Source organism: Fervidibacillus halotolerans (assembly GCF_026547205.1).
Lineage (GTDB): Bacteria > Bacillota > Bacilli > Bacillales > Caldibacillaceae > Fervidibacillus > Fervidibacillus halotolerans.
Window position 1 is genome coordinate 173,014 of record NZ_CP106877.1, and the last position, 57,671, is coordinate 230,684.

Sequence of the window (57,671 nt, forward strand, 5' to 3'; positions counted from 1 at the left end):
ATAACCGATGAACAATCCAATCAATACACTAATAAGTGATGCGATCCATGCATCTTGTTTGGCTTCTTGTGCTAATGTTGCCGGGGTAAATAAAATGGAACTTCCTACTACATACAAAATGACAAGCATTCGTAGTTGTCTTTCGGTTAGTTTTGTATTCACCTTTACAACCCTCATTTTTCATATATTTCCTACATCTTGTAGTTTAACCAGAAAAAGGGGTTTTATTACGGTAGGCATATGTTAATCATGAATAAATCGTATGTAGTTTAAAAAAACGAATTTCCGAGTGAAAAATGTTTATGGATTAAAAATTAGGAATTGGAAAGTTTGATGAGGAAAAAATAAATAGTTGTTATGATGGAAAATGAACCGGTTCGATAAAAAGAATCAATTTCTCCTGGAAGATTTTGAGGGATAGATGCCATCTGTATATAAAAGAGTGAATCGATGATACGCGATTCCTTCCTTTTGTTTTCCGATCGCGTATCATCTTGATCCATTTCATATTTTCATACGAATCGTCATTTCACCTGTAGTGTCCTCAATCGATTGATGGCTGCGGCAAGTTCATATTTTCGAGGCAGAGCAAAATCGCCAGGATGTTGCCCTCGGTAAGGAGAAATAATATCAAGCCCTTCCCTTTCGATTCGTTCATAGAGTCGATCAATCCCATCTTTCAAACTGAAACTATTGTGAAAATAGTTGCGGAATAATTGTCGAATCATTTCTGCAATCGCCCGTGTTTGGCTCGGATCTGTCAATTGTTCCACTGCAGAAAGATCGATTTCCGAACGCCCGATTAAAATGGTTGATCGACCTTTAACAGATAATTTTTCCTTTCCTCGAATCGCTGACTCATAGCTAGTAGGGAGGGGATATCGGGTGATGGAACTGGAAAATTCCCCTTTTCCTTCCTTTTGTCTCCGATTGTTCAGTTCTTTCGCAATTTTATGTGCTTCTTCCGTTACATCCTTTGGTTGATATTCATCCATCATAATTACCCGGTCAGCTACATCAAAATAATCCCCTGAACCGCCTAATACGATGATCGAAGAAACTCCATGAATTTCATACAGATCCCGAACCCGATCGATAAAAGGAGTAATCGGTTCCTTGTCTTTATGAACTAACTGTTGCATTCGTGCATCCCGGACGAGAAAATTTGTTGCACTTGTATCTTCGTCAATTAACAAGCAGCGGGAACCGATTTCGAGGGCTTCCACAATATTTGCCGCTTCAGATGTACTTCCACTTGCTCCATCTGTTGAAAATCGGTTTGTATCCTTCCCAAATGGGAGATGGGATATAAACGGGGAAATATTGACCTTTTCTACCCTTCTTCCATCTTCAGCACGGATTTTACAGGCCGTTTCCTCTGTAATCACGTACTCCCTTCCGTCCCCTGGAAGATGATTATAAATCCCTCGTTCAATGGCTTTTAGTAACGTGCTTTTTCCATGATAACCTCCGCCGACAATTAATGTGACACCTTCTGGGATCACCATTCCAGAAATGGTCGTTCCATCCGGAAGAGAGATGGATCGTTCTAAGGAAGGAGGCGATTGAAAGGGAACGGCTTTGTTTCGATGTAGCGGACGATTGCTGACACCACTTTCCCTTGGGAGGATGGAGCCGTTTGCTACAAACGCAATACATTTTTCCCGTTTTAGATATCCCCGGATTGCCTGTTGTCGGTCGGCGGTTACGATATGTTCCTCTAGTTTTTTCCATTGGATCTGATGAATCACTTTTAAAAGAATTTCCGGAACTTCCTCACACAAGATCATTTCCGCATGTTTCCCGAGGATACGCCGACCAGCTGCAGGTAAGCCGATCGATAGTCGTACTTCCACTTCGTTCCTTTTGGCGATGACTGCTGTTCTCATCATCATCTCTTGTCCGGGTTCATCAATGGCAATTAATCCACTTTTTCCAGTACCCATTCGACCTCGCATACTCGTTTGACGATTTCGAATCGCCTCTCCTAATTTTCGGGCAAGAAAGTCTTCTAATGCGATCTTTCTCCAACGTTTGTCGAGCCATTCGTTTTTCAACGGTTTTTTTAATGGCTGGACGACGAATCGAATTCTAGAAGGAGAGGCAAACGGATCCCCTTGAACATAATCGATATGTAGACGAAATCCATTTCCTTTGTAAGTGCCTTGAATTTCTTTATATGCCTTATAACCTTTACCATCGATTGCCTTTAATTTTCGCTTCAGTCGATCCATACATCTTCATCCTTTCTCTGTTTCCCTTCGATTCAAGGATCCATTTTTATGTTTTGGTAAACTTTATGCTAACGGTCTCTGGGGAAAATTGAATTAGTACTATCCATTAGTAAAAATAATGGAATCATATGTTCATGTTAAACCATTAAGGAAAGGTATGATTTCATTCTAATACATTATTTTTCATTTGCTCATCATTAGTGTTTTTCCCGTTTCCTTTTCTTTTTCATTATACGGAGGTTTTAAATTAGATGGAAGAAATAGCGACTGTTCATCTTTTGAAAAACAGAGAAACGAACGTTTATCATTTGTGAAAGGAAGTTTTTAACGGATTTATAAGAAGAAAAAGATGTATGCATGCTCTATACAATTCCAACCGTTGATGCTATCATATTAAATGATTTAACTTGGTACTAAAAAGTTTTCTTTCTTTAAAAGTGCACATTATAAAAATGGTGGTAAATCAGTGATAAACGTAAAGCAAATGAAATTTTTCGGAAATTAATATTTTACAGAAATTTATTATTCAATAAATCGATCAACGCTGATTCGCCCATTTCTGTCCCTGTTCTGTGATTTTCTGATAGAAATAAAAATACAAATCGATAAAGGTAGTGTGAAAGATGAAGTTATTATCCGTCGTCATTCCCTGTTACAACTCCCAAGATTATATGAGAAAATGCATCGATTCCCTATTGCCTGGGGGAGAGGATGTTGAATTACTGATCGTAAACGATGGGTCCCGGGATGAAACAGCAGAAATTGCCGATGAATATGAAACACGGTATCCGACGATTGTAAAAGCAATTCATCAAGAAAATAAAGGACATGGCGGTGCTGTAAATACCGGAATTCACCATGCATCCGGTCTATATTTAAAAGTAGTCGATAGCGATGATTGGGTTGATTATGAGGCATATATGAATATCCTTCAAAAAATAAAATCAATCGTTTCTGAAAATCAAACGGTCGATCTTATATTAAGCAATTTCGTCTTTGAAAAGGAAGGAAAGAAATATAAAAAAGTTATGAAGTATGAAAATGTATTTCCCCAAGACACGATTTTTTCGTGGGATGATGTGGGCAATTTTCGAAAGGGTCAATACATTATGATGCATTCGATGATTTATCGAAGGGAATTGCTTAAAGATTGCGGATTAAAACTCCCGGAGCATACGTTTTATGTCGATAACATATTTGTCTTTCATCCTCTCAAATATGTGAAGAAGATGCTTTACTTAAACGAAAATTTTTACAGATATTTTATCGGTCGGGATGATCAATCGGTAAATGAAAAAGTGATGATTAAACGAATCGATCAGCAATTAAAAGTAAATAAGATGATGGTGGACCGATTCGATATGAACGAAATTGATCATCCGAAACTTAGGCAATATTTGACGAATCATTTGGAGATTGTAACGATAATTTCTGCAATTATGTTAATCCGTTCGGGTACAGAAGAAAATTTAAGGAAAAAAGAAGAATTATGGAAGTATATCGAAGAAAACAATCCTGAGTTTTATCAAAGCCTTAAGTACGGTACGTTAGGTAAAATGATGAATCTCCCAGGTAGGATTGGGCGTACAATCACCATCGGTATTTATAAAATTTCACAAAAAATCGTGGGATTTAATTAGATAAGATCATCAAATAACGTCTGTGGGAAGGGACTGTCCGATAATTCCCTTAGTTGATGACAAGGGAAGGTGGCGGTCACTTTAGCGGAAACAGTACGAGCCGAAGATCCCACGAACGATGCGAGTCGAAAAGGCTAGGCAGTGTGTGCGGAAAGCCGATGCTAACCAAATGAATCATGCGCATTTTATGAAAGGGGCTGTGCTTTTTAGTCGGCCCCTTAACCACGGGGAAATTATCAGTTATGGGTTCGAAAAATGCTACGCCATTAGGAAAGTGTCATTCAGGATTCCGTTACTTGGTCCATTTGTATTAAGATGTTTATATAAAGCAATTTTTTTGAAAAAACAATCAAGGTGGTTGAAAAATGAATATTGATTATTTAATTGTCGGATCGGGACTATTTGGAAGTACCTTTGCCTATGAAGCGGCGAAACGGGGAAAACGAGTGAAGGTTATTGAAAAGCGAAATCATATCGGTGGGAATGTATATACGGAAGAAATTGAAGGGATTCAAGTTCACCGATACGGAGCCCATATTTTTCATACAAACGATAAAAATATTTGGGATTATGTAAATCAATTTGTCGAATTTAACCGTTTTACAAACAGTCCCATAGCCAATTATAAAGGGGAAATTTATAATTTGCCTTTCAATATGAATACGTTTAATAAATTATGGGGAGTGGTAACACCGGAAGAAGCGAAGGCCAAAATTGAAGAACAACGGCGAAAGGCAAAGATCACTACACCAAAAAATTTGGAAGAACAAGCTATCTCCTTAGTTGGAACCGATATTTACGAAAAATTAATTAAGGGCTATACGGAAAAACAGTGGGGGAGAAAAGCAACGGAACTACCCGCCTTTATTATTAAACGGCTTCCAGTACGATTTACATATGACAATAATTATTTTAACGATCGATACCAGGGCATTCCGATTGGTGGATATACGCAAATAATTGAGAAAATGCTGTCCAGTGATTTAATTGATGTGGAGCTAAATACAGATTTTTTTGAGAACAAGGAGATGTATTTAAAAGAATATCCAAAAATCGTTTATACCGGGATGATTGATCAATTTTTTGATTATCAATACGGTGAATTGGAATATCGGAGTTTACATTTTGAAACGATGGTGTTGAATCAAGAAAATTATCAAGGGAATGCAGTCGTTAATTTCACCGATGCAGAAACGCCCTACACTCGAATCATCGAACATAAACATTTTGAATTTGGTACCCAACCGAAAACGGTCATTACGAAGGAATATCCGAAAACGTGGAAAAGGGGAGACGAGCCTTACTATCCATTGAATGATGAAGAAAATAATAGGAAGTACCGAAAATATCGGGAACTCGCCGACAAGATGCCGAATGTTCTTTTCGGAGGCCGACTCGGCATGTATAAATATTACGACATGCACCAAGTGATCGGAGCAGCATTGTCTATTGTAAAAAAAGAATTTTCCGAATGAATATTCACTACTTTGTACATAAAATTTCCGCATACTTGGTAAAGTGGACGGAGGAAATAGTTTCAGTGGAAATCAAATAAAAAATCGCTCGCTAAAATGGTGAAAAGGGCAAATCAATAAAAGTCCTTTTCCTCAAGAAGCGGGCGATTTTTTATTACCGATGAATGAAAAATTGTGGTTCTTTGTCAAATCGTGTTTGTGAATCATTTCGTGACTTTTTTCAGTAACATGTAATCGGATCAGGTTGTCCATTCACCCAAAATCGATTTGAAGTGGTTCGCTCCATTGGCGGACGCGCATCCAGTGGCACGGCTCGAGCCTCCTCGTCACAACGTTTCCGAGGGGTATCGAGGCTGGTGCTTGCCCCGCAGGAGTCGCCGCCAATGGAACTTTCATCTGCTATTTTGGACTTCGAGAAGGTTACAAACACATCTTTGTAAAAATTTTAATAAACGTCTTATAAAAGCTTAGTAATTCCGATTGTTACAATAGATAACAAAATCGATGTTATGACTAGGGTTGCTAATGGTTTTAATGCTTTTTTTCGAACTTGTTGTAGGTGAATATTCAGTCCGAGCCCGACCATTGCCATCGTTAAAAGGAAGGAAGAAATGTCGGCGATTGGATCGAGTAGACTCGCCGTTCCCATTGGATTATAGGTAGTAATATAACTTCCAATTATACTCATCACAACAAAGCCGATTAAAAACCATGGGAAGGTAATTTTCGCCTTTTCGTTGTTTTCCCCTTTTCTTTTTTCCAAATACAGTAACGTAAAGGAAAGGGGGATGAGCAAAAAGACACGACCGAGTTTGGCCAGTAAACCGATGGCAAGGGCATCTTGACCTGCTACACCCGCTGCGAGGGCGACGTGGGCGAGTTCATGTAAACTAATACCTGACCAAATGCCGTACGATTCAGCATCGATCGGTAAAAAAGGAAAAAGAAATGAATAAAGTAAAGCGAAAACCGTACCGATCAGTGCAATTAAGCCTACGGATATGGCTGTATCTTCATCCTTTGTTTTTAAAATTGGACTGACGGCCGCGATCGCAGCAGCTCCACATACACCGGTACCGATGCCAACGAGTAATGAAATGGACGGATTGGCATTCATTTTTTTAGCAATGAGTACCGTTATCCCAATGGCAAAAATAATGACGAATCCATCGATCGCAAGAAGGCCTAATCCATCTTGAATAATCAATTGAATATTTAATCGAAGTCCGTACAAAACGATTGCGAAACGTAAAATCATTTTTGCTGAAAATTGGATTCCTCTACTTATTGAAATCGGGTAATCCCAAATTTGTCGATAAATGATTGCGATAATAATTGCAAGAGCCATCGGACCAAGTTTTGCAAATCCGGGTAGTTGCGCCAATCCCCAACCGATGACTGCAATGAGAAATGTAAATCCAACACCACCGATCATCGGGAAAGATTTCATTTTTTGTTGTTCTACTGTTTCCATAGTTTTATCCCCTCTATATTTCATTCTGTCTATGCTATACAATACGATATAATTTATAATAAGAAAAATAAATAATAAAAATTGTTATAATAAGTTTTGCTTATAAAGGAGGTGTTGAATTTGGACCAATCATTACAAGTTTTTGTAAAAGTGGTGGAAAAAGGAAATTTTTCGAAAGCAGCGGAAGAATTGCATATGACCCAACCGGCCGTCAGTCAACATATTCAATCGTTGGAACGGGAAATGGGTGTGAAACTATTGGAGCGGACGAATAAATTCGTTCGGATGAATGCCTACGGTGAAATTGTGTATACGTATGCTAAAGAAATTTTAACTTTACATAGGAAGATGAAACGGCTGATCGAGGATCGGAACAATTTGCCGAGCGGAGATTTGAAAATTGGTGCAAGTTATACGATCGGTGAATATGTTTTACCAAGCATTTTATCGAAACTAAGGCAACGATATCCAGATATTCGACCGAAAATTGTGATTGGAAATTCAGAAAAAATATCCAATCAGGTTGCAAAAGGTCAAATAGATGTGGGATTAATCGAGTCAAATCATATTAGAAAGGATGTGATTGCCACGCCCTTTGCAAAAGACACATTACACATGTATATCTCGCCTACACATCCATTAGCAAAAATGAATCCAGCTCCGAAAGAGGCACTTGAAAAGGTTCCGTGGATTGTCCGGGAAAAGGGTTCAGGGACGAGGGAAGTGGCTAATCAGCTCCTCCAATTGCTTCGTTTAGAAGAAGTAGAAATAATGGAATTTGGCAGTACGCAGGTGATTAAAGAGTCAGTCGAAGCGGGACTCGGGATTACCGTTTTATCAGAATGGGCAGTTCGAAAGGAAATGGTATTGGGTTCATTGATGATTCTCCCTAATCAATATACACCGTTTTTCCGTACGTTCTCCATCATAAAACCGATCTCTTCCTTTGAAACAAAAGCGGCGTCTGTTTTTACTGAACTTGTAATAGAAGAAATGGAGGGACAATCGGATTGATTTGTTAGCGGACGAAAAAATATCGGTACCATAATGAGGGTTTCTTTCGCATTTACCAAACTGAAGGGCAATCATTCTGTATACACTGTTTCGTTTAGTTTGTTCATCAACAACTATTCCATTCTTATGTATCAAACTTCAGAGGGTTCCTTGCTAAAATGAAAGATCCTTTTCAAGGATATCGTTTGGAAGTCAGTCTGTTCATCGGTCAATCAAGTTCAAATGATTGTTCATTTTTCTATGACTTAGTTAACGGTTAACGATATGTAAAATTTCCTAAGGAAGGCTATAGGTTGCTACAATCATACAGGTGATTGTCCATTTTAAATGTTCGCCTCTCTTATGTCATTGACCCAACTAACACAACTGTAAATTGCCGTTTATTTGGAATTTTTAATTAAATAGTAGCATATTTAATAAAAAATTCAATAATTTCAATAAAGATAAGAAGGCAATGACTTTTGTTATAAGTATGAAACAGGATTTCTATGTGTAAAAAACGATTTATTTAGAATCATTTATAAAACGAAGGGTATATAAGGATGTGGAGTGTTGTTTAGGAATTCGCTTAAAGTAACCATTCAAGGAAGTAAGAAAAAGGAATGATACCGTCTAGGCTTGGAAAAGAAAAAAACCGGCTATTAAAGGCCGGTATCTTCCTTTGCTTGTTTTATTTTGGCAATGTGATATTGATTGTTAATGACTACTGCTACGGTTTGTTCCGGATCGAAATCTTTTATTCGATAAACCCAGCCAAAGTTCATGAGTGTTCTTTCTTCATCTTTTTTAGGAGTAATTTGAATTTTGCGAAGTTCTTTTTTGCTTAAGATTTCGTTCTTTTCATTAATGGTAATTGTTTCTACGACTTTTCCAATCGGTTCATCCAATTCCTTCGGATGTACGATTGTATCTTCGATTATATACGTTTTTCCACCGTATGAAATTTCTTTGAAGTTTTCTTTATTTAGCTCATATTTTGGTAATTTTAAATCCGTTTTCATATTATCGACAGCGGTGTTTTTGAACTCGCTGAACGTTGAACACCCACTTAAAAATGAAATAATCAATAAGAAGATGACTGCCTTTTTCATTTTCTTTCCCTCCTTTCTTCTTTTTTCGATCCAAATTCGTTCAGTTATGTTTTAAGTAAATCGAAAATAATTGTTCATATCGTCTTTTTCTTTTACAAAGCCCTTTTAATGACTTGTTTGTAATGGGAGACGGATAATATGCCAAAAATTGAGTAGAGGGCGGTATAAAAGATCATAACGGCAATCATCGGTGTCCACATTTCTGTACCGAACAAGAACCAACCGGATTTTACCGCAAAATAACTATGGAGTAAGCCGACAATTAATGGAATTCCAAAATTAAATAATTGTTTTATGCGTATTCCACTAAGTAAATCTTGCTTCGTAAATCCGAGTTTGCGTAAAATAGTGTAATCTTCCTTCCCGTCTTCACTTTCATCCATTTGTTTGAAATAAAGAATGCTTCCAGAAACGATTAAAAAAGTGAGTCCTAAAAATCCGACGATAAACATCATTAAACCAGACATTTGTTTTTGTTCGATTATATATTGAAGTCGGGAATGAGGTTTTTCTCCTTCAAAGTTGATGTTTTGGAAAAGATCATTTGCTTTTTTCAAATCCCGTTTATTTTTAATATTTATTCCGTAATACAAGACTGTTGTTCCATCGATTTGTTGCCACTTTCCATCGTCCACAATGGCTGTCGGATTGCCCCCAGATCGAAGATAGTATGGAAGGATGCTGTCCTCATAATTTCCGATGAGTTCATACGTACTTCCATTTATTTCAACTACACCGGACGATTTGAATGAAAAAACATTTCGAAGGATACTGCTATAGTTGGAAAAAACCATTTCATTATCGGAAACATCCAAATCACTCAAACTCTCATCGCTTATGACGACAATCGGATAATTTTCGAGATCTATGTTCAACTCTTTGAGCGTAGATTCGGAAATTTGTTCAATATTCATCTCGACTTTTTTTCCTTCAATTTTTTTTTCGTTATACGGGATTTTTTGATCATCCAACACCTTTTGAAACGTTTCAAAATCTTCACTTGTTACAAAGCCGAAATCGTCCGATAGATTTTCTTCCGCAGAGATGCCGATCGAGTAGTAGGAAATGTAACTTAATGACATTAATCCGATGGCAAGGGCAGAAACCGTTGTAATGACGGTTAAAAGAAAGGCGTTCGATTTCATCCTGAACATAATGGGTGAAATGGATAAAACTTCTTTAATGGATAAATATCCGTTTTTCTTTTTTCGAATCAGATTAAAAATAATAGTAATCGATCCTTTATAAAAGAGATATGTGCCAATGATGACGGAACCTAAGATGAATAGCATCGCCATGTACAGTTCATTAATCGTAGTAAAATCCCCATCGAATAGTTTTGATGAAACGTAATAACCGACGATAATTAAAGTTAATCCGAGAACACCGATCATCCATTGAAAGAAGGACGGCTTTTTTACCCTTTCTTCGACATTCGATTTTATTTGAAAAAGGGATAAAATCGTTTGCCGTTTGACGAATACAAAATTCATGATCATTATGAATAAATATGTGAAGAAAAATACGATTGCCGTTTGGGTGAATGCCTGCGATGAAAATTGCAATTTCGCAACTGCGTCGATTCCCATGATTTTAAATAAGATCATGGCGATGAATTTTGAAATAGAAAATCCGATGAATACACCAGCAAAAAAGGATCCAAAATAAAGAATCATATTTTCGGCAGTTAATATGCGGAAGATTTTGTTTTTTGTCAACCCGATGAGATGGAGTAATCCGATTTCATTTCCCCGTCGTTTAATAAAAATTAAATTCGCATACAATAGGAATGTTACGATAATCGCTATAAGTAACACAGAGGAAGCTTTAATGGCTGCCGAACCTTTAATCGATCCTTCCACATCATTTAATGCCGGATCATATTGTAATGTCACAAAGGAAAAATAAAGGGCGACAGACATCATTAATGCAAAAACGTATAAATAATAGTTTTTCACATTTTTAGTCACATTTTTCCAAATAAAATGTTTAATCCCCATTTTGCACACCGCCTAATACCGCTTGAGTTTTTACGATCGCTTGGTAAAATTGTTTCCGAGTTTCGTCTCCTTTGTTTAATTGGGAATAAATTTTCCCGTCTTTAATAAAAATTACCCGGCTAGAAAAACTTGCTGCGACCGCATCGTGGGTAACGAGCATAATCGTCGCATTCCGTTTTTGATTTAATTTGCTAATTTGATTTAACAGATCGGAGGCGGATTTTGAATCCAATGCCCCGGTCGGTTCGTCAGCGAAAATGATTTTCGGTTCGTGGATGAAGGCCCTCGCAGCAGCGGTTCGTTGTTTTTGACCGCCGGAAATTTCATACGGGTATTTGTCTTTAATTGAATAAATGCCAAGCTCTGTAGCTAAGATTTGAAATTTTCGTTCCGCTTCCTTTTTCGAAGTTTTATAAATCGATAAAGGAAGTAAAATATTTTCTTTCACAGTCAATGAATCGAGTAGATGATACTCTTGGAAAATAAATCCGAGATATTTTTTTCGAAAATTCGCTAACTGTTTTTCTCTCATTTTCACTAAATTTTCTCCATTAATCATGACCGAACCGCGAGTGACTTTATCAATTGACGATAAACAGTTTAATAATGTCGTCTTCCCTGAACCGGACGGTCCCATAATACTGACGAATTCCCCTTCCTCAATTTGAAGATCAATTCCTTTTAATACTTCCTGTTTGTTAAATTTATTTCCGAACTCCTTCTGTACTTTTTTCGCTTCTAAAATATACAAGTCAAATCACTCCTTTTCATTTGGAACATCTGCGGTTTGTTATTCTTTCTAAAATTAGCATAATCGGTTTTCAAGTTTTTTTCCTTTCATTGGGCGAACAAAAGGGAAGAGGCGTGTGACATTTTCGTCACACGCCCGTCATACGGATCATTTCATTTTTTTTCGGGAAAATTAATCGGACGGTTGTTCCTTTGCCAAATTCGGAACTGACGTCGATTTCAAGTTTTAACGGTTCTGCCACTTTTTTAGCCAAATATAATCCCATACCGGTGGCGGGGCTGGATGACTGATTATCGGAAGAGGTAAACCCTTTTTCAAAAATTCGGGGTAAATCCTTCTGTTTAATTCCACGGCCGTAGTCTTTTATTTGTAACACCGTTTTTCCGTTTTCTTGGAAACTTTCGATCTCAATGTCCGCATCACTCGAGTATTTAACTGCATTTGTTAAAAGTTGACGGATGATAAAGGCGAGCCATTTTCCGTCGGTGACGACTTCTTTGACTTTTAAGTCGATTGTAAATCCAATTCCTTTATGTATACACCAAGATTGTAAATCTTTAATTTCTTTGTAAATAAGTGGTTTGAATTCAATCTTTTCCATAATTAGATCATTTTCAATAAACCGGATTCGTTTGTAATGCAGTTGTTGATCTAATAAAAGATGTACCCGTAGCCATTCATAGTAGATTTGATTTTTTACTTTTTCGTCTTCGATTCGATCGATCAATAGTCGCATAGTGGATAAAGGAATTTTTACTTCATGAACCCATGCCATTAGCTCATCCTTTTCTTCTTCCAGTTCCGTCCGCATATTGGATATTTCGTCTAGTAATTGTTTCCGTAGTTCTGTCATTTGGTTTTGTACGATTTTTTCAAAGGGACTGTCCCCCTGCATGTTTTTGTAAAATTTCGTTTCTTTGTTATACCGGAAAATAAGAAATAGGCTAAAGGAAATGATGGATAGAAAGAAAATATATAGTGCGGAAGAAAAGGAAATTAGCGGATCGAGGTAAGCGATAAAGAGAAAAATCATTTCTAGAAAAAAAATAAAGAGGATCCAACTGCGCCGCTCAATGAAAAAATGTTTGATCATTTTATCTCCTCTTCCTTCGCGACATAACCTTGCCCGACTTTCGTTTCGATATATTGTCCTAATCCGAGTTCATCGAGTTTTTTTCTTAATCGATTGACGTTTACCGTTAATGTATTGTCGCTAACAAATCGTTCATCGTCCCATAAACTTTCAATGAGTTCTGTTCGAGAAACGATTTGATTTTTTTTCCGAATTAAAAGGTTAAAAATAAACATTTCATTTTTCGTCAATTCAACGGTCCCACGTTCATTGGTGACCGTGTTTTTATTCGGATCGATCTTTGCCCCACACCACGTTTTTATATGGATTTTTTCACTGCTGTTGTAATTGTACGTTCGACGAAGCAATGCTTGGATTTTAGCGATCAGTACGTCGAAGTGGAATGGCTTTTGAACGAAATCATCCGCACCGAGTTGCATGGCCATTACCATATCCATCGGATGATCCCTAGATGAAAGAAAAATAATCGGAACTTTAGAATGGGAACGGATCATTCGGCACCAATGAAAGCCATCGAATTTTGGTAGTTGTATATCGATGATAACAAGATCCGGTTGAATTATGATGAACTCGTCTAAAACTTTGTCGAAGTTTTCCACACCATACACATCATAGGACCATTGGGATAAGCGGGTTTTTATTTCGTTAAAAAGGGTAAGGTCGTCTTCAATAATCAATATTTTAAACAATGATTTTCACCACCCTTTTTCCAATTTGATTGTGAATTTCGTCCACATTTTATATGAATCAATTGATTTTACCATTTCGATAAAAAGCTGTAACGAAAACAAGCATGATGAAAGGAGAAAATCTTATCTTCTTATATTTTAAATTTTTTTGAATGGGATAGCAAAAAAATATTGAAAGGACAAAAAACGTTGGAATGAAGGATTAATTGTTAAAAAAAGCGGCTGCAAATATAACATTTGTGGGGAAGGATATTTTTCTGTAAAAAATTGTGAAACTATTATCATGGATTTCCTATATAATAGAAAGAGGGGTTCGAATCCTTTGAAGGACAAGGAGTGGAAAAATGTATAAATTGATTGCAATCGACATTGATGGAACGTTAATAAATGATGAACATGAAGTAACAGAGGAAGTATATACGGCTATTCAATTAGCTCGAGCGCAGGGTGTGAAAGTTGTTCTCTGTACGGGTCGCCCGATCGGAGGCGTTGAACCATATATTGAAAGGCTGCAATTGAATGAGAAGGATGATTTTGTCATCACTTATAATGGTGCACTCATCCAAAATACGAATACAAAGGAGGTTGTTTCCCAACAATCTTTGAATTACGATGATTTGAAACGGATCTATGAATTAAGTATCGAATTGAATTCACCGATGCATTTTTTCGATACGGAAAGGATGTATACGCCGAATAAGGATATTAGTAAATATACGATTTACGAAACGAGTATTACAAAAGTGCCCCTTCATTACCGAACGATTTCAGAGATTCCAAAGGATATTGTCATACCGAAAATCATGTTAATTGACGAGCCGGAAAAGTTGAAAAAGACCATTGCAGCCATTCCCGATTCCATTCGTGAAAACTATGCCCTCGTCCAAAGTATGCCGTTTTTTTATGAAATTCTCCATAAAAACGTCAGTAAAGGAAATGCAGTGAAGCAATTGGCAGAATTACTGAACATAAGACGGGAAGAAGTAATGGCAATAGGTGATAACGGAAACGATTTTAGCATGATTGAATATGCTGGTTGTGGTGTTGCGATGGAAAATGCAATCCCCGAATTGAAGCAGATAGCAGATTACATTACTTTATCAAATAATGAGCATGGGGTTGCAAGGGCGATTGAAAAATTCGTGCTTAAAAAGGATCATCTTTTCATTTGATGAGTATATTTGCCGATCTTTTCCATGCAAAAAACCTTCTCAATTCGATGGTTGATTATGTTGCGAACGGTTGAAAAGGGAAAGGTACCTTGGAAATTGGTGAAAAAACAATCGGACAAAAAAGGTTGGGCGAATCGATGGGCCCAACCTATTTGTAAATGCATGTTTAAAAATTCAATTGGTCAAAAACTTTGGAGAAACTTGCTTTATTTATTACAGTTTTGGATATTTAAATTACAATTCATCCGCTATTCCAAGGACTGCGATTCCAAGCATGACGATTGCAATAATGATATAGTGGGTTCTGCTTAATTTTTCTTTCAAAAAGATGCGGGAAAGAATTACGGAAAAAATACTGTATGAAGCAATTAGTGGTGCTGCGATAATCGCATTTTTCGCCATTGCAAAAACGTAGAAAAACTGTCCGGCTGTCTCAAGTATCGCTGCCGTTCCTTTATCCCGTTCTGAGAACACGTTGAATTTCACACGTTTTACTTTTAAAAAGATGAAAGAAACAACAGCACAAATTAAAAATGTGTATTCATATGCAATTAATGCCGCATCTTCACTAATTAATTGGAGTTCATCCAAATAGATCCCATCTGCGAAGGTTCCTAAACCATCGAATATTGCATAAAGAATCGGGAACGTAATGGCTAGTACGCCAATTTGATATTTTTTATCGATTTGTTGAGATTGGGACCGTAACACTTGGTTTTGGATTTTCTTTTCTAAAATGGCAAGGGTAATAACGCCAATCGTTACAATTGCCACCCCTAAAATATCAAAAATACCTAAATCTTGCGGGAAAAAAATAAAAAGCAAGACAGCTGTCATCGCACCGGAAGAGTTTTGAACGGGAGAAGCGATGGAAAGTTCTATGTAACGAAGACCTACATAACCAATGGTCATCGATAAAATATAGAGAGCTGAAACAGGTAAATATCGGACAATTTCAATTGGATCGAACTGAATGCCTTTAATGAGCATATATCCGGTGGCATGAAGACCCATGACTAAGCCGACCATAATGACGATTTTTAGATGACTATATCGATCGTCAGGATCTGAGCCCCTTTTATAAAATAAATCTGCACCTCCCCATGCTAGAGCAGTTAATAAAGAAAAAAGAAACCACATGTGCATTACTCCTTTGCTAAAAATAGAATGAATAAAAACGAAGAAATAAAAATATGAAACTCTAAAATTATATACGATTTAAAAAACAAATTCAATTTGAATTTGGATGGAGACGAGTCATTGGGAAATTTTTCAATCGTTGAGGAAATCTACGGAAAAAGAAGGAAAGACTACTACGAAATCGATGGTTTTCCTTGCGTTGATCGATTGGTCTCTTCAGATTTTTTCCTTTTGAAAAGACCTAAATATGTGAAGAATTCTGTTTTCTAGATAATGCGGGACATACGTGTTAAAATAAATTGAACACATTATTATCTTTTATACTATACAAAAGGGGTTTACGCATATGGAAAATAAGCTCCCAATTCATTCAAATACGGTCGTTAAGTCGTCAACGAATCAAAACAATGTCGGATTTGTCCGTTTTCTTTTGGATTTAAAATTGCTCGTCAAAGGGAAAGTATTAGTGGCCAATGTGATGCCTGTTTTTACCGGCTTTTGGCTTGCGTTATTTTTCACCAATCAGTCGATTAGTTCCCATTGGTCCTTATTATTCATAACCTTAGTTGGAAGTACACTCGTTATTTCTGGAGCTTTAATGCTAAACAATTGGTATGAAGTTGACTTGGATGCGAAAATGGAGCGAACGAAAAGTCGACCGACTGTAACTGGTCATTTTTCGTTAAACTCGGTTCTATGGATGGGAATCGGGGTTTCGGTTGTCGGTTTTGTCCTGATGGCGTTTACTACCTTCGAGGCATTGGTTTATTCTTTCCTTGGCTGGTTCGTCTATGTCGTCTTGTATACGTTCTGGTCGAAAAGAAAATATACGCTTAATACGGTAATCGGAAGTGTTTCAGGTGCCTTTACTCCGCTAATTGGGTGGGCTGCGATCGATTCGGCCTTCCATACCGTACCGATAATTTTCGCTTTCATTTTGTTTATATGGCAAGTTCCCCATACCCTTGCGATAACGATTAAGCGATATGAGGATTATCGGGCAGCGGGAGTTCCAATGCTTCCGGTCGTCTATGGAATTAACATGGGAAAACGGGTGAACTTTGTTTATATTTTATCACTTTTGCCCTTTCCAATCTTTTTGTTGCCTTCGATGGGTTTAATCTTTGTCATTTTCACTATTTTATTAAATCTCGTCTGGATTGTTTTAGCCCTTAAAGGATTTTCAACAGATGATGATTACAAATGGGCCCAACAAAACTTAGTTTTTTCCCTAAATTACTTGTTTCTAATGTTTCTTGCAGCAATCCTCCTAACATAAATAGCGGGTCAAGGGGACAGGAACCTTGACCCTTTTTGTGGGTCAAAGGTGGGTCAAAGGGACGCGAACTTTGGCCCTTTTTTTGATCGAGGGGACAGCAACCTAATATCTTGTTCATGATAAATATGTAGATTAAGGAAATCGAAACTTTTTTCTGCATCATTATTTTTGTGATAAAATGAACATATATATCACTTATTCAATTATGTTGGAGTGTTGAGGGGAAGACTTATGCCTAAACAAAAAAGAGTTCTTAATAACGGACCGAAAATTCAAAGGGAAAAAGAAATTGTAGAAAAAATGATTAAAATCTATTGTCATCGAAAACATCATACGGACGAGTTGTGTGGAGAATGTGAAGACTTGAAAAATTATGCCCATAAACGATTGTCCCTTTGTCCCTTCGGTGAGGAAAAAACCGCTTGTTCCAATTGTTCCGTACACTGTTATCAACCCGTTTATCGTGAAAAAATCAAAATGGTCATGCGATACGCAGGACCTCGAATATTCCTTTATCACCCCATTTATTCCATTAAACATTTACGAAACAAATAACTTTTAGAAAAAGGTAATTCCGAGATTCGACGGTGGGTCGAGGTTCCGGTTCTTTTGGCTCAGGGTGGGCCAAGGTTCCGGTTCTTTTGTTCCGCGGTTGACAAAATATTAGAATGTTCGTAAAATATCAACAAGATTAACGTCCACTATTTATTCCTGCCCATTATATTTGATTTTTGTTCATGTTTTTATCAATTTCACTTTCTATTCTTTTTCCATCCCGGTAGAAAGAAGAGTCTAGGACCGTTTTAAATTTTTAAAGGCTTATTCCTTTGATTCCACTGACATTCCCTTCAGTTCCTGCCCATCCTTTTGCTATTCCTTTCATCCCTTAAAATTATTTCCATTGAAAATAAATTTGCCATCCAAAAAGAAAGAGTGTGCTATATATGATTGGTACATTTCATCCTAATAAAATTGATGAGTTTATTGTGGAGGTGATGTGCCATTGCCTAGAAAACCTAGGGCTAAAAGTAGTACCCAAGTGTATCATATTATGACCAGAGGGATTAATCGACAGACTATTTTTGAAGAAGAAAAAGATAAGTACAAATACCTATCAATTCTAAAAAAATATAAAACGGAATTTAATTTTGAGCTATATGCCTATTGTTTGATGGACAACCATGTACACCTTTTAATAAAAGAATCAAAGGATGCGACGATTTCAGAAATAATGAAACGAATGAATGTTAGTTATGTGTTTTGGTATAACAAAAAATATGAACGAACGGGCCCCCTATTCCAAGATCGATTTAAAAGTGAAAATGTGGAATCGCTATCGTATTTTCGAACTGTTCTTCGTTATATTCACCAAAATCCGTTGAAAGCTGGTATTGAAAATTCAATTTTTCATTGTAAGTGGACCAGTATTAAAGAATATGTGTCCACCCCTTTTTTGATTGATACGGAACCGGTACTAAAGCTTTTTTCTCCAAACAAGGAAGAAGCACTGGAACAATTGATAACGTTTATGAAAGAAGAAAATGATGACGAATGTATGGATGATTTTCCGAAACTGACAGACCAAGAGGTAAAAAAACAATTATACTTCCTTGGAGTTAGAAATAAATCTGAACTTCAACGGTTGGATAAAACGAGTCGCAATGCAATTTTATTGAAGTTGAAAAACACGAAAGGAATTTCGATCAATCAACTAGCGAGATTAACTGGCATTTCCAAAAGTGTAATACAAAGAATCAAATAGAGGGTCAAGGTTCCGAGGGTCAAGGTTCCGGTTCTTTTGTCCCACTCGTGCTAAGCTAATAAAATGAATATATATACTATTCAAAAAGATATGAAGTTTATTATAATAATAATTGAATTATTTAAGGGGGTGGGAGAATGAAAAGGGAACAATTGATTGCTCCAGAATTTTATAATTTTGCAAAGGAGGTGGAAAAGTACGCCGAAGATTCAAACCGAGTCGCAATTAAATTTGTTAGCTCAGAGGATGAATATACGGAAGTTACCTATAAAGAATTACTTACATGGACGAACCGATATGCAAATGCGTTAAAAAGGGAAGGTTTGAAAAAGGGTGATCGTGTTCTTCTAATCGTTCCGAAATCCGTTGAAAGTTACTATTTGTATTTAGCTTGTATAAAATCAGGTATCGTCATCATTCCTTGTTCAGAAATGTTACGAGCGAAGGATTTAAGTTACCGTATACATCATTCGGAAGCAAAAGCGGTAATTGCATACGATCATCTAACGGAAGAAATCGATAAAATTGAAGAGGAAATGCCGAGTCTTCAGAAAAAATTGACGGTGGGAACAAAAGAAGTTCCGGGATGGGATTCATTGACAAAAATAGCGGAAATTGAAAGCGTATATTTTGAAGCGGAGAAAACGAAAAGGGATGAAATGGCTCTTTTACCTTATACTTCCGGTACAACGGGAAATCCAAAAGCAGTTGTACATAATCATGGTTGGCCCTTTAGTCATTTACAAATCGCATCACAAATGTGGCTGAATGTAAAAGAGACGGATACCGTTTGGGCAACCGCTGCTCCGGGGTGGCAAAAATGGGTATGGAGTCCGTTTGTATCAGCAATTGGTTTAGGAGCCACTGCCTTTGTTTATGGAGGAAAATTCGATCCAGAAAAATATTTGCAATTGATGGAAACATATGAAATTAATGTGCTTTGTTGTACACCGACGGAATATCGCTTTATGGCCAAATTGAATGATCTGTCCCGTTTTTCTTTAAAAAGCTTGCGAAGTGCAGTTTCTGCAGGGGAACCTTTAAATGCTCAAATCATTTCTACATTTAAAAATTATTTTAATATAGATGTGCGTGATGGATATGGTCAAACGGAAAATACATTACTCGTGGGGAATTTACCCGGTGAAAAAATTAAACCTGGTTCGATGGGGAAACCGATGCCAGGATACATTATTGAAATTATCGATGAAGAAGGAAATCCCGTGAAACCAGGGGAAGTGGGAGATATTGCAGTGCATAAAAGTTCCCCTGCACTTTTCCAAGAATACTTTAAAGATCCTGAACGGACAAATATGGCATTTCGAGGGGATTGGTATTTAACCGGTGACCAGGCGAAAAAGGATGAAGACGGTTACTTCTGGTATGAAGGTAGAAGGGATGATATTATCATCAGTTCAGGATATACGATCGGTCCCTTTGAAGTAGAAGATGCTTTAACGAAACATCCAAATGTCCGTGAATGTGCGGTCGTAGCAAGTCCTGAACCGGAAAGGGGTTCTGTCGTCAAAGCCTTTATCGTTTTACGCGATCCATCCATTCCAAAAAATGAAGAATTAGTAAAAGATATTCAGGATCACGTAAAACGGCTAACAGCACCTTATAAATACCCGCGAAAAATTGAATTTGTCGATGAATTGCCGAAAACGACATCAGGAAAAATCCGACGGGTTGAATTGAGAAAAATGGAAATGGAAAAGGTAAAGGAAATTCGACAATAGAAAAATCGGTTTTCGTCTTTTTTAAAAAAGCTCCAACTAAGGAAAACCCATGGTTGCAAATTGTAGCACCCATGGGTTTTAAATTTGCGGGTCAAGGTCCCCGATGTGGGTCGAGGTTCCGGTTCTTTTGGTCCACTTCGGTTCATAGTGGGTCAAGGTTCATAGTGGGTCAAGGTTCATAGTGGGTCAAGGTTCCGGTTCTTTTGTCCCAGTAGTGTCCTATAGTGGGTCAAGGTTCCGGTTCTTTTGTCCCAGTTTCTTTGTCCCAGTAGTGTCCTATAGTCGGAGAGATGTTTGGTCCTATCATCAAATGACATATAGAAACACAGAAAGGAAATGGAAGAAGCTTCCTAACAAAATAAAAATGTGAAAAATTTCATGGTAGCCTAAATAGTTAAAGGCTAAAATTTTCGGTTTAATCCCGTAAATGACGCCACCAATTGTATAAAAAATACCACCGAGCACTAATAAAACCAATCCACCCCGTTCCAATGAGTTTGCTAACGGTGAAATAAAGAAAATGACCATCCATCCCATGGCCAGGTAGATTGCCGTTGAAAGCCACCGGGGGCAATGGAACCATACCATTTTAAAAACGACTCCGCAAACAGCAAGGATACTGATCATCAAAAATAGAAACCATCCTTGAGGTCCTTGTAGGCTAATTAAACAAAATGGAGCATATGTGCCAGCGATTAATATAAAAATCATCGAATGGTCAAGTTTACGCAAAAAAGCAATCACTTTTTCCTTTGCAATTACCATATGATAAGTTGCTGAAGCTGAATAAAGAAGAATCATACTCATCCCAAAAACGATAACGGCAAAAATAGCAATACCTGATCCGCTTTCCGCAGTTGCTTTCATGACCATCGCCAATAATGCAATAAAAGCGAAAATAGCTCCTCCCAAATGAGTTAATCCATTTATCGGTTCTCTTATATAATCACCCATCGAAAACACCCCTTATTACAAAATGTAGTTTTTTAAACTATATATAATAATATATATATTATAAAATAAAGTCAACATTTACTTTTGTTAAAGTTATTATTACAATTAGTTATAGTGAAATAAATTTACTGTCTTGGAGGGAGAATGTTGAAAGATTGGGAACAATTGTTTCAAGAACTTGCAGTTGACCATCAAATGAATTTAGATGAAATTCCAAATATTAATTTGTACATGGACCAAGTGATTCAATTATTTGAAAGCAAATATGCTAAAACAAAGAGGAAAGAGGACGAAAAAATTTTGACGAAGACGATGATTAATAATTATGCGAAGGGACGATTATTGTTCCCGATAAAAAATAAAAAATATACGAAGGAACACTTAATTTTATTAAATTTTATTTACCAAATGAAGGGCGTCCTTTCCATAACTGATATAAAAGCGGTTTTAGAAAAAATAAATGAAAAAATCGAAGTGGATGAATTTGATCCTTCCGATATATATAACAGTTATTTACAATTAACGAATAAATATGCACACCATTTTAAGGAAAATTTGGAAACGATCTTTCAATTATCAAAAAAAGAGTTAGAAAAATTAGATGATCCGGATTCATCATATTTGGAAAAATTACTAATCATTTCTTCCCTTGCTTACTTGAGTAATTTATACAAACGTGCAGCGGAAAATCTAGTCGATGAATTATCAGCCGATTAACTGGGTCGGGGTTCCGGTTCCTTTGACCCACTTTCCAGGAAATGGTGGGTCGGGGTTCCGGTTCCCCCTGCCCTCCCGGTTCCCCCTGCCCACCTCCTACCTTACGTGCTATCGATTCGCCTTAAATCCTTTACCAGAAAAGGGTGAATTGCTAAACTTAAGATAAACAGATTAAATGGGAGTGAACATATAATGGACACCGTGCTCGTCATCGGAGGGGGAATAACCGGTCTTTCCGCACTATTCGAATTGCAAAAATGGAAAAGGAACACGGGTTATCCCGTCCGATTAATACTTACGGAAGCTTCTTCAAGTATGGGTGGGAAGATTCGAACGGTTAAAGAAAGCGGTTTTATTATGGAAACCGGTGCAGACTCGATTGTAACAAGAAAAATCATCGATCATCCGTTATTTCATGAACTCGAATTAAAACAAGAAACGGTTTTTAACCACACTGGCATTTCCTTTATTTATACGAATGGTCAGCTGGTCGAAATTCCAAAGGACTCGGTTTTCGGTATTCCAATCACGATCGAATCTTTAGCGAAGAGCCAATTGATTTCGGATCGGGGGAAGGTAGCTGCATTAAAGGACTTATATGTGGAAGATAATCCGTTTACCGAGCAGGATTCTATCGGGGATTTCCTCGAATATTATTTCGGAGAGGAATTGGTGAAAAAACAAGTTTCACCTGTACTTTCAGGGGTTTTTTCCGGTGAATTAAAAGAATTATCTATCCAGTCAACCCTTCCTTTCGTATATGAATATAAAAACAAATACGGCAGCATTATGAAAGGGTTGGAAAAAAATAAACATCGATTTATAAGAAAAGAAAAGGAAAAATTCTTATCCTTTGAACGTGGATTATCGACCATCATCGATAAATTAGTCGACCAATTGGAGGATGTGGAAATTTTCCAAAATTGGCAAGCGGTAAAAATTGAAAAACTGGATAGAAAATACAAGGTCCATTTTTCCAATGGAAAGCAGATTCTTGCCGATCGATTGATTCTCTCTATTTCGCATTTAGATGCGGAAAAATTATTCGATGACTCGGAATTACGTACATATTTCTCCAATATTAGGACTAAGTCGATCATTAGCGTGTATCTCGGATTAAATGTTACAAATGATGCTTTACCGAAAAATGGAACAGGATTTATCACTGAAAAGGGTTCTGATCTACTGTGTGGCGCTTGTACGTGGACAAGTAGGAAATGGATACATACATCAAAGAGTGGCAATTTACTCCTTCGTATGTTTTATAAAAGTTCCCATCCACGCTATGATTATATAGAAAAGCTATCGGATGAACAACTTGTCGAATTGGCACGGAATGATCTTAAAAACAGTATGGGAATTAGTGCACAACCAATTGTAAGCAATGTAAAGCGATGGGAAAATCAATTAACTGTGTATGATTTAAATCATTCCCGAACCGTTTCCCATTTGAGAGAAACATTAAAAAATCGATATCCGGGTATTTATGTATCGGGTAGTTCATATGATGGTGGAGGAATTCCCGATTGTATCAATGGTGGAATAAACAGTGCAAAGCAATTGATGTCAGAAATTGTAGGTACAACAGTTGAAAAATAAAAAATTTGTCAAACTAAAAATGAATCGGATGACGATTACATTCCAAATACGAGATGGGGGGATGGCCCATGGCCGATCTGACGCAAATTATGTCTTGGACGTTTTTAGAAGAAACCTCGGTGCCAAAGGAAGTGGAGAAAGTTCTCATCGAAGGAGAACGTGCAGAAATAGCTTATCGAACGATTCGTGATGTGGCTGTGATTACGAACAAGCGGATTATTATTGCGGACAGACAAGGATTAACAGGAAAAAAGGTAGAAATCTATACGATTCCGTTCAAATCAATCATTATGTACTCTACTGAAAATGGTGGCCGCTTGGACATGAATGCAGAGTTGGAACTGTGGACAAGGGTTGGCCGTTTGAAGTTGAATTTAAACAAAGGAGTAGATGTAAGGAAGCTGGATCGATTAATTGCCCAACATATTTTATAATGATTTCTTTTTTTGATGAACAGGATGTTATGAATAAATTACTATTCGAGTTGATAAAAATCGGACCCTAATTTCTTTCACCATCATACGTACCTTAAATAGAACTCATATTCAAAAAATAGATAAGGCCATTTACTGAATTTTTTCGCTCTTGATCCCTCCAATAAAAGAGATCAAGGGCTTTTTTTAATATCTACCCTCTTTGAAAACCGCAAAAAATCTTTTAACGCTTCCCACTCGTTTCCTTTCGATTTGATGGTTCCGTCCGTATAATACATAAAAATCAACATTCGTAACATAATTGATTTACTTATCATATGAAAAATATCATTTTTATAAAAAATACGGGATAAATTTTCCCTTTATTTTTCTATTTCTATATAAACACTTTTTAAATGGTGAACAATATCCACGCTTTTAAAATTTCCATTATGTTTTCTATTTCCCCTTGATAAATTGGAAATGACAGTTGGTATGAATCATTTCGATTGTCCTAAGAATTTTTTTAAGTATGGTTTTCCGATCCTTACTTACAGGTTCGAAAAAAAGATTACTAAAAAATCCTAGGTTGTACCTTTGTTTTATAGGGCACAACCTAGGATTGAAAGAAAGATCTATTATGAATACCAATACTTTTAGACCATTTTATCGGTCAAACTTTCGAATCAACTCTTTCTTTTTTTTTTTGGCGAATTTGCATTATTCCTTGTCCAAAAGTCTTTGTAACGACATATCCCCGTATTTAATCAAACCTTTTCGCCGCATATATTCAGAAATAATCAAAGTTAAAAAAGCTGGTCCAACAAAGTGTAGCAGGATGATTTTCATCAAAATTTCTCCACTAAACCCCATCGTTGTAATCGTCATAATTTGACCGACAAGACCGCTCGTTCCCATTCCCGCCCCAGCAGCGATGTTTTCCATTTTCCAAAGGGTCGTTCCGATTGGTGCAAGAATCGCCCCTGCGACTGTTGGAGGGATTAAAATTAGCGGGTTTCGAATGATATTTGGGACTTGTAACATCGACGTACCAAGCCCTTGTGAAAGTAACCCTCCAATTTTATTTTCACGGAAACTACTAACAGCAAATCCAATCATTTGTGCAGAACACCCGATCGTTGCGGCGCCGGCAGCGAGTCCATGTAGGTCGAGCATAAAGGCAATAGCAGCACTGGAAATGGGGGCTGTTAGCGCAAGTCCCATCAAAACTGCCACGATCACCCCCATAATAATCGGTCGTTGTTCAGTCGCCCAAATAATAATGGCACCAAAACCGGTCATAAAGGAATCGATACCAGGACCGATCCAAGATGCAACGGCGTAACCGAAAAAAATCGTAACGAAGGGTGTCACGATTATATCCACTTTCGTTTCTTTACTAACGAGTTTGCCGATTTCCGTTGATAAAAGGGCAGCTACGTAACTTCCTGCAGGTCCACCCAACGTTGCCCCTGCTGCTCCGCTTACGATTGCGGAAAAAAGAACGAGGGGCGGTGCCTTCAAACCATGGGCAATGGCAGCTCCTATGACAGGGCCCATAAGTCCCATCGCCAAATCCCCCATGTCGACGAGAAAAGGAAAGCCGAGTTGTTGACCGATTGTTTTAATGATTAATCCGATAATTAAAGAAGCAAAAAGTCCTAAAGCCATACTGCTGAGGGCATCGATAAAATAAATTTTCGGAGATAGGCTAACACCTTTTTTCTTTAAAAAGGATCTCATCTAGATCTTCCTTTCTAGTAAAGAAATTTCCTATGATTGTTCGTCATTGAAATTAGACGAATTTTTAAAATGAATATATAAAGACAAATTGACCGGTACGAATCGAAAATCGAAGTTTTTGTTAATATGTTCTTTGCAGGTATCATTTATAACTTATTTTTAAATTGGATCCGTTTATCTATGACATACATAAGTGGGGCACCGGCAGCCATAACGACAAATTCTCCAACGGCTGTGAACAACCACGATTCCCAAAACGGAAATCCTAGGGCAAGTTTTAACTCATACGCAATGATAAACATCATAAAACTGAAAATGATGGTGTTTGCTATCAATTTCATCCAAATATTTTTCATCCATTTCGTTACTAAAAGGGTAATTGCCAATGAAACAATCGAATGAAATACACCGAAAATTAAGTCGTAAGGCAACATATTAGAAAAAAATAGATTTGCGAAAAAAACGCCAATGACCACTCCGAAAAAATATTTTTTGTTAAAAATCACGAGATGGTTAAACATTTCAGGAATGCGAAATTGGATGTTCGAAAAAGCAATCGGTTGAATCACCGCTGTAACGGCAATATATAGAGCCGCTACAATTCCGTTTGTAACAATTGTTCTGATTTTCACATTTATCCTCTCCCTAGTTTTTTTACGTGGGATGGTCTCGAACCACGTCGGGTTTACCCGAAAATAGAACACTAAACAATAGTATAAAATAAAAAAGAGTTTTAAACAAAGCGAAAATATCCAAATCCCATTCTTTTGTTAAGCTATCATGAAATATTTTTTAGATGGATCATTCATAGGAAAGGCACCCCTTTAAATACCATGTAATAGGGCTGCCCCTTCCCTTATCCCTTGTGCGGATGGAATTAGTCGACAAATGAAAAGAAACTATTTTTTAACAAAATTGATGATGGTTGTACCTACCATTTGTAGGAAAAGTTTTTTCGACCCATGTTTGATAGATTCAATGAAACGATTAAAAAAGTTTGTCCAATAATTAAAGATGAAAAATGATAGGCGTCTTGCAACGAACGGTCCGGTAATATAAACTTTAAGGCGATATATATTGATTTCTGATAGAAGTGGTGAAGGTATGACAAAAAGTATGACAATGCAGGAAATTGAAATTCGAGAAGTATGCCTTCTGGCGGGGAAAATCATGTTAGAAAGTGGAGCTGAGACGTATCGGGTGGAGGATACGATGGTCAGAATTGCGACTTCCTATGGGGTAGAAAGTGCTGAAAGTTATGTAACGCCTACTGCCATTATTTTTACGATAGAAGGAGAACACCCGACAAAAACGAAAATGATTCGAATCATGAATAGAGGGACGGATTTAAATAAAATCGCAATGGTGAACAATATTTCAAGGGAGATTCATAGTGGAAAGTGGTCTGTGAGAGAAGCTTATCAATTGTTGAAGGAAATCGAGAAAAGTAACGTCAGTTATCCAATTTGGATACAAATTCTCGCTGCAACCATTGCCAGTGCTTGTTTTGTGATTATGTTCAATGGAAGATGGGATGATTTTCTTCCTGCATTTTTCGCAGGGGGGATTGGGTACTCATGGTTTTTATATATTGATCGTTTCGTCCATATCCGTTTTTTTTCCGAGTTTTCGGCCTCATTATTCATCGCACTTAGTGCAGTCGGCTTCGTATATTTCGGATTTGGTGTGGAAATCGATAAAATTGTTATCGGATCGGTTATGCCCCTTGTCCCAGGGCTTTTAATTACCAATGCGATCCGGGATTTAATGGCCGGTCATCTCGTTTCAGGGTTGACGAAAGGTGCAGAGGCTGTTTTAACGGCTTTTGCAATCGGTTCGGGTGTTGCGGTTATTCTCGTATTATTTTCATAAAAAAGGTCGACCACTAACCCTCGACCAATACATAAATTCAATTGGTGAATGTAATCAAACAAAGATGTTGTCTAAGTCTAGATTGTTGTAAGGAAGTGATAAAATGTTTTTTCAGTTACTAATGAGTTTTGCCGCCTCTTCGGGTTTTGGAATTATGTTTAATGTACCTAAAAATTCCATAATTCAGTGTGGTTTTACAGGAATGATCGGATGGTTAATCTATATCTCATTTGTTGGTCAAAAGGTGGACGCTGTTCCCGCTAGTTTTATTGCTTCTTTTTTTGTTGCCTTGATTAGCCATATTTTTGCGAAATGGTATAAAACACCCGTTATCGTTTTTATCGTTGGAGGCATTATTCCCCTTGTACCCGGAGGTTTGGCTTATGATGCCATGAGACATTTTGTTATTAATGATTACTATACTGCCATTCAATTAGCTGCAAAAGTGTTATTAGTTGCAGGTGCGATTGCCATTGGAATCGTATTTTCGGAAGTTTTTAATCAAATTTATAAAAGAATACGAATGGCAAAAATTAGACAATGAAATGATTTTCCGATTGATTGCTGGCAAATAGATCCGTTCGGTCACCTGAATATAAAGGTGGAAAAGGTTTACGATTATAAGGAAATTCGTAAGAAACGGGATGCAAGTCCTATTTTTTTTCCACAAAAATCAAGTTATAATGAATAAATAATAGTCGGATAATTCTTACATATTTAAACGATGAGGGTTTATATTAAAAGGAATAGGGTGATCGTTATGGAAGACAGTCTCATTGAAAAAACCTTTTATCAATCTATGCTGCAGTCAGGGCATAGACATCCTATGAAAGATTTAGGTGAGCTTTTTTTCACAGAGCAAACAAAAGAAATACCCGATGCATCATATATCCGTTTTTCCCAAGGGGAAGTGTATTATCATCATAAAGATTACGAGGCGGCAATTTACAAATGGGAAAATGTACATAACGAACTGGAACCTTGGGCGAAAAAAAATATAGCCGATGCATATACAAAATTGGAGTTATTTTCAACCGCTGAAGAAATATACAAATCGATTGTAACGGATTCAAAAATCTTGAAAATAGAAATATTTTTCGGTTTGTTTGATCTGTATTTGCAACAAGAACGGGTAGAAGATGCGGATCAAATGATAAAACAAATGCTATCCCTTGATCCAGATTATTCAAATGTCACCGATCTTGCTCGAAATTTTTATGAAGAACATGAAAAATGGCTGGATGCGGTGAACTTGGCGATTCAAGAGGCCATTCGAACGGAGTCGGTCAACTGGTTTGACCTGCTGGACCATTATGTCCAAAAAGGGTACACCCTCAAGATCGATCTGGATCTGAAAATGTTGACCTATGCCTTATCCCTTTTATACCGAATTGATTTTTCCAAATTCGAACAACTCCTTTCAAATCTGTGGAAAAGTTATGAGGGAACTCCTCGATTTTTACAATGGGTGCAAGAAATGACGACATTCCTTTTAACTTTTGATTGGAAGACGGATCGAAATTGGCAACATCTCCCAAATATCCTCCAAGAAACATACGAACAGTTAACTTCCGGAACGTATGCATTTTCCTCTGTATCTGATATTATGCCTAACTTTCTTCGCTTATGGATCAACATAGTCCCTATTGAAAAAGCCGTTGTACCGAGTGCTTATATCTTTGCATGGCATGAGAAAATCAGGGGAGATATTCCGAAAGAATTGCTGGAGAGGGCTGAGAAAACAATTTTTGAAATTTCTCCGAAAGTAGACATATTTGATCATGTAATCCGTTTGTTTAAAGACGTGGAAAAATGGGCTGAAAATAATCAATTGGAAATTCATCAAATGTATAAACAATTGTTAAAGGAATTGGTGGATGATCGCCAATTAATCGGAGTTATAAGTGCATCCGGTTCGGAAAAAATGCATTTTATCCATTCCTTTTTAAATGAATCGATTTTTTATGAACAGCCAAATTCGATCGTTTCCTTATTCAAATATGATGATTCTTTATCAATTGAAGAGATTTCGGAAAAAGAAGTTTGCCACATATCCGATTTTGAACAATATCAAGTCATGATTTCTAAAAAACGTCCAATAGAAAATAGTTTGGTCCGTATCTTGTTTCCAAATCGTTTGCTACAGGATTATCCACTCACTTTAATGGAATTTCCCGAATATCCCGATTTCCAACGTATATCAAAACCAATGACCGATTATTTATATGCCATTGATTCCCTCGTTTATTTTTGTAATGAAGTCCCATTAAAGGAAAGCGATTATTTCCTATTAAAGGGGATTCAACAAAAGTTTCCCGATCTACCAATTTGTTGTGTGATAAAAGAGCCGAATGGAAAAAATAACCAGAAAAATTTTTCCACAAATGAAATGAATCAATTTGCTAAACACGGAATTAGGGCATCGGTTTTTTATTACTCTGCATCGAAAAAAGGAAGAAGGGAACTCGCCCAATCGTTAACAAAGCTAGTGGATGAAAAAAAGATAAAACATATTCGACCGATAAAATTTGTATTCTTTTTACAAAAATTGATGGATCATCTGTTAACTCAACGGGAGAAAATGGAGAATAAACGATTGGAATATATTGATCAACAGGAAGACTTAGCTTCACGAATCCAAGGTGTTATTCATCAATTAAAAGATTTGGAAGAGGAAACGATTACTGTAATTCGTCATTCTTATCAAAATGTAAAAGATGATGTTAAAAAGGAAATCATGGGAAAGTTACCGAAACTTTTAAAAGAAAAAGGGGACCGGATTACGGAAAATCACAAGTTTCATCATATTGTTCAACAGATTAATGAAGAAATGAATGCCACAATTGAAACATTTATATTCGAAGAGATTCGACCACTTTTCTTTAATAAAATCCAAGATTGGTTAACTTTAGTGGAAGATGAACTAAAAAAGGGAAAAACCTTTCTCGATGAAGTTAATGATGGATTTTATTCCATGATTGGAGAAAGAAAATTCCAACTCCAATGGGATTTTCAAATAATTAATGATTGGCAAAGGGATGTTAACCGTTTGGCTGGAAGAATTCAGTTGGAAGAGGAACCGATTTTATCGCCGTATACCCCATATCAGTTGCTTCTAATTAGCACAGGGAAGATATTAGATTGGTTAAAAAAAGATAAAGCATTCATTGCCAACCGATTTAAACAATATGTGAGAAGAAGGGATTATGAACGGGTGGCTCAAACGGTTGCGGAAACATTTTTTTCATCCTTTATGATTTTAGAAAAGGGTTTTGAACAAGATATTCCCTCATTTTTTCAGCCATCCTTCGATCAACTGGAAAGGTTTGAAAGGGAGTTAAAAGAAGAGATTGCTGAAAAAAGACGGGAATTGGAAATGATAAAAAATCGTTCTACATCTTTTAGCGATCCACTCCAGTTTTTTGAGATTAGGAGAATGCAATGGGAATTTCTTCTTAGAGCCCAACAATCATATGTACCGGTTTCGGGATAGATCTATCGAGCTTTAATCGATTTGGAAATGGAGACATGCAACCGTTCTTTTTTTCCTTTGATCCCCATATATATGAAATATAAAGGATGGGGAGGTGTCCGTATACATGCAAGAACAACAAGAAATGATTACCGAAAAAATGGTAGAAACGTATTTCCAACTAAGTAAAAAGGCAAAGGAAATTGAAAGGGAATTATCCAATTTAAAAAAACGGTTCAATCAATATTTTGATTCGACAGTCGGTGAAAATCGAAAGGGTGAAATTGTATTTAATCATTATATCCTTCACCGGCAAATCCGTGTTTTAGAAAAATATCAAGAGGAAGAAGCGATAGCGAAATTAGAAGAAAAAAATTTAACCGATTTTATTAAAGTGGTAAAGCAAGTCGATACGGATAAAATAAAGGCCGCCATCGAGCTCGGGCTTGTGGATGCGGATTTTTTATCCCCTTATAAAAAGAAAAAATATTCGGCTGCCTTTCATGTAAAGGAACGATAAATCAGTTCGTATGTGTTAAATTCAGACGAAAGTATATACCCCTTGTTGTTCTTTTTTTTTGCAAAAAACAATCCAAAACAGGTGAAAGGGAACGGATTTCGACTGTTTCGCTACGGTTACGAATAGTGTATAATATGTATATAAAACTTTTTTCATAGAAGGGATGGGAAATGAAAGAGATCACCGACAGTTTAAAAGAACCATTCGATACAAAAGCGATCGATTATATTACACTACTAAATTTTGATGAAACCCTTACCCACCAATTATCTCTTCAAAAACTACCCCATGAATGGATTGATTTTTCAGATATACACCATAAAAATGGCTTTTGCGAAGAAACATCTCTAAAAAAAATTCGATCCCGACTCCAAAAAAGAAAAGTTAGTAAGCTTTCTTATATCGGAAGCGGAAACTATCATTATGTTACCTATTTATTTTTAGAAAGGATTAACCGACCCTTTTCCCTTATTTTATTTGATCATCACTCGGATCTTTTTGACCATGGGCCACTGATTTCTTGTGGGTCTTGGGTGAAATATTCCCTTTATCATTTTCATCATTTAAACAAAGTAGTAATCATCGGTGTAAACGAGGAAGATTATCATTATTTTCAAAATAATCCGATTTTTAAAGAAAAAATCATGATGATTAATGAACAAAAATTGTATCGGACGCCGTTACATATTTTAGTAAACGATATTCGGGAACATTTAAAAGATGAAAAAAGGATTTATATTAGTGTTGATAAAGATGTGTTAAACCCATCGGAAGCTGTCACCAATTGGGATCAAGGTAGCATGTCCGTCGTACAAATGTTGTATATTATCGAAAAACTATTATCCCATTATTCGTTTATAGGGATGGATGTATGTGGAGAATTTATTAAAAATATTGAAAGTGAATATAAATTTGTGGCATTGGATCGGGTGAAAATGAATGAAATTGTAAATGTTACGCTAGCCGGTTTTATAAAAGGATTATCTGAGGGAGACGATCAAGGACATTCTTCGTCTGTACATGCAACGTAGCAATCCCTTTATTTTTCTGTGACAATGAAAATGTAAATTCATTCATTTTCACCGGTTACCTCTCTTTTTTATATAGGCCACTCAAGGATTGTGAAATATTTCACATAATAGCCATAATTTTTCTGCCCAATCGTCCATTGTTCAGTTATAATAAAAGTGAGTTAAGAACTCATTTATTTTTATAGCTTTGTGGGTCAGTAAATGACCGTGATGGACAAAAAACGACCAATAAAAGGGGGAATATGAAATGTCCACGAAAGAAAAACAAGTGAAAAAAACCGTTGACTCTTATAAGGAAGTTGATGAGTTAGTAAAAAAGGGTCAGAAGGCGCTCGAACAATTTATGGACTTGGATCAAGAAAAAGTTGATTATATTGTCAAAGAAATGGCGTTGGCTGGTCTAAATGAACATATGAAATTAGCAAAAATGGCATATGATGAAACGAAACGTGGCGTGTATGAAGATAAGGTTATTAAAAATCTTTTTGCTACAGAATACATCTATCATCATATTAAATACGATAAAACAGTTGGTATTATTAAGGAAAATGATCATGAAGGAATTGTAGAAATTGCCGAACCAGTAGGTGTAATCGCTGGAGTCACTCCCGTTACGAATCCGACTTCCACGACGATGTTCAAAGCGTTAATTTCAATTAAGACGCGAAATCCAATCATTTTTGCATTCCATCCTTCTGCACAACAATGTAGTAAGGAAGCAGCAAAAACATTGTTAGAAGCAGCTGTGAAAGCAGGAGCTCCAGAAAACTGTATTCAATGGATCGAACATCCGGCTGTTGAAGCGACCCAATATTTAATGAAACATCCTGGAATTTCGTTGATTTTAGCAACGGGTGGTTCAGGAATGGTGAAATCCGCATACAGTTCTGGAAAGCCTGCCCTCGGAGTTGGCCCAGGAAACGTTCCTTGCTATATTGAAAAAACGGCCAATATTAAACGGGCGGTCAACGACTTAATTTTATCGAAAACCTTCGATAACGGAATGATTTGTGCTTCTGAACAAGCGGTTATCATCGATAAAGAAATTTATACGAAAGTGAAAAACGAATTAATTAGTAATAACTGTTATTTCTTAAGCAAAGATGAAAAGAAAAAAGTGGAAAAAGTGGTTATTAATGAGGAAACCGGATCCGTAAACCCGGTCATCGTCGGTATGCCTGCAGAGGTAATCGCAAATATGGCTGGGGTGAAAGTGCCAGAAAAAACGAAAATATTACTTGCTGAAATTGAAAAAGTAGGACCGGAAGAACCCCTTTCCAGAGAAAAATTAAGTCCGGTATTGGCATGCTTTAAAGTAAACAGTACAGAAGAAGGAATCCAACGGGCAGAACAAATGCTAGCCTTTGGAGGACTCGGTCACTCCGCTGTTATTCATTCGGAAAACGATGACGTCATTCTTGAATATGGAAGACGAATGAAAGCAGGACGGGTCATCGTCAACCAACCGTCATCCCAAGGAGCCATCGGTGATATTTATAACGCATATATTCCATCCTTGACATTAGGTTGCGGAACCTATGGAGGAAACTCGGTATCGACAAACGTCGGTGCAACACATTTAGTCAATAAAAAGACTGTAGCGAAGAGACGTGTAAATATGCAATGGTTTAAAGTTCCACCGAAAATATACTTTGAAAAAAATGCAACTCAATATTTGTCTAAAATGCCGAACATTTCACGGGCTTTTATCGTAACGGACCCAGGTATGGTAAAACTCGGATATGTGGATAAAGTATTGTATCACTTACGGAATCGTCCGGATTACGTTCATTGTGAAATTTTCTCGGAAGTGGAACCAGATCCGTCCGTTGACACGGTGATGAAAGGCGTCGAAATGATGTTCAATTTCCAACCGGATGTCATCATCGCCTTAGGTGGAGGTTCTCCGATGGATGCGGCAAAAGCGATGTGGTTATTTTACGAACATCCGGAAATCGAATTTAACGGTTTGAAACAGAAATTTTTAGATATTCGGAAACGGGTATTTAAATATCCACAATTAGGTGGAAAGGCAAAAATGGTTGCCATACCAACGACATCTGGAACCGGATCGGAAGTGACATCTTTCTCCGTTATAACTGACAAAGATCTAGACATTAAATATCCGTTAGCTGACTATGAAATGACACCAGATGTTGCCATTATCGACCCAACCTATGTGATGTCTGTACCGAAAACTGTTACAGCAGACACTGGAATGGACGTTTTGACCCATGCAATTGAAGCGTACGTATCCAATATGGCAAATGATTATACCGACGGATTGGCGATCAAAGCAATTCAATTAGTATTTGAATATTTGCCACGGGCTTATAAAAATGGAAATGATGAACTAGCTCGGGAAAAAATGCATAATGCTTCAACGATTGCGGGTATGGCATTTTCCAACGCGTTTCTCGGAATTAACCATAGTTTAGCCCATAAACTTGGCGGTGCATTTAAAATCGCCCACGGGCGTGCAAATACCGTATTGTTGCCGCACGTAATCCGATACAATGCAACCAAACCGACGAAATTTGCTGCATTTCCAAAATACGAACATTTCAAAGCTGACGTGCGATATGCAGAAATTGCGAAAATTCTCGGTCTTCCTGCAAGAACGACCGAAGAAGGCGTGGAAAGTTTGATTCAAGCTATTGTTAACTTAGCGAAGGAATTGGATATTCCAATGAGTTTAGAAGCAAATGGCATTGATCGGGAAGAATTTGAAAGTAAAGTAGCTGAACTTGCAGATCTTGCCTTTGAAGATCAATGTACGACTGCAAATCCGAAATTACCTCTTGTGAGTGAATTGGAAGAGATTTACCGAAAAGCTTATATCGGTGTAAAATAAAATAATAAAAAGGGAAAAACTGTCTCATAAGGCGAGAAATCGTTTGAGGAGACAGTTTTTCTTTTAACAAAGAAGAATCGTAAACACGATTTCCGTGATTAAAGTAAATGAAAGTTTAGGTTCTTTCAGTTTTATTGTAAAATAAATGTAATACGAATTGGAGGAGTGAATCATTGTGGCTATAGGAAGAAACGATCCTTGTCCGTGTGGCAGTGGAAAAAAATATAAACATTGTTGTGGAAAAACGAATGTCGTTTCCCTCAATTATATCATTTTAGATGAGCTGAAAAAAATACAATTTGACATACTTTCCTTTGCTGATCAATACTTGCAAAATATGGATATGAAAAACTTGCGGAAGATTGCCCCGAGGATCAAAAAACAGCATATTTCTGACGACATGCTCGATGTTCTCTTTTCATATTGGTATATTCTGAACGGAAAAACCAAGGATGGACAACCAATTTTAAAAACTTTTGTTGCAAAAGAAATTTCTTTAATTCAACGATCAAAGACTAGGTCAATTGTTGGAAATTGGCCAGGAAATCTTCATGTCGCGTTTGGTTTGGTGGAGAAAATTAATCCGCAAAAATTTGAAATTTTTGATTGGCTTAGTGAAAGAACTTATACCGTTTATACGAAGGAAGATATTGTAGATCATACGATTCATTTTACGTTACTCCTTCCCTTTGAAAATGGAAACTGGTTTCAAATCGGTCCCCCATTGAATATTTCACCCCGTTTCCTAACCCCACTGAACGATTGGATTTACGACGCGTTTGAAACTTCTGGAAAAGATGATCCAGAAAGCTTTTTACGGGAAGAGTTCATCCTTCTGTTTAATGAATTAATGGGTAAACTGAAACAATTGGATTGTGAAGAAAACGAAACAGCCTTGGAGAAACAACCGAAAGAAGAAGTTTCCATTGATATTCCAATTCAAAAAGCTATTGAAATCATCAAGTGGAAAAAACCTGTATATCGACAAGTAATTGAAGAATTGCTGGAGGATGTAGAAATGCTCGGTTCATTGGATGATGAAATTCCAGCGAAAGCACTGGCCCTTTGGTTTACTTTTTGTGAAGAAAAACAGCCTACGATTAAAAAGCCGGACATATATATAGCTGCATTAATTTATACATTTCAATCGTTAAACTTGTTACAAACCGCTTTTACATATTCTAAATTGGCGACGATGTATGGAGTTTCTTCATCAAGTATTTCAAAAGTTGCAAATGAAATGATGGATTTTTTTTATGAAAAAGCACTTGAGGCTTCGGAAGGGGTTCAATATCGGACACTCCAAGAACCAAGGGCAGTGGAAAGAACGACTTGGTTGTTAGGATTACAACTGCAAGAAGAGGAATTTGATAGGGATGATGAGACCCAATCCTTTTTCGAAAACAAACAAATCGAAGACAAGCTAAAAACATTGACATCCCCTAGACACCGTGCTCAAGCCTTGCTATACGATGCCTTTGAATCAGAGGGAGAAGAAAAATTGAATTTAGCGAAAGAGGCACTCAAAATATATTCGAATAGTCCCGACGCCTATACAATTTTAGCAGAATTTGAACGTGATGAAGAAGCCGCTTTCGATTGGTTGGAAAAAGGGGTAAAAGTCGGCTCTGAAGAATGGAAAGAAGAAATGAAAGATAGAAATTATCCCTTTTGGAGTGATGTTGAAACCCGCCCGTTTATGCGTGCAAAATATAATTACGCCTTATTAGCAAAATGGCTGGGGAAAATATCGGATGCGATTACCCAATTTGAAGAGCTCTTGAAATTAAATCCTAACGATAATCAGGGAGCTCGTTATTTATTGATTCCATATTGTATTCAGGAAGGAATGGTTCAAAAGACGAAACAGATTATTGAACAATATGGAGATGAGGATACGGTTTTTTTTCACATGTATACCTTAATGATTGAATTAGAATTAAATGGAATAACCCCCACCGCAAAATCAATTTGGAAAAAAATGTTAAAAAGAAATCGTTATATCACCGATTATTTAACGGGGAAAAAGAAATTACCTGAAGAAATTCCTTTTCATTATTCATTTGGTTCTAAGGAAGAAGCTGAAATTTTAGTAGAAGAAATTTATGATATTTTGATTGAACGTAAGAAAATTCGTGAGGGATTAACAAAACTTCTTGGAGAAAAGCTTTCATTACATTAGGAGAGAAAGGCGGTGGTTTGCGGCCACTGCCTTTTTAGAACTGTTCGATTCCTTTGAAATGCGGATCATTTATTAGATGGTTTCAAAATTTGAATACTCTACATATAATATGTGAAAAATTACACAAATAAAAAAGAGCGTTTAAATTTATACAACCGAGAAAGATTTCTTAAATGTAAAAAAATGGGAAACACTACCGATATATAAAATAAGGTAATGTTTTCTAGATGAAATCCATATATTTCAATTCGGAAAAATTGATACAACAGGTTCATAGACTTTTTTCATAAAAAAAGAGAATGAAAAGGAAGGATGGACCTTGGACAAAATGATTGAAAAAATAATTCGAGATTATACGTATACGAATGTTTTTCAACCGATTTACCGATTGGATACGATTGACATCATTGGTTATGAAAGCCTTTTTCGCAGTGAAATGGCCTCTCCTGAAACGTTATTTCGTCTTGCCCATATGACAAATGAAGTTTTTGAACTTGATTTATTATCAATGAAAAATTCGATAGAAATTTTTACCGATTATTGTCCAGCTTCACATACATTAGAGTTGAATTTATTTTTAAACGTGTTTCCATCCACGTTAACGAATAATCGATTTGTAAAATTTTTGAATCAAATGGAAGAAGCGTATCGAAATGTTCTAGGGGAGATCGTATTTGAAATCAATGAAGCAGAAAATACGGAGGACATCCATCAGTTGAAAATAATAACGAAACAGTTGAAGGACAAAGGTTATAAAATTGCATTAGATGATTTAGGTAGTGGATATTCTTCGCTGAAAATGTTATTTGAATTGGAACCGAATTTAGTGAAAATCGATAAGTATTTTGCAAGAGGGTTGCATAAAGATCAGAAAAAACAAGATTTGTTAAAACTGTTTGCTAGTTTTGCAAAGGATGATGTCGATATAGTATTGGAAGGAATAGAATATAAAGAGGACTTACAAGCAGCTCAATCTATTGGAATAGACCTCGGGCAAGGTTATTTATTAGGGAAACCGTCCCCATTAGGAAATATGTTATCAATTGTCAATCAAAAATAGGGGATAACTGCATTATCCCCAATCTGATTTCATTGATTTCGAATGTTTTTGAAGATATGTTGTAATTTGGTCGAAGGGAATTGGGCGGCTAAAATAATATCCCTGTCCTAGAACGTTTTGATATTTATTTAAGAAATTGACGTGCTCAGACAATTCTACGCCTTCTGCGATGATTTTCAATTGTAAGAAATTTGCCATAGCGATGATTGCGTTCGTTAATTTTGCGATCTCTTTATCTTTACAAAGATCAAAGACATAAGATTTATCGATTTTAATCGTATCGACGGTAATTTGTTTTAAATAGCCGATGGAGGAAAATCCTTTCCCAAAATCATCAATAGCGATACGAAACTGTTGTTCTTTTAATTTTTTAATTGTTCGAATTAAATCGGAATCTTCGAACAAGGCGACGGTCTCAGTAATCTCAAATTGGAAATGCTCAGGTTTTAATCCATATATTTCAGGTAAGGAGATAATTCGTTTAATAAAATCAGAATGTTTCAATTGCTTCAACGAGAGATTAATACTGATATAAAGATGTTGAAAACCTTTTTCATGTAATTGTTTTAAATCTTGGGCTGCTGTTTCCATTACTTGTGAACCGATGGGGATGATTAACCCGTTATTTTCGGCGACTTGAATAAATTCGGAAGGGGGGATAAAACCGGACTTTGGATGTTTCCACCTAGCTAAAGCTTCCAAACCGGAAATTTCTTTTGTACGTAAATCGACAATCGGTTGGTAATGAACGGAAATTTCTCCATTGGAAATGGCCGCATACAAATGCTGTTCAATCCACGCGTTCCGAATTCTCCGCTGTTCCAATTCATCGCTATAAAATAAATAGCGGTTTTTCCCTTTTTTCTTCGCTTCGAACAAGGCGATGTCCGATACTTGCAATAATTTCGTTCCATCGAGGCCATCATAAGGGAACATACTAATTCCAATCGATGCGGAGGTGAAAATTTCCAAACTATCAATGGAAAATGGCCGATTGATGACTTCAATAATTTTTTTTGCAACGGTTTCCACCTTTTCTTTATTTCCCTTAATGAATAGAGCAAATTCATCTCCACTATGATGGGATACAAAAAGATCGGTATGAATCGAATTGAGGCGTTTTCCAATTTCCCTCAAAAGTCGATCTCCTACGACATGACCAAATGAATCATTAATATTTTTAAAATTATCCAAATCGAGATAAAGAACGGCAAATTGTTCAGTGACATTCGCCTTGTTAACCTCTTCATCTAGTTTTTCCAAAAAATAGCGACGGTTGGGTAAACCTGTCAACATATCGTAGTATGCTTGCTGTTTGATTTTTTTAACATATTGTTTTTGCTTTTCAATATTTTGGAAGGCAACGACGGAACCAATGATTTCGTTATTTTCAATAAGCGGTGTAGCGGTATAGGATACAGGCATTTTGTAACCATCTTTTCGAATAAAAATATCATCATCGGTTCGAACGGTCGTTTTCACCTTCAGGCATCGGTGAATTGGACATTCTTCTGGGTCCATGATATGCTCATTGTTTTCCCCATGAACGTGGATCAGGTCGTGAATTTCTTTACCGATTAGTTCGTGCTTTTTGTATCCGAGCAATCGTTCCCCTTCAGGATTAATAAATACTAATTTCCGATTTTTATCCAAGACAAAAATGCCTTCACCGAGGGAATCGGTAATGGCTTGAATCTGATTTTCCCTTTTTCTTAAAGCAGATCGCGTTTCGAATAATGCGTGGAACGGTGTTTTAATATTGGCTACATAAATCCCCCGCATAAAATAGACGTATCCGATAATTTTATATAAATGACCGAGCATATTAATCGAATCATACACACTCGTGTAAGACGAAAAAATAAGTTCGCTATTTAATAAGAAAACAAGAGCTAAAATGATATCTAATGTTGAGGACGTTCGTTCCCTTTTATAATGGAAATGCAATCGGAAAATCGATAGGGCAATAATGAAGACGATTAATATTTCGAGTCCTTTTTTTAGGGTAGTCGTACCTTCTCCATCTACAACTAAAGTGGGCAAATGTTCGTGGAAAATCATAAGAATCCCACTGACAAGGGTAACGTATAAAAGGGAAAAAATAAATGGTTTTTTTCTTTGGTTGGCCGTTTCCTTATTTTGTCCTGCAACAAAAACGAGCAAGAAAATCGATTGGGTTAGGCGGGCAGTAATCCAAAACCATGTGGCTAAATTAGCGGAACTATCTACTAAAACAAGACCCGGCATTCCTTTATACGTCATCATATGGAAAAGGTCTAAAATGGCGATGGAAAAAAAGGCGATAAAAATATTAATGTCGTTTTTTAAACGGCTATATGGAAAGAAAATCCAACTTTGCATAGCGATCGTGAAAGAGATTACGATACTCGCCAACTCTAGTAGAATATGAAAAACTAAAAAATGATTTTCATCATAAACGAAAAGATGTTGTTGAAAAAAAATAAACAAAAAAGTGGTCGTTAAAAATACGAGTATCGTCATACCAGCCGTTTTTTGTTCCGATTTATTCATGTGTAAAGAAAGTCGGTTTTTCATTACTTTTTTCCTGCCCTTCAAACAAAATAGCCGAAAAAAGAAACATTTTCCTTCTCCCCTACTTTTAAGATACAATATTTTTCAAAAAATGTCGAAAAAAATTAAACCGTGTAGAGTTTTGAAAAGCCCCTACGATCTTACAAAAAGTTATTTCTTTTCCCTTATTGGTTTTTCATTTTGAACGATAGACCACTTTGTTCCGAATATTTTTTGCTTCATAGAGGGCTTCATCTACACGCTTGTACAATTTGTCAAAGGAATCGCCCATTTTCCATGATGTAACACCGATACTAATTGTAATTTTTATTTGAATTTCACCAAACTGAAATATAGATTGTTCAATTAATTGGCGCGTCCGTTCAGCTATTTTAAGGGCAGCATTCATTTCTGTGCTTGGCAAAAGAATAATGAATTCTTCTCCACCAAGTCGACCGACTACATCGGATTTTCGAACGGTCTGTTGTAATAAACTTGCGATTTCAAATAATATTTTATCGCCAAAATCATGACCAAATTGATCGTTCACACTTTTAAATCGATCCACATCGATTAAAAGGACAGAAAAGGGTATGGCATGGCAATTCGCATCTTTAATAAAGGCATGCATTAATTGTTCCATAAATCTTCTGTTATACGTGCCGGTCAGATAATCGGTTTTTGCTTCCATTTCTCGCAATCGATTCAATGACTCTAATTTCTTAACTGTTTTTTTCAATTCCTCATTTTTTTCTTCCAATTGCCTGGCAGTTTGGTCAAGTAGCCGGTTTAATTCTTTATTTTGCTTTAACATTAAAAACTGCCTAAACAAAATGAGCAAAATACCAACTAAAAACATAAAAAGTAATACATTCGTCGAAAGGATATGGGGAATGAAAAGCAAGGATAAAATAATGATACTTAATGTATGTAATATATTTTGATTCATATATTTTTTTATCCAAGAAAATGAACGATGATCATGGACCTCTTTCGAAAATAAAGCTGACAATCCGAACAATAAGAAGGTTAATGCCGAAAGCGGTTCAATGATGCTTTCGAAAGCATACGAGTCCGATGCAGTGAAAAATAAAAATATGGAATCTGTTACAACATACAACAGGGTAGCAATCGTTAAGCTGTTCAACGTCGAGGAAGATAAAGTTTTACTATCCAACAAAAAACGGGTATGAAACAAACCGAATAATACGAGTAATTCTAATAATGGATAAGAAATCGAGACAATGATTTCTAATCTAGGGGCTGGATTTTTTAAGTAAATCGGTTCGATGAAAAAATACCAGCAAATAATTGAAATAACGATGATCGTAATAAAAATATCGATAAGAACAACCATCATTCCCGGTTTATTTTCATGTCTACTAACAAAATAGATTAATCCACAAAGGAAAAGGAATGGATGTAGTAGGAAAAAAATGTCAATATAACTTGGATAGGGCGGAATCTCGAAGATGTAATAATGACCAAGCCATAAACTTTGTCCGATAAGATAAAATATAGTGCCGAAAAAGAGGAGCCCCCAAAATATCTTTTCCTTTTGATTTTCTCGACGCCATTCTTGATAGATGAGGATCGATGCAATGAGCGGGGCTAAGATCGACCCTATTCCTAATCCAATTTGTTTGAACATACCATGAGGAAACCAAAACAGAAAGGAAAAATGTATAATCGTATAAATGAATATAAAAGAAATGAAAACATGCGGATTTACATTAATTTTTTTTGCATTCATAAATCCTCGCCCCATTATTTAACTAATACGGTCGATAATTCATTAAGATGGTTAAAAAAGTTTAACGGTAAATTAATTTTCTAAAACATGTAAATTAATAGGTATAAATACATAGGACTTTATACCTATAATTGTATCAAATATGGAAAAAAAGTCTATCGGAAACAAGAATTATGCTATTTATGCTGACTGAATATTACGTTCATTTTTCCCACATAAAATAAAATGAGGAATGCGGACTTTGAAAACTATAAGGGTAATCAGTGTTACTGACCACGAGTAATTGAGAAACATACTGTTATGATTTGGAAGTTCAAACAAATGCAATTTAGGTAAGAGATGTGAAAAATTTATCGATACGTCAAATATGCTGCCCAAGTTGAAAGACAAAAGAACATTTTTCAAAATCTAGCTTGACAGAAGTGGTTCGATTCAGTAAGATTAAATAAACAATATATGAACATATATTAATATAATAATATTTATTTTTAATAAAGGGGAGTATACAATGAACGAAAAAGAGGGATTGAATACGATAGAAGATCGGGGAGAATTTTTGGATGAAGAGACGTTATTCATTGTTTCACAAACATTTAAAGCATTATCAGAACCAACACGAATCAAAATATTGTACCTTTTGTCAAAAGGAGAGTATTCGGTGAATGAAATCGCAGAAAAATTATCCCTTCAGCAAACGACCGTATCCCACCAATTACGTTTTTTGAAAAACTTGAGGTTGGTGAAATTTCGTAGGGAAAAAACGACTCTTTTTTATTCTTGTGATGATGAGCATGTGATGGATCTTTTAAAACAGACGATTGATCATGCTCGACATCATTAAATTGGAGGATTGGAAATGAAAGAATATAAAGTAAAAGGTTTATCCTGTGCAAATTGTGCCCGGGAGATGGAAGAAGCGATTCAAAAATTGGAAAAGGGAGAAAATGCAAAACTGCTTTTCAATTCCAGTAAACTATTAGTCGATCCGTCCATTAATATGGAAAAGGTAGAGAAAATATTGGCGACAGATGGTGCCTCAATCGAATATGAGAAAACGAATGGATTCAATAATCGGTTGATGCATAAAGAAAAAAAGGGGTTATCCCTATTCCTCGATGAAGGTGCTTTATTGAAGCTGTATATTGGCATTGCTACTGTCCTTTTTTTAATCGCGATCGTATTTGAGGGGAAATGGGATGACAGATGGATCGTTTCCATTTACCTTGTATCTACTGCCCTTAGCGGATATAAAACCTTTATGAAGGGTTTAAATAATTTACGATCTTTGAAATTCAATATCGATACATTAATGACGATTGCTTTAATCGGGGCCTTCGGAATCGGTGAATGGAAGGAAGGAACGCTTGTTGCCATATTGTTCGGTGTCAATGAATATTTGGAAGGGCTCGGTATGGAAAAGGCGAGACGATCGATGGAAGAGTTGTTAAAAATTGCCCCAAAACAGGCGACGGTAATAGAAAATGAAAAGACGTTCGTCATCCCTGTCCAATCGTTAAAAAAGGGCCAAATTGTACTCGTCCGCTCAGGAGAACAAATCCCTTCCGATGGGATCATTATCGAAGGTACGAGTTCTGTGAATGAAGCTGCAATTACAGGTGAATCTTTACCAGTGGAAAAAGAAATGGGTGATTCGGTCTATGGGGGTAGCATAAATAATGAAGGTCTATTAAAAATCGAGATTACGAAGGCTTATGAAGATTCGTCTTTAGCGAAAATATTGCATCTCGTGGAAGAAGCCCAAGAAACGAAAACGCCGATGGAATTATTTATTAATCGGTTTGCAAAATACTATACCCCATTGATCATGGTCATTTCTCTTCTCGTTATGACCGTTCCACCCCTTCTTTTTGGTGGTGATTGGAAAGCATGGTTTTACCAAGGTTTGGCGGTATTAATTATCGGTTGCCCGTGTTCGTTAATCCTCGCATCACCGATTGCGATCATCTCTGGCATTACGCGAAACGCACGGCACGGGATTCTCGTCAAAGGTGGAGTTTTTCTCGAACAATTAGGAAAAATCGACACGATTGCCTTCGATAAAACCGGTACACTGACGAAAGGGAAACCGTACGTGGAAAAAATTGTATCCTATGATGACGATTTTCTATTCGTTGCTGGTTCTTTAGAAAAATCTTCATCCCATCCGATTGCAAAGGCGATTGTGGAAAAGGTAGAACAATTAGGGGTTCGATTCCCATCACCCGATGAGTTGACCACCCTTTCTGGACAGGGAATTAAAGGGATCGTAAATGGAAAGGAATATTGGGCTGGAAATGAAAAGAACCTTTCTCATATAACGATTCCGGAAAAGGTACAAAGGGATATCAATGCATTGAAAGAAACAGGCTATACGATTGTGATCGTTGCGGATCGTTCAAAAATATTAGGTGTTTTTGGAATCGCTGATCAAATTCGTGAGGAAAGCAAAGAAGTTATTGCAAAACTTCATCGTACGGGCTTGAAACACACGATCATGCTGACAGGGGACCACGAGAAAACGGCGGAAAAGGTCGCAAAACAACTCGGTGTGACGGATTTTTACGGAAATTTGATGCCGGATGAAAAGTTGCAACTTATTCAAAAATTGAAGAAGGAAAATCGTGTTGCAATGGTAGGTGACGGTATTAACGATGCTCCAGCCCTTGCTGCAGCGGATTTAGGAATCGCTATGGGAAAGGGGACGGACAGTGCTATTGAGACGGCGGACATCGTTTTAATGCAAGACCATCTTGGCAAACTTCCCGATGCCATTAAGCTATCTAAAAGGGTGAATAAAACAATCGTATTTAATATTACCCTAGCGTTAGGTTTAAAGCTGATTGCTTTACTACTGGCCATTCCGGGATGGTTAACGTTATGGATTGCAATCTTATCAGATATGGGGGCAACGATTATCGTTACATTAATCAGCCTGACGATATTAATTGAAAAAAACAAGGGAAAAGGAAATCTGCAATATTAAAAAACAAAATCGGGTTTTCCAATCATAATTGGAAAGCCTTTTTTTATTCTTTTGTATTGGTTTTAACAGTTTAACAAATTGGACATTTAATACGAGTGAAAGGGTTTGGAGCATAGCAATGGATTGAAGAGTTTATTTTTTTATCTTTTCTGTTGACATTTTTTCCTATATCTATTAAAGTTTCCTTAAGGAAAAAATTTAATACAAGGGAAAATATTTGTTGGTTTTTTTTTTTCATAAAAAAGTTTCCCTAATACAACAATTGTGCAGGAAGGCAAGGAGGAGAAAACATATGAATAAAATGAAATCTTTACTACGATTCACACTGATTGGAGTAGGAATTGTTATGTTCATTACTGGTTGTAGTTCGAATGAGGATCGTTCGGCAACATCAGATTCTTCAAATTCATCCGGTGAATCGAAAAATCAAATTACGATTGTAACTACAATTGCACAAATTGCAGAACCGATTGAACAAATCATTGGAGATATGGGTCAAGTAGAAAGTTTAATGGGTCCAGGAGTCGATCCTCATTTATATGAAGCAACCCAAGGGGATATTACAAAACTTCAAAAGGCCAATATTATCTTTTATAACGGTCTTAATTTGGAAGGGAATATGGAGGAAATTTTTGAAAATATAAAAGATCAAAAGATGACGCTAGCTTTAGGTGAAACAATCGATGATTCCAAATTGTTAAAAGATGAAGAAGGAGCTCTCGACCCACATATTTGGTTCGATATTGACCTATGGAAAGAAGCGTTGGAAAGTGCAACGGAAGTAATAAAAGAACATTCTCCAGAAAATGCAGAGACCATAGAACAGAATAAGCAAAATTACTTTGCAAAAATGGATGAACTGAAAAAAGAAGCTGAGGAAAAGATGTCAAGGATTCCAAAAGAACAAAGGATCCTCGTCACGGCCCATGATGCTTTCGGCTACTTCGGACGGATGTGGGATATTGAAGTCGTCGGTTTACAAGGATTAAGTACGGAAGATGAAGTTGGATTATCAGATATTCAATCCACCGTGGAATTACTCATCGAAAAACAAGTACCTGCTGTTTTCGTAGAAAGTAGTATTAATCAAAATTCCATCAAGGCGGTTATAGAGGGAGCTGCGAAGGAAGGATTGGAAGTTGAACTTGGAGGAGAACTATTTTCTGATGCGATGGGTGAAGCAGGAACGGAAGAAGGCACATATATTGGAATGTATCGACATAATGTGGAAACGATTTATCAAGCTTTAAGGCGAGGTGGTGACTCATGAACATCCTTGAAGTAGAAGGAGTAAGTGCAGCGTACCGGAAAAATACCGTATTAAACGATGTGTCATTTTCCATTCCGAAAGGTTCATTAACAGGTATTGTTGGTCCAAATGGAGCGGGAAAGTCGACGTTAATCAAAGTCTTACTTGAACTTCACCCAAAATTATCGGGAAACGTGTATTTCTTCGGTACATCACTAAAAAAAGTGAAATCGAAAGTCGGTTATGTCCCACAAAGGGGATCGGTCGATTGGGACTTCCCGACAGATGCCCTCGATGTGGTAATGATGGGAATGTACGGTCAAATCGGCTGGCTAAAATGGCCGAAAAAAATACATCGAAAAAAGGCAATGGAAGTGTTGGATAAAGTTGGGATGGCCGATTTTTCCCATCATCAAATTAGCGAACTATCAGGCGGGCAGCAACAACGTGTATTTTTAGCAAGAGCATTAATTCAAGATGCAGATCTGTATTTCATGGATGAACCATTGGCGGGGGTGGATGCAGCAACAGAACGGGCGATCATGGCGATCCTTCGAGAATTGAAGAACAAAGGGAAAACCGTTCTCGTTGTCCATCATGATCTCCAAACGGTCGAAGACTATTTTGATCGTGTATTATTTTTAAATCGTACTGTTGTGGCCCATGGAAATACCAGTTCCACTTTTACGACACAAAACATCGAAAAAGCGTATGGTGGAAGTGTCCGTTGGTTGAAGGAGGGAATCGGCATTGTCGGTACTCACCTCCAGTAACTATTTATGGGTATTATTTAGCACACTTTTACTTGGTGTCGCCTCTGGATTGGTTGGCAGTTTAGTTTACTGGAAAAAACAAAGCTTAATGAGCGATGCATTATCCCATGCGGCTTTGCCTGGGGTTGCCATCGCCTTCCTTTTATTTCAAGTAAAGGATTTCTTTATATTAATTATTGGGGCTGCCCTTAGTGCCCTGCTTGGTGCTTTTTTTATCATGGCAATTAAAGAGAAGACTCGGATTAAAGAGGATACAGCCATGGGAATGATCTTAGCGGTATTTTTCGGCGGAGGAATCGTACTGCTCACACTGGTGAATCGCTATAGTAGTGGAAATCAAGCCGGTTTGGATAGTTTTATATACGGCCAGGCAGCGTCGATGGTAGAATCCGACGTAAAAATTATGTCGGCATTGGCAATCGGGGTTATATTAATCGTTATGGCTGGATTTAAAGAGTGGAAACTATTTCTATTTGATCCGGATTTTGGAAAAGGTTTAAAGCTTCCCATTACCGCATTGAACACGATTTATTTATTTCTACTTGTAGTAACAATTGTTATCGGTATTCAAGCGGTAGGAGTCATATTAATGTCCGCCCTTCTCATTATTCCACCGGTTGCAGCCCGTTACTGGACCCATTCTTTCCGAAATATGTTGTTATTATCTGGATTTTTCGGTGGGATTTCTGGTGCAATCGGAACGACCTTAAGTGCTTTTGGGGATGGCTGGCCAACAGGGGCGTTTATCGTCCTTATTTCAGGGATCATTTTTACATTTTCCATGTTTTTTGGATCGAAAAAAGGAATGGTGGTGGAATTTACCATCCTTCGAAGTAAAAAGAAAGAATTACAATCATACTCGGTAAAGGGGGGAAGGGGATGACCTATACGGGATGGATTTTATTAACGGCTTCTCTCGTCGGTATTTCTTCTGGGATCGTCGGTGTCTTTTTAATTTTACGACGAATGGCAATGATGGCCGATGCAATAAGCCATACGGTTTTACTCGGCATTGTTACCGCCTATTTAGTTACGAAAAGTTTAAGTGGTTTTCATATGCTTGTTGGAGCGGCGATTGCAGGAATCGTGACAACCTTTCTCGTCCAATGGTTGCATTCTAAAGGAGTACAGCAAGACGCATCCATCGGCGTTGTATTTACAACATTATTTGCACTGGGCGTTATTTTAATTGCCACGAAGGTCGGGAATGCCCACTTGGATGTTCAACATGCATTAATGGGGGAAATTGCCTTTATCCCTTGGAATACGATGGAGGTCCCCTTTTTAGGTAAGATCCCTATAGCAACATTTATACTTGGTATTGTTCTTATTCTCGTCGTCACAGTCATCGGTTTGTTTTATAAAGAGTGGAAATTGACAACCTTTGATCCGGCGCTTGCTGCAAGTTTAGGTATTCCCGTATTGGCGATGCATTATATATTTATGACCCTCGTTTCTATCACAACGGTTGCTTCCTTTGATGCGGTAGGGGCGATTATGGTTGTAGCTATGCTTATTACCCCAGCTGCCTCCGCGTACCTTTGGACGGATAAGTTGTTGGTTATGATTGGATTAAGTGCCTTTTTCGGGGTAGTTTCTGCATGGATCGGTTATTATTTTGCCCTATGGATCGATACGTCTATTTCCGGTTCGATGGCTTTTGCCACAGGGGTGATCTTCCTTATTAGTTTTCTCTTTTCACCGAAGCATGGGATGCTATCCAATTGGTTAAAGCCCCAAGCGGGTAAATCGTAACGAAAAAAATGAATCGAATTGATGAAAAATCTCAATATATTTTCATCGACTTTTTCTATGGATTTCGTATAATGGGTGAAAAATAGTAGATGAATTCTAGCCATTTATAAAAGCGGGGCAGTTCAAATTGAACAGCCCCTTTCTTCGTAAATGAAATTCGATTGACTTCATTTCGGTGGTACTTTCCAAAGAAGCGATCTAGCCTTTTCGACTCGTAAGCTCGTCTGTCGAGTCTTCGGTTCGTGCGATTCCCGCTGAAGTCGCCACCACCGTCCTTCTTTTTTCCATGTATTTCACTTTGGACCATGGCAATCCCAAATTGGATTGGAGAAAGTTATGAGGAATAACTTTTTATTAATTTTTTATGTTCCCATGGTTTCGAAAGCCAACGTTTTAATGCAAAAATCCCTCGGAACCATTCATCCATACCTTGGGCAATCCAAATCCCAAGAAGTCCTAAACCAAAGAAAATCCCGAATACGTAACTAAAAACAACAGCGATTCCCCACATGGAAATCATACCGATGGCTACAGGAAAGCGCACATCTCCAGTAGATTTTAAAGACCCCATTAAAACGATGTTCATCGCTCGTCCTGGTTCGATGAATACAATCGCCCATAGAACCGGTAAACCGATAGCGATAATATTAGGGTCGGAAGTAAATACTTCTAGGAGTGGTGCTCCAGTGAAAGCGATGATTAAGGAAATCAAAAGGGATATAACCATCGCAATTTTCAATGTTTTTAGGCCCCTTTGTAAAGCACGGTCAAATTGTTTTGCTCCAATATAACGGGCTACTAGTAATTGGGTACCTTGTGAAATAGCGACGGCAAATAAAAAGCAAACCATAGAAATATTGATTAAATACACCCTCGCAGCTAAGGCAGCGTCACCGATCATCGAAACGAAGCCAGTGATAACGATTTGGGAAAATTGGTATGAGAAATTTTCCCCGGCTGATGGTACACCGATTTCAAGCAATTTCCAAATATTCGATCGATCCATTTGGAATAGGTCTTTTACATAGAGCCGTAATGCCAATTTTTTATAAACGAGAAATAGGAAGGCAGACACAGCAAACGCTCTGGCGATAACGATTGACCAACCGACTCCGATCACACCTGTTACCGGTAGCCCGAAGATTCCAGTAACAGCAATGATATTTCCAATAATACTAATCAAGTTCATAAAAACTGTGACAATCATCGCTTCCTTCGTATATCCGTGACTCCGTATTACCGCGCTTAAGGCTAAAGAAATCGCCTCGAGAAATAAAGAAAGGGAGGTGATTTGAATAAAGGTTTTAGCAAAATAAAAAACCTCGCCCTCAATATGATAAAATTGTAAAAATATGGAGTTCCCTAAAAGGACGATAACTGTAACGATCATTCCAATCCAAAAATTAAATCCAAAGGCAGATCGGGCTAATTGCCTTGCTTTATCGAATTGTTGTGCACCTAAATTTTGCCCGATTAGAATGGTCGCACCGATGGAAGTCACAGTAAATAGTAAAATAAAAATATTGAGTATTTGATTCGCAACACCGACACCTGCTACAGCTTGATCGGAATAATGACTTAAAATGAGTGTGGCGATAATCCCAATACTCATATGAAGGGTGATTTCAATAAATAACGGCCAAGTGATTTGAAACAACGTCTGTTCTTTGTATTTTTGATGGTCTTCTGTCAAAAAATATCCCTCTTTGTTAAAGATTCAATTAACACCCATTGTATACTCATTTTAAGAAAAAGTGAACAAAAAATATTTAAAATAAAAAAATAGTCGTCTTCCAAAAATCGGAGTCTGACTATTTTTCTATGGTTGACGCGTTTATTCTTTTTTCTTTTTTGTTCCTTTAGGAATACTTCTCCCACTTTTCACAACTGCTTCGCGCAATAAGTACTCAATATGACCGTTCACACTACGAAATTCATCCTGCGCCCAACGTTCAATCGCGCGATACAAGTCGGGATCAATTCGAAGGGGAAATTGTTTCTTTTTTGCCATTTTATTTCCTTCTCACTAATAGAGTGTCCCGGCATTTAAAACCGGTTGGGCGCCACGATCAGAAATAATGGCCACCATTAAGTTATTTACCATATTCACTTTCCGTTCTTCATCCAAATCTAACACTTCATCCTTTTCCAATTGTTCCACTGCCATTTTGGCCATGGACACTGCCCCTTCGACAATTTTTCTACGGGCGGATAAAATGGCTGTCGCCTGTTGCCGTTGTAACATAGCACTAGCGATTTCCGTGGAATAGGCGAGATGGGTTAATCGCGCCTCCAATACTTTCACACCAGAGACGTTTAACCGTTCTTGTAAGTTATTTTTCAATTCTTCGGAGACAATATCGGCATTTCCTCTTAAGGAAAGGTCACTATCTGAAAAATTGTCATAGGGATAATTGGTTGCCACATGGCGGATGGCCGTTTCACTTTGGATTTCAACGAATTCTTCATAATTGTCCACATCGAAAACTGCTTTTGCTGAATCGATCACTTTAAAAACGACGACAGCGGCAATTTCGATTGGATTTCCTTCCACGTCATTTACTTTTAATTTACTGCTGTTAAAGTTGCGAACTCGTAAGGAAACAGATTGCCTGATGGTTAAAGGCACCGTTAAAAATAAACCACTATCCGTAATACTCCCCATGTATTTTCCGAAAAAAATCACGACCTTTGCTTGATTAGGCTGAACAATCGTTATGCCACTAGCTAACAATGCAGCAAGCAAAGCCGATACAATTCCTGCAATGATGTACTCGTAGAAAAGGGAGAGAACTGCTAAAGCGACGAAAATGGCGATAATAACTACTCCGAGAAAACCATTTATAGACCAAGCTTTTTTTTCTTTCATACACATCCCTCCAATATTATTTTTATATTAAAATGATATCATAATTTCCAAAAAAATTCCACCCTAACTTTTATAATTATAAAAAAATAACTAATATTAGATAAATGACTGAATATCGGAATGTCCGTACATAAACAATGGACGATTTATTAAGATAAAGAAACGTGATAAATAATTATCAATTTTGAAACTTTTTGTTGTTTCAATCGTAAAAAATAGTACCGTTTGCCTAAAGTTTGACAAACATGTTTCTCCTTTCCTACTGAGGTATGGGAAAATTTAAAAAAGAAAAGGGAAGATGGATATGGGGTTTTTTAGTATGTCAGTGGAATCCATTTATTTGACCGTGCTCATCGTCTCAGGAATTCTTGTATTATTGTATATTTTATTCGGTGATGTTTTGGATGGAATCGGTGAAGGTGTTCCTTTTTTAAATCCTGTTCTTATTCTCGTTTTTCTCGTGTTTCTTTCTGCAACGGGCTACATATTAGAACTAATTAACGTTATGAACAGTTTTTTCATTTTACTTGTTTCGGCCATTGGCTCGTTTATTTTAACGACCCTTTTGAACCTTTTCGTTCTCGTCCCTTTATCTTCAGCAGAGGAATCCCTTGCCTATAGTGAAGAATCATTGAAGGGAAGGATTGGTACAATCATTGTTCCGATTCCGAAAGATGGTTTTGGGGAGGTGTTGTTTGAAAGCAAAAGTGGTAGGATTGCGAAAGCAGCGACGAGTTATGATGGAACGGAAATAGAAGAAGGGCTTCATGTGCTTGTCGTCGATGTGAAAGATGGGGTTGTGTATGTAAAACCGTATGATGAAAGAAGTTTGTATAGAAGTGATTTTTAAATTAAATGAATGGGAGGTTGATCTATGATGTTTGATGGAATAACAATTATTATTGTCATTGTTGCAATCTTAATTTTAGCATTAATCGGTGTTTTTGTATCAAAATATCGGACAGTTGGACCCGATGAGGCACTAATCGTAACAGGAAGCTATTTAGGGAGTAAAAATGTCCACGTTGATGAATCTGGAAACAAAATAAAAATCATCCGTGGTGGGGGTACGTTCGTATTGCCCGTTTTTCAACAGGCAGAACCGTTGAGTTTATTATCGATCAAATTGGATGTATCCACACCTGAAGTGTATACGGAACAAGGGGTTCCCGTGATGGCTGATGGAACGGCAATCATTAAAGTGGGAAGTTCCATTGGTGAAATTGCGACCGCAGCGGAACAATTCCTCGGGAAAACGAAACAAGATTTGGAAAACGAAGCGCGGGAAGTGTTAGAAGGGCACTTGCGTTCGATTCTCGGCTCCATGACCGTAGAAGAAATTTACAAAAACCGCGACAAATTTTCTCAAGAAGTACAACGGGTAGCAACGCAAGATTTGGCGAAAATGGGATTGACCATCGTTTCCTTCACGATTAAAGATGTGCGGGATAAAAACGGTTATTTAGATTCATTAGGAAAACCGAGAATCGCTCAAGTGAAACGGGATGCGGAAATCGCCCAAGCAGAAGCAGAAAAAGAAACGAGAATCAAGAAGGCGGAAGCGATCAAGGACGCAAAAAAGGCGGAATTGGAAAGGGCAACGGAAATCGCAGAAGCGGAAAAGGAAAACCAATTGAAAATTGCCGAATATCGAAGGGAGCAGGATTTTGCAAAGGCCCGAGCAGACCAAGCTTACGATTTAGAATCTGCCCGTTCTAAACAAGAGGTTACGGAACAAGAGATGCAAATAAAAATCATCGAGCGTCAAAAACAAATCGAATTGGAAGAAAAAGAGATTTTAAGACGCGAACGGCAATATGACTCGGAAGTGAAAAAGAAGGCGGATGCGGACCGATATGCCGTTGAACAAGCTGCTGAAGCGAATAAAGCGAAGGAAATCGCAGAAGCAGAGGCAAATAAATATCGGATTGAAGCGATGGCAAAAGCGGAAGCGGAACGGATTCGCTTGGATGGTTTAGCAAAAGCGGAAGCACAAAAAGCTCAAGGGGAAACGGAAGCAGAAATTATTCGCTTGAAAGGTCTGGCTGAAGCGGAAGCGAAACAAAAAGTAGCGGAAGCCTATGAAAAATTCGGAGAAGCAGCTGTCCTCGATATGATTTTGAAAATGCTTCCTGAATATGCGAAACAAGTGGCTGCACCGATGGCAAATATTGATCAAATCACCGTCGTCGATACGGGTGGATCCGACCAAAATGGAGGAGCGAATAAAATTACCGGTTATGCAACGAATTTAATGGCTTCATTACAAGAGTCTTTAAAGGCATCTACGGGTATTAATGTGAAAGAATTGTTGGATAACTTATCTGGAAAAGGAAATGGGCAAAAATAAAGGAGTAATGAAATGTAATGGATGCTGGGTCATCCCTGTGGGGTCCCTTTGTTTCGATTGATAAAATGAAAAAACACATTGGAGTCGTAATTGACAATCCAATGTGTTTTTTCTATTCCTCCCGTACTTATTCTGACGACGATTTTACCTTTTAACGCCAAAAGCTACATTTTCATCCAATGTTATACAGTTGTTGGGTCCTTTCTCCATATTCGCTTAAACACCTTTACAATTTCATTGACAATGACAGGTGTGATTGACACAAGAAGTAAAAATAACAAGTCACTGGTTGTCAAATAATGGATGTCAAATGCTGCATTAAGAAAAGGGACGTATACTAACAACGATTGAATCACAAGACCGACGAAAATGGCACCGAGCAAGTACATGTTTGTAAACAATCCAACTTGGAAAATAGATTTTCGTTGGCTACGTAAATTCAATGAATGCATGAGTTGGGAAAAACTTAACGTAATAAAAGCCATCGTTTGAGCATGGGTTAACGCATCATCACTAATATGTGCATAATTAATCGAGAAAATTGAATCTGCTCCCGTATAATAGGCTAGTCCAAATAGGAAGGCAAAGAGTGTTAACAATCCGATTAACATTCCGTTTAAAATCGTATAGGAGTAATTTCCGTGTAAAATGGATTCCTTCGAATTTCTTGGCTTCATTTTCATCACATCTGGATCATCTGGATCCATACCGAGGGCGATCGCCGGTAATGTATCGGTAATTAAGTTGACCCAAAGAATTTGGACGGCCGTTAATGGAGCAGGTAGTCCTAATAAAATCGCGATAAATAAAGCGGTAATTTCCCCTAGGTTACAGGAAAGTAAGAATAAGATCGCTTTTTTGATATTTTGAAAAATGTTTCTGCCCTTTTGGGCGGCTGCTACAATGGTGGCAAAATTATCATCCGTTAAAATGATATCGGAAGCACCTTTTGCTACATCGGTACCGGTAATCCCCATTGCGACGCCCACATCTGCCTGTTTTAAAGAAGGTGCGTCATTGACCCCATCACCGGTCATCGAAACGATCTGTCCATTTGCCTTTAACGCTTTAACGATTCGGACTTTATGTTCAGGGGATACCCGTGCAAATACTCTAACGGTTTTTACCCGGTTTTGGAGCTGCTCATCGGTCGTTTCATCTAGCTCTTTTCCAGTCATCGTTTCCGTTATATCCTTTGCGATTCCTAATTCCTTTGCGATGGCTAAGGCGGTCATTTGATGATCTCCGGTAATCATAACCGTTCGGATCCCCGCTTGTTTCGTTTGACGAATCGAGTCTTTCACTTCTTCCCGCGGAGGATCGATCATTCCGACTAAACCGAGAAACGTGAGATCGCTTTCCAGATTCTCATTGAATTCCTCTTCGGATACAACATCTTTCCTTGCAACAGCTAGAACTCTGAGTGCTTGATCAGACATTTCTTCCGCAGCCCGTTGAATGGAACGTTTGTCTTCCTCAGAAATCGGACGGACGGTCCCATCGATGTTAACGGACGTCAATAATGGAAGTAAACTTTCCAATGCGCCTTTTGTCACGGAAAAATATCCTTCACTTGTTTTATGGACAGTCGTCATCATTTTCCGATCTGAATCGAAGGGAAGTTCAAAAATTCGTTTGTATTGTTCGTCCACATTTTTCTTCGAATAACCGATCTTTTTCCCAGCAATATTCAGGGCGATTTCTGTCGGGTCTCCAGAGTTTTCTGTCGCATCATTACAAAGCATCATGCCGGTGAAAAATTGTTTAGCAGTATCTCCTACATTCGAATTCTTATGAAATTCCTCCATCGATTGTAACTGTCCATTTAAAAATACTTTCGTTACAGTCATTTTGTTTTGGGTGAGGGTACCCGTTTTATCTGAGCAAATCACACTCACCGATCCTAATGTTTCAACTGCAGGGAGTTTACGAACAATCGCATTTTTTTTGCTCATCACTTGCATACCGATGGCGAGTACGATTGTAACGATCGCAACCATTCCTTCAGGGATTGCAGCGACAGCTAGACTGATGGCAATTAAAAACATATCGAGCACATCTCGACCTTGGAAAAAACCGACGACAAACATCATCGCTGAAATAATCAGGGCGCCAATGCCGAGGATTTTTCCAAGCTGATCCAATTTTTTTTGTAATGGCGTAATTTCCTGCGATTGCTGTCCGAGCATTTTTGCAATTTTACCCATTTCCGTGTTCATACCGGTGCTAACGGCAATTCCCTCTCCCCGACCGTAAGTGGACACGGTATTCATAAAAGCCATATTTACCTGGTCTCCGAGGGGCACTTCTTCATCGGTTAACCAATGGGCATCTTTTGTGACCGGTACAGATTCACCGGTTAATGCGGATTCTTCAACTTGAAAATTCGCGGAATCAAAAAGGCGGAGATCGGCAGGAATGGAACGACCAGCATCAA

At 37.3% G+C, this 57,671-nt stretch carries 46 protein-coding genes and 1 riboswitch (2 of these 47 only partly in view); of the genes, 27 read left to right on the top strand and 19 right to left on the bottom strand.

The genetic code is table 11. The features are described 5' to 3' along the window. Both OE105_RS00775 and OE105_RS00780 read right to left on the bottom strand, forming a co-directional pair. Positions 1-162, bottom strand: the 5' end (the start) of a protein-coding gene (locus OE105_RS00775; RefSeq protein ID WP_275420840.1) for a GerAB/ArcD/ProY family transporter. The gene continues 945 nt to the left of window position 1, outside the view; 162 of the gene's 1,107 nt are visible here — the first part of the coding sequence; it begins with the start codon at positions 160-162; its stop codon lies beyond the left edge, outside the window. A 362-nt stretch (positions 163-524) separates the two neighbouring features. Then, the gene (locus OE105_RS00780) at positions 525-2,234 is read right to left on the bottom strand and encodes an ABC-ATPase domain-containing protein (RefSeq protein WP_275420841.1); all 1,710 of its coding nucleotides are present in this window, start codon (positions 2,232-2,234) and stop codon (positions 525-527) included. Between the two features lie 623 nt (positions 2,235-2,857). Between OE105_RS00780 and OE105_RS00785 the strand changes: the two genes are divergently transcribed. Together OE105_RS00785 and glf are read left to right on the top strand one after the other, a co-directional pair. Next, positions 2,858-3,874, top strand: a complete 1,017-nt coding sequence (locus OE105_RS00785; RefSeq protein WP_275420842.1) for a glycosyltransferase family 2 protein — start codon at positions 2,858-2,860, stop codon at positions 3,872-3,874. Between the two features lie 365 nt (positions 3,875-4,239). Further along, complete coding sequence (gene glf, locus OE105_RS00790; RefSeq protein WP_275420843.1) at positions 4,240-5,349, top strand: UDP-galactopyranose mutase; 1,110 nt, start codon at positions 4,240-4,242, stop codon at positions 5,347-5,349. 457 nt (positions 5,350-5,806) lie between these two features. Here glf and OE105_RS00795 read toward each other — a convergent pair whose 3' ends face one another. Then, positions 5,807-6,823 (bottom strand): YeiH family protein, encoded by a 1,017-nt coding sequence (locus OE105_RS00795; protein ID WP_275420844.1) that lies wholly within the window; start codon positions 6,821-6,823, stop codon positions 5,807-5,809. A 120-nt stretch (positions 6,824-6,943) separates the two neighbouring features. Between OE105_RS00795 and OE105_RS00800 the strand changes: the two genes are divergently transcribed. Beyond that, positions 6,944-7,837 (top strand): LysR family transcriptional regulator, encoded by an 894-nt coding sequence (locus OE105_RS00800; protein WP_275420845.1) that lies wholly within the window; start codon positions 6,944-6,946, stop codon positions 7,835-7,837. A 641-nt stretch (positions 7,838-8,478) separates the two neighbouring features. Here the strand turns inward: OE105_RS00800 and OE105_RS00805 are convergent. From OE105_RS00805 to OE105_RS00825, 5 genes are all read right to left on the bottom strand, one after another. Next, entirely contained in the window at positions 8,479-8,928 is a 450-nt protein-coding gene (locus OE105_RS00805) for a NisI/SpaI family lantibiotic immunity lipoprotein (protein WP_275420846.1), read from the bottom strand. Between the two features lie 92 nt (positions 8,929-9,020). Further along, positions 9,021-10,928, bottom strand: a complete 1,908-nt coding sequence (locus tag OE105_RS00810) for an FtsX-like permease family protein (protein WP_275420847.1) — start codon at positions 10,926-10,928, stop codon at positions 9,021-9,023. Continuing rightward, positions 10,918-11,679: an ABC transporter ATP-binding protein gene (locus OE105_RS00815; protein WP_275420848.1), complete on the bottom strand. Its 762-nt coding sequence runs from the start codon at positions 11,677-11,679 to the stop codon at positions 10,918-10,920. Before OE105_RS00815 ends, OE105_RS00810 begins: the two co-directional genes overlap by 11 nt. A gap of 127 nt (positions 11,680-11,806) precedes the next feature. Next, positions 11,807-12,772 (bottom strand): sensor histidine kinase, encoded by a 966-nt coding sequence (locus OE105_RS00820; RefSeq protein WP_275420850.1) that lies wholly within the window; start codon positions 12,770-12,772, stop codon positions 11,807-11,809. Then, complete coding sequence (locus tag OE105_RS00825; RefSeq protein WP_275420851.1) at positions 12,769-13,461, bottom strand: response regulator transcription factor; 693 nt, start codon at positions 13,459-13,461, stop codon at positions 12,769-12,771. Before OE105_RS00825 ends, OE105_RS00820 begins: the two co-directional genes overlap by 4 nt. Before the next feature lie 344 nt (positions 13,462-13,805). Between OE105_RS00825 and yidA the strand changes: the two genes are divergently transcribed. Continuing rightward, positions 13,806-14,633 carry a sugar-phosphatase gene (yidA, locus tag OE105_RS00830; protein WP_275420852.1) on the top strand — a complete coding sequence of 276 codons (828 nt, stop codon included), beginning with the start codon at positions 13,806-13,808 and terminating at the stop codon, positions 14,631-14,633. Between the two features lie 234 nt (positions 14,634-14,867). Here the strand turns inward: yidA and OE105_RS00835 are convergent, their stop codons facing one another. Beyond that, the gene (locus tag OE105_RS00835; protein WP_275420853.1) at positions 14,868-15,773 is read right to left on the bottom strand and encodes an EamA family transporter; all 906 of its coding nucleotides are present in this window, start codon (positions 15,771-15,773) and stop codon (positions 14,868-14,870) included. Between the two features lie 346 nt (positions 15,774-16,119). Here OE105_RS00835 and cyoE point away from each other — a divergent pair, with 346 nt between their 5' ends. From cyoE to mbcS, 4 genes are all read left to right on the top strand, one after another. Beyond that, positions 16,120-17,052 (top strand): heme o synthase, encoded by a 933-nt coding sequence (cyoE, locus tag OE105_RS00840; protein ID WP_275420854.1) that lies wholly within the window; start codon positions 16,120-16,122, stop codon positions 17,050-17,052. Positions 17,053-17,283: 231 nt separating this feature from the next. Then, on the top strand, positions 17,284-17,607 hold the full coding sequence (locus OE105_RS00845; RefSeq protein WP_275420855.1) for a nitrous oxide-stimulated promoter family protein: 324 nt from the start codon (positions 17,284-17,286) through the stop codon (positions 17,605-17,607). Positions 17,608-18,049: 442 nt separating this feature from the next. Continuing rightward, positions 18,050-18,814 carry a transposase gene (locus OE105_RS00850; RefSeq protein WP_338030918.1) on the top strand — a complete coding sequence of 255 codons (765 nt, stop codon included), beginning with the start codon at positions 18,050-18,052 and terminating at the stop codon, positions 18,812-18,814. Between the two features lie 137 nt (positions 18,815-18,951). Then, entirely contained in the window at positions 18,952-20,553 is a 1,602-nt protein-coding gene (mbcS, locus tag OE105_RS00855; RefSeq protein ID WP_275420857.1) for an acyl-CoA synthetase MbcS, read from the top strand. 306 nt (positions 20,554-20,859) lie between these two features. On the opposite strand, the gene trhA is transcribed toward mbcS, so the two are convergent. Continuing rightward, on the bottom strand, positions 20,860-21,507 hold the full coding sequence (gene trhA, locus OE105_RS00860; RefSeq protein ID WP_275420858.1) for a PAQR family membrane homeostasis protein TrhA: 648 nt from the start codon (positions 21,505-21,507) through the stop codon (positions 20,860-20,862). A 147-nt stretch (positions 21,508-21,654) separates the two neighbouring features. Between trhA and OE105_RS00865 the strand changes: the two genes are divergently transcribed. The 3 genes from OE105_RS00865 (at position 21,655) to OE105_RS00875 (ending at position 24,257) form a co-directional block, all read left to right on the top strand. Continuing rightward, positions 21,655-22,224: a DUF1836 domain-containing protein gene (locus OE105_RS00865; RefSeq protein WP_275420859.1), complete on the top strand. Its 570-nt coding sequence runs from the start codon at positions 21,655-21,657 to the stop codon at positions 22,222-22,224. Between the two features lie 192 nt (positions 22,225-22,416). Beyond that, positions 22,417-23,823: a protoporphyrinogen oxidase gene (gene hemG, locus OE105_RS00870; RefSeq protein WP_275420860.1), complete on the top strand. Its 1,407-nt coding sequence runs from the start codon at positions 22,417-22,419 to the stop codon at positions 23,821-23,823. Between the two features lie 68 nt (positions 23,824-23,891). Next, complete coding sequence (locus OE105_RS00875) at positions 23,892-24,257, top strand: PH domain-containing protein (protein ID WP_275420861.1); 366 nt, start codon at positions 23,892-23,894, stop codon at positions 24,255-24,257. A gap of 699 nt (positions 24,258-24,956) precedes the next feature. On the opposite strand, the gene OE105_RS00880 is transcribed toward OE105_RS00875, so the two are convergent. Both OE105_RS00880 and OE105_RS00885 read right to left on the bottom strand, forming a co-directional pair. Beyond that, positions 24,957-25,979: a PTS sugar transporter subunit IIC gene (locus OE105_RS00880; RefSeq protein ID WP_275420862.1), complete on the bottom strand. Its 1,023-nt coding sequence runs from the start codon at positions 25,977-25,979 to the stop codon at positions 24,957-24,959. A 146-nt stretch (positions 25,980-26,125) separates the two neighbouring features. After that, positions 26,126-26,611, bottom strand: coding sequence for a QueT transporter family protein (locus OE105_RS00885; RefSeq protein WP_275420863.1), 486 nt, complete (start codon positions 26,609-26,611; stop codon positions 26,126-26,128). Between the two features lie 7 nt (positions 26,612-26,618). After that, positions 26,619-26,663, bottom strand: a riboswitch (PreQ1 riboswitch). A 420-nt stretch (positions 26,664-27,083) separates the two neighbouring features. Here OE105_RS00885 and OE105_RS00890 point away from each other — a divergent pair. The 8 genes from OE105_RS00890 (at position 27,084) to OE105_RS00925 (ending at position 38,970) form a co-directional block, all read left to right on the top strand. Next, positions 27,084-27,851, top strand: coding sequence for a threonine/serine exporter family protein (locus OE105_RS00890; RefSeq protein ID WP_275420864.1), 768 nt, complete (start codon positions 27,084-27,086; stop codon positions 27,849-27,851). 103 nt (positions 27,852-27,954) lie between these two features. Next, the gene (locus tag OE105_RS00895) at positions 27,955-28,395 is read left to right on the top strand and encodes a threonine/serine exporter family protein (protein ID WP_275420865.1); all 441 of its coding nucleotides are present in this window, start codon (positions 27,955-27,957) and stop codon (positions 28,393-28,395) included. A gap of 216 nt (positions 28,396-28,611) precedes the next feature. Beyond that, the gene (locus OE105_RS00900) at positions 28,612-31,344 is read left to right on the top strand and encodes a tetratricopeptide repeat protein (protein WP_275420866.1); all 2,733 of its coding nucleotides are present in this window, start codon (positions 28,612-28,614) and stop codon (positions 31,342-31,344) included. 106 nt (positions 31,345-31,450) lie between these two features. Next, positions 31,451-31,843: a hypothetical protein gene (locus OE105_RS00905; protein ID WP_275420867.1), complete on the top strand. Its 393-nt coding sequence runs from the start codon at positions 31,451-31,453 to the stop codon at positions 31,841-31,843. 170 nt (positions 31,844-32,013) lie between these two features. After that, on the top strand, positions 32,014-32,874 hold the full coding sequence (locus OE105_RS00910) for an arginase family protein (protein ID WP_275420868.1): 861 nt from the start codon (positions 32,014-32,016) through the stop codon (positions 32,872-32,874). Between the two features lie 247 nt (positions 32,875-33,121). Continuing rightward, positions 33,122-35,728, top strand: a complete 2,607-nt coding sequence (gene adhE, locus OE105_RS00915; protein ID WP_275420869.1) for a bifunctional acetaldehyde-CoA/alcohol dehydrogenase — start codon at positions 33,122-33,124, stop codon at positions 35,726-35,728. Positions 35,729-35,903: 175 nt separating this feature from the next. Continuing rightward, positions 35,904-37,910, top strand: a complete 2,007-nt coding sequence (locus OE105_RS00920) for an SEC-C domain-containing protein (protein WP_275420870.1) — start codon at positions 35,904-35,906, stop codon at positions 37,908-37,910. A 328-nt stretch (positions 37,911-38,238) separates the two neighbouring features. Further along, positions 38,239-38,970 carry an EAL domain-containing protein gene (locus tag OE105_RS00925; RefSeq protein WP_275422059.1) on the top strand — a complete coding sequence of 244 codons (732 nt, stop codon included), beginning with the start codon at positions 38,239-38,241 and terminating at the stop codon, positions 38,968-38,970. 12 nt (positions 38,971-38,982) lie between these two features. Here the strand turns inward: OE105_RS00925 and OE105_RS00930 are convergent, their stop codons facing one another. Next, positions 38,983-41,526, bottom strand: a complete 2,544-nt coding sequence (locus OE105_RS00930; RefSeq protein WP_275420871.1) for a bifunctional diguanylate cyclase/phosphodiesterase — start codon at positions 41,524-41,526, stop codon at positions 38,983-38,985. A gap of 172 nt (positions 41,527-41,698) precedes the next feature. Next, complete coding sequence (locus tag OE105_RS00935) at positions 41,699-43,255, bottom strand: GGDEF domain-containing protein (protein WP_275420872.1); 1,557 nt, start codon at positions 43,253-43,255, stop codon at positions 41,699-41,701. A 508-nt stretch (positions 43,256-43,763) separates the two neighbouring features. Here OE105_RS00935 and OE105_RS00940 point away from each other — a divergent pair. From OE105_RS00940 to OE105_RS00965, 6 genes are all read left to right on the top strand, one after another. Next, positions 43,764-44,096 (top strand): ArsR/SmtB family transcription factor, encoded by a 333-nt coding sequence (locus tag OE105_RS00940; protein WP_275420873.1) that lies wholly within the window; start codon positions 43,764-43,766, stop codon positions 44,094-44,096. 15 nt (positions 44,097-44,111) lie between these two features. Continuing rightward, a complete protein-coding gene (locus OE105_RS00945) occupies positions 44,112-46,238 on the top strand; it encodes a heavy metal translocating P-type ATPase (protein ID WP_275420874.1) in 2,127 nt (708 codons plus the stop codon). A 301-nt stretch (positions 46,239-46,539) separates the two neighbouring features. Beyond that, entirely contained in the window at positions 46,540-47,508 is a 969-nt protein-coding gene (locus OE105_RS00950) for a metal ABC transporter solute-binding protein, Zn/Mn family (protein ID WP_420842582.1), read from the top strand. Then, on the top strand, positions 47,505-48,260 hold the full coding sequence (locus OE105_RS00955; protein ID WP_275420876.1) for a metal ABC transporter ATP-binding protein: 756 nt from the start codon (positions 47,505-47,507) through the stop codon (positions 48,258-48,260). The genes OE105_RS00950 and OE105_RS00955 overlap by 4 nt, the downstream gene beginning before the upstream one ends. Further along, positions 48,238-49,143: a metal ABC transporter permease gene (locus tag OE105_RS00960; protein ID WP_275420877.1), complete on the top strand. Its 906-nt coding sequence runs from the start codon at positions 48,238-48,240 to the stop codon at positions 49,141-49,143. The genes OE105_RS00955 and OE105_RS00960 overlap by 23 nt, the downstream gene beginning before the upstream one ends. Continuing rightward, positions 49,140-50,015, top strand: coding sequence for a metal ABC transporter permease (locus OE105_RS00965; RefSeq protein WP_275420878.1), 876 nt, complete (start codon positions 49,140-49,142; stop codon positions 50,013-50,015). Before OE105_RS00960 ends, OE105_RS00965 begins: the two co-directional genes overlap by 4 nt. A 55-nt stretch (positions 50,016-50,070) precedes the next feature. Here the strand turns inward: OE105_RS00965 and OE105_RS00970 are convergent, their stop codons facing one another. From OE105_RS00970 to OE105_RS00985, 4 genes are all read right to left on the bottom strand, one after another. Further along, positions 50,071-50,322: a hypothetical protein gene (locus OE105_RS00970; protein ID WP_275420879.1), complete on the bottom strand. Its 252-nt coding sequence runs from the start codon at positions 50,320-50,322 to the stop codon at positions 50,071-50,073. A gap of 27 nt (positions 50,323-50,349) precedes the next feature. Next, complete coding sequence (locus OE105_RS00975) at positions 50,350-51,708, bottom strand: MATE family efflux transporter (RefSeq protein WP_275420880.1); 1,359 nt, start codon at positions 51,706-51,708, stop codon at positions 50,350-50,352. Between the two features lie 141 nt (positions 51,709-51,849). Then, positions 51,850-52,026: a type II toxin-antitoxin system antitoxin gene (locus OE105_RS00980; RefSeq protein ID WP_275420881.1), complete on the bottom strand. Its 177-nt coding sequence runs from the start codon at positions 52,024-52,026 to the stop codon at positions 51,850-51,852. A 15-nt stretch (positions 52,027-52,041) separates the two neighbouring features. Then, positions 52,042-52,884 (bottom strand): SPFH domain-containing protein, encoded by an 843-nt coding sequence (locus tag OE105_RS00985; RefSeq protein ID WP_275420882.1) that lies wholly within the window; start codon positions 52,882-52,884, stop codon positions 52,042-52,044. Between the two features lie 304 nt (positions 52,885-53,188). On the opposite strand from OE105_RS00985, the gene OE105_RS00990 reads away from it, so the two are divergent. Beyond that, positions 53,189-53,734 carry an NfeD family membrane protein gene (locus tag OE105_RS00990; protein ID WP_420842553.1) on the top strand — a complete coding sequence of 182 codons (546 nt, stop codon included), beginning with the start codon at positions 53,189-53,191 and terminating at the stop codon, positions 53,732-53,734. A 27-nt stretch (positions 53,735-53,761) separates the two neighbouring features. After that, positions 53,762-55,234, top strand: coding sequence for a flotillin lipid rafts scaffold protein FloT (locus OE105_RS00995; protein ID WP_275422060.1), 1,473 nt, complete (start codon positions 53,762-53,764; stop codon positions 55,232-55,234). A gap of 182 nt (positions 55,235-55,416) precedes the next feature. Here the strand turns inward: OE105_RS00995 and OE105_RS01000 are convergent, their stop codons facing one another. Beyond that, a protein-coding gene (locus OE105_RS01000) for a cation-translocating P-type ATPase (RefSeq protein WP_275420884.1) crosses the window boundary here: on the bottom strand, positions 55,417-57,671 show its 3' portion. 421 nt of this gene lie beyond the right edge of the window; 2,255 of the gene's 2,676 nt are visible here — the last part of the coding sequence; the start codon falls outside the window, past its right edge — the gene reads right to left on this strand; it ends in the stop codon at positions 55,417-55,419.

Bases quoted from the DNA above. Each gene is read 5' to 3' on its own strand.
- OE105_RS00780 (WP_275420841.1), bottom strand. From the start codon at position 2,234: ATGGATCGACTGAAGCGAAAATTAAAGGCAATCGATGGTAAAGGTTAT.
- OE105_RS00785 (WP_275420842.1), top strand. From the start codon at position 2,858: ATGAAGTTATTATCCGTCGTCATTCCCTGTTACAACTCCCAAGATTAT.
- glf (WP_275420843.1), top strand. From the start codon at position 4,240: ATGAATATTGATTATTTAATTGTCGGATCGGGACTATTTGGAAGTACC.
- OE105_RS00795 (WP_275420844.1), bottom strand. From the start codon at position 6,823: ATGGAAACAGTAGAACAACAAAAAATGAAATCTTTCCCGATGATCGGT.
- OE105_RS00805 (WP_275420846.1), bottom strand. From the start codon at position 8,928: ATGAAAAAGGCAGTCATCTTCTTATTGATTATTTCATTTTTAAGTGGG.
- OE105_RS00810 (WP_275420847.1), bottom strand. From the start codon at position 10,928: ATGGGGATTAAACATTTTATTTGGAAAAATGTGACTAAAAATGTGAAA.
- OE105_RS00820 (WP_275420850.1), bottom strand. From the start codon at position 12,772: ATGATCAAACATTTTTTCATTGAGCGGCGCAGTTGGATCCTCTTTATT.
- yidA (WP_275420852.1), top strand. From the start codon at position 13,806: ATGTATAAATTGATTGCAATCGACATTGATGGAACGTTAATAAATGAT.
- OE105_RS00835 (WP_275420853.1), bottom strand. From the start codon at position 15,773: ATGTGGTTTCTTTTTTCTTTATTAACTGCTCTAGCATGGGGAGGTGCA.
- cyoE (WP_275420854.1), top strand. From the start codon at position 16,120: ATGGAAAATAAGCTCCCAATTCATTCAAATACGGTCGTTAAGTCGTCA.
- OE105_RS00845 (WP_275420855.1), top strand. From the start codon at position 17,284: ATGCCTAAACAAAAAAGAGTTCTTAATAACGGACCGAAAATTCAAAGG.
- mbcS (WP_275420857.1), top strand. From the start codon at position 18,952: ATGAAAAGGGAACAATTGATTGCTCCAGAATTTTATAATTTTGCAAAG.
- trhA (WP_275420858.1), bottom strand. From the start codon at position 21,507: ATGGGTGATTATATAAGAGAACCGATAAATGGATTAACTCATTTGGGA.
- hemG (WP_275420860.1), top strand. From the start codon at position 22,417: ATGGACACCGTGCTCGTCATCGGAGGGGGAATAACCGGTCTTTCCGCA.
- OE105_RS00875 (WP_275420861.1), top strand. From the start codon at position 23,892: ATGGCCGATCTGACGCAAATTATGTCTTGGACGTTTTTAGAAGAAACC.
- OE105_RS00880 (WP_275420862.1), bottom strand. From the start codon at position 25,979: ATGAGATCCTTTTTAAAGAAAAAAGGTGTTAGCCTATCTCCGAAAATT.
- OE105_RS00890 (WP_275420864.1), top strand. From the start codon at position 27,084: ATGACAAAAAGTATGACAATGCAGGAAATTGAAATTCGAGAAGTATGC.
- OE105_RS00895 (WP_275420865.1), top strand. From the start codon at position 27,955: ATGTTTTTTCAGTTACTAATGAGTTTTGCCGCCTCTTCGGGTTTTGGA.
- OE105_RS00900 (WP_275420866.1), top strand. From the start codon at position 28,612: ATGGAAGACAGTCTCATTGAAAAAACCTTTTATCAATCTATGCTGCAG.
- OE105_RS00905 (WP_275420867.1), top strand. From the start codon at position 31,451: ATGCAAGAACAACAAGAAATGATTACCGAAAAAATGGTAGAAACGTAT.
- OE105_RS00910 (WP_275420868.1), top strand. From the start codon at position 32,014: ATGAAAGAGATCACCGACAGTTTAAAAGAACCATTCGATACAAAAGCG.
- adhE (WP_275420869.1), top strand. From the start codon at position 33,122: ATGTCCACGAAAGAAAAACAAGTGAAAAAAACCGTTGACTCTTATAAG.
- OE105_RS00925 (WP_275422059.1), top strand. From the start codon at position 38,239: ATGATTGAAAAAATAATTCGAGATTATACGTATACGAATGTTTTTCAA.
- OE105_RS00930 (WP_275420871.1), bottom strand. From the start codon at position 41,526: ATGAAAAACCGACTTTCTTTACACATGAATAAATCGGAACAAAAAACG.
- OE105_RS00935 (WP_275420872.1), bottom strand. From the start codon at position 43,255: ATGAATGCAAAAAAAATTAATGTAAATCCGCATGTTTTCATTTCTTTT.
- OE105_RS00940 (WP_275420873.1), top strand. From the start codon at position 43,764: ATGAACGAAAAAGAGGGATTGAATACGATAGAAGATCGGGGAGAATTT.
- OE105_RS00945 (WP_275420874.1), top strand. From the start codon at position 44,112: ATGAAAGAATATAAAGTAAAAGGTTTATCCTGTGCAAATTGTGCCCGG.
- OE105_RS00950 (WP_420842582.1), top strand. From the start codon at position 46,540: ATGAAATCTTTACTACGATTCACACTGATTGGAGTAGGAATTGTTATG.
- OE105_RS00955 (WP_275420876.1), top strand. From the start codon at position 47,505: ATGAACATCCTTGAAGTAGAAGGAGTAAGTGCAGCGTACCGGAAAAAT.
- OE105_RS00965 (WP_275420878.1), top strand. From the start codon at position 49,140: ATGACCTATACGGGATGGATTTTATTAACGGCTTCTCTCGTCGGTATT.
- OE105_RS00970 (WP_275420879.1), bottom strand. From the start codon at position 50,322: ATGGTCCAAAGTGAAATACATGGAAAAAAGAAGGACGGTGGTGGCGAC.
- OE105_RS00980 (WP_275420881.1), bottom strand. From the start codon at position 52,026: ATGGCAAAAAAGAAACAATTTCCCCTTCGAATTGATCCCGACTTGTAT.
- OE105_RS00985 (WP_275420882.1), bottom strand. From the start codon at position 52,884: ATGAAAGAAAAAAAAGCTTGGTCTATAAATGGTTTTCTCGGAGTAGTT.
- OE105_RS00990 (WP_420842553.1), top strand. From the start codon at position 53,189: ATGGGGTTTTTTAGTATGTCAGTGGAATCCATTTATTTGACCGTGCTC.
- OE105_RS00995 (WP_275422060.1), top strand. From the start codon at position 53,762: ATGTTTGATGGAATAACAATTATTATTGTCATTGTTGCAATCTTAATT.